The organism is Pseudomonas sp. W22_MBD1_FP4 (assembly GCF_052113765.1).
Classification (GTDB): domain Bacteria; phylum Pseudomonadota; class Gammaproteobacteria; order Pseudomonadales; family Pseudomonadaceae; genus Aquipseudomonas; species Aquipseudomonas sivasensis.
Genome location: NZ_JBGQOI010000002.1, coordinates 228,314 through 285,984 on the forward strand (window position 1 = coordinate 228,314; position 57,671 = coordinate 285,984).

Here is a 57,671-nt window from a genome sequence, read left to right on the forward strand (position 1 = left end):
GCAGCGCCAGCATGAACGTCGATGCGTTGGGCGTGCTGCGCGCCGGTAACGGCATGCCGATCATGGGCAACGGTGGCCCGATTGCCGTGCCGCCCCAGCAGAAGATCGAAGTTGGTTCCGACGGCACCATCAGCATCCGCGCCATGGGCGAAGGCCCGCGGGTGATGGCTGAAGTGGACCGGATCAAGCTGGTCCAGCCTGACCTGAAGAATATGAATAAAGGCCTCGATGGCACCATTCACACCAAAGATGGCCAGCCGGCCGTGGCCGATGCGAGTGTCAAGCTGACCTCGGGTTTCCTGCAGGCAAGCAACGTCAATGCCGTGGAAGAAATGACGGCAGTGCTGGCGCTTTCCAAGCAGTTCGAGCTGCACATCAAGATGATGAACAGCGCCAAAGAAGACGACCAGGCCATGACTCGCGTCATGCAGATGAGCTGATCAGCGCTCACTCACTAATTTGCTAAACGGCGCCAACAAACAGGCGCACGAAGGAGAACACCATGCTTCCGGCTCTATGGGTTGCCAAAACAGGTCTGTCCGCCCAGGACACCAACCTGACCACCATTTCCAACAACTTGGCCAACGTGTCGACCACGGGCTTCAAACGTGACCGCGCCGAGTTCCAGGACTTGCTCTATCAGATCAAGCGCCAGCCAGGCGCCCAGTCGACCCAGGACAGCGAATTGCCGTCGGGCCTGCAATTGGGTACCGGTGTGCAAATCGTCGGCACCCAGAAGAACTTCAACGCCGGTAACCTGCAGCAAACCGGCCAGCCGCTCGACATGGCTATCAACGGCAAGGGCTTCTTCCAGATCCTGCAACCGGATGGGACCACTTCGTACACCCGTGACGGCACGTTCCACCTGGACGCCAACGGCCAGATCGTGACGGCCAACGGTTTCGCCCTGGAGCCGGCCATCGTCGTGCCGAACAACGCCCAGACCTTCACCGTCGGCAACGACGGCACCGTGTCCATCACCGTGGCCGGTAACCCGGCATCGCAAGTGATCGGCAACCTGCAAACCGCCGACTTCATCAACCCGGCCGGCCTGCAGGCCATGGGTAACAACCTGTTCCTGGAAACCGCCTCCAGCGGCGCGCCGCAAATCGGCACCCCTGGCCTGAACGGTTTCGGCACCACGCTGCAAAGCACCCTGGAAACCTCCAACGTGAGCACCGTTGAAGAGATGGTCAACATGATCACCACTCAGCGCGCCTACGAGATGAACTCCAAGGTGATTTCCACCGCCGACCAGATGCTCTCGTTCGTAACGCAGAATCTGTAATCAAGTCTATGGGGCGCTCTTGAAGGCGCCTGCAACACCGTGAGGTATGGGTCATGAATCGCTATGTTTCCGTTTTGGCATTGAGTGGGATTGCCGTGCTCGCGGGCTGTGTCGCCCCGACGCCCAAACCCAATGACCCGTACTACGCGCCGGTGTTGCCGCGCACGCCGTTGCCGGCGGCGGCCAACAATGGCTCGATCTACCAGGCGGGTTTCGAACAGAACCTGTACAGCGACCGCAAGGCGTTCCGGGTCGGTGACATCATCACCATCACCCTGAACGAGCGGACCCAGGCCAGCAAGAACGCCAACTCGCAGATCGGTAAGACCAGCAAGGCCAGCATTGGCCTGTCCTCGCTGTTCGGCGGTGTGCCGAACACCAATAACCCATTGGGCAGCGGTGACCTGAGCCTCGATGCCGGCTACAGCGGCGACCGTGCTACCAACGGCAAGAGTGCGGCGGCGCAAGGCAACACACTGACCGGTTCGATCACCGTGACCGTGGCCGACGTGTTGCCCAACGGCATCATCGCTGTACGCGGTGAAAAGTGGATGACCCTCAATACCGGTGATGAACTGGTGCGCATCGCCGGCATGGTCCGTGCCGATGACATCGCCACCGACAACACCGTGCCGTCGACACGGATTGCCGATGCACGCATTACCTACTCGGGTACGGGTTCGTTTGCTGATGCGAGTCAGCCGGGTTGGTTCGACCGTTTCTTCCTTAGCCCGCTGTTCCCTTTCTAGGTGGCCACTTTGAAACTCAAACAGCTGATGGCTGCCGCACTCCTGCTTTCGTTAAGCGCTGTCGCCCAGGCCGAGCGCCTGAAAGACATTGCGAGCATCTCCGGCGTGCGTTCCAACCAGTTGATCGGTTACGGCCTGGTAGTGGGGCTCAACGGCACGGGTGACCAGACCACCCAGACTCCGTTCACTCTGCAGACCTTCAACAATATGCTCTCGCAGTTCGGCATCAAGGTGCCGGCGGGCTCGGGCAACGTGCAGCTCAAGAACGTCGCGGCCGTGTCTATCAGTGCCGACTTGCCGGCGTTCTCCAAGCCGGGTCAGGTGGTGGACATCACCGTGGCCTCCATCGGTAACTCGAAAAGCCTGCGCGGCGGCACGCTGCTGATGACGCCGCTTAAAGGTATCGACGGTAACGTCTATGCCATCGCCCAGGGCAACCTAGTGGTGGGCGGGTTTGACGCCGAAGGTCGTGACGGTTCGAAGATTACCGTCAACGTGCCATCGGCCGGTCGCATTCCTGGCGGTGCCACGGTGGAACGTACCGTGCCCAGTGGTTTCAACCAAGGCAACAGCCTGACCCTGAACCTCAACCGTTCCGACTTCACCACCGCCAAGCGCGTGGTCGACAAGATCAACGACATGCTCGGCCCTGGCGTGGCCCAGGCCATCGACGGCGGCTCGATCCGTGTAACTGCGCCGCTGGACCCAAGCCAGCGTGTGGATTACCTGTCGATCCTGGAAAACCTTGAAGTCGACCCAGGCCAGGCGGTGGCCAAAGTCATCATCAACTCGCGCACCGGCACCATCGTGATCGGCCAGAACGTCAAGGTGTCGCCGGCAGCGGTGACCCACGGCAGCCTGACCGTGACCATCACCGAAGACCCGATCGTCAGCCAGCCTGGGCCGTTGTCCAATGGCCAGACGGCAGTAGTGCCGCGCTCGCGGGTCAATGCTCAGCAGGAAGCCAAGCCGATGTTCAAGTTCGGCCCCGGCACCACGTTGGATGAGATTGTCCGCGCGGTGAACCAGGTGGGCGCTGCGCCAGGCGACTTGATGGCAATTCTTGAAGCCCTGAAACAGGCCGGCGCCTTGCAAGCCGACCTGATCGTAATCTGAGGCCGTGGCCATGGATATGCGCAAGAGCGGGATCAGCAGCACGGCGGACTCGGGGTCTTACTCCGACTTGAACCGGCTTAACCAGCTCAAGGTCGGCGACGACAAGAACAGCGAAGGCAATATGCGCAAGGTGGCGCAGGAGTTCGAGTCGCTGTTCTTGAGCGAGATGCTCAAGTCGATGCGCTCGGCCACCGAGGCCCTGGGCAAAGACAACCCGATGAACACGCCTGCGGCCAAGCAATATCAGGAGATGTACGACCAGCAACTGGCGGTGTCGTTGTCCCGTGAGGGCGGTGGTATCGGCCTCGCCGACGTGCTGATGCGCCAGATGCAGAAGAACAAACCGGTGGACGCCGCTGCGGCCACTTTGCAGGGCCCGGCAGCCGCTGAACCGGTTAAGAAAGTCGACGTGCCGACGGAAATTGCCGCCGGCACCCAGGCTCAGGGTCCGCTGGGTCGATCCAATGGCCAGCGTCCGTTGTGGGCCTACCGCGTGGCAGAGCCCCAGGCCGGTGCCGCTGCTGCCCATAGCAACGATATGGAGCTGATGAACCAGCGCCGGATCGCCTTGCCAAGCAAGCTGACCGATCGCCTGCTCGCCGGCATCGTTCCGAGCACCCAAGTGGCGACCGAAGCCAAGGCCGCGCCGCTGCGTAACAGTGCCTCCGATGACAACGTCGTCAACAGCACCGCTCGCAGTTTTGCGGTGCCCAGCGACCGTATGCAGATCTACAGCCGTGCCGTGGCCCAGCCGCCGCTGGCACCGGCGAAGAAGGCGTTCAGTTCGCAGGACGAATTTGTCGCGACCATGCTGCCGATGGCCAAGGCGGCTGCGGCGCGCATTGGTATCGATCCGAAGTACCTGGTGGCCCAGGCCGCCCTGGAAACCGGTTGGGGCAAATCGGTGATGCGCGCCGAAGATGGCAGCAGCAGTCACAACCTGTTCGGCATCAAGGCCGGCCAGAGTTGGCAGGGCGGTCAGGCGCGTGCGATCACCAGCGAGTTTCGCGATGGCGCGATGGTCAAGGAAACGGCGCAGTTCCGTTCCTACGACTCCTACCAGGACAGCTTCCACGACCTGGTGACATTGCTGCAAAGCAATGATCGCTATAAAGAAGTTGTGAAGTCGGCCGACAACCCGGAACAGTTTGTGCGCGAGTTGCAAAAAGCCGGTTACGCCACCGATCCGGCCTACGCCAGTAAGATTTCGCAGATCGCAAAAACGATGAACAGTTATCAGAATTACGCTGCCGCGGGCGCGACCACTCATTTATAAGGTCTGAACCATGAGTTTGCTCAATATCGGGATGTCGGGGCTTAACGCCGCTCAAGGATCGTTGTCGGTCTTGAGTAACAACATCGCCAACGCCAATACCGCGGGCTATTCGCGTCAGCAGACCACCCAGAGCGCGAACGCGTCGAATCAGTACGGCGGCGTGTTCATCGGCAGCGGCACCACCCTGGCCGACGTGCGCCGGGTCTACAACGAATACCTGGACACCGCTTACCAGAACAGCACCTCGCTCAACAGCGATGCCAAGGCTTACCTGGACCAGATCAGTGCGGTCGACAAGACCCTGTCAGACAAGACCACCGGCATGTCCGCCGTGCTCAGCTCGTTCTTCGCGGCGGTGCAGACCGCCTCGGCCAGTCCAAACGATGCTTCGGCCCGTCAGATCCTGCTTACGAACGCCCAGACCCTGACCAACCGGTTCAACACCATCTCCAGCCAGTTGAGCCAGCAGAAAGAGACCATCAACAGCCAGTTGACCTCGATGAGCGATCAGGTCAACCAACTGACGTCGTCGATTGCGTCCCTCAACAAGCAGATCGCCCAGGTACAGGGTTCGTCGAACACCTCCCCGGCCAACCTGCTGGACTCCCGTGCCGAGGCTGTGCGCTCGCTCAATGAGTTGATCGGCGTGACCGCCACGGAAAAGAACGGCGTGTTCAGCCTCAGCACCGGCAGTGGCCAGTCCCTGGTGCTGGGCGATCAGTCCAGCAGCATTTCCGCGGTGCCGAGCAAGAGCGACACCAGCCAGTACACGATTCAGCTCAATGCGCCGGGCGGTACCGCCCTGGACTTGGGCAACGTGATCAGTGGCGGCAGCATCGGTGGCCTGCTGCGTTATCGCAGCGATGCGCTGATGCCGGCAATCAATGACTTGGGGCGTATCGCGATTGTCACTGCCGATGCGCTCAACAGCCAGTTGGGCCAAGGCCTGGACCTCAATGGCGAGTTCGGTGCCTCGATGTTCACCGACATCAATAACGCAGCCTCCGTTGCCCTGCGCAGCCAGGCGGCCCAAGGCAACCTGGGCGACGGCGCCCTGGGCGTGACGATCAAAGACAGCAGCCAGTTGACCAACTTCGATTACAAGGTCAGCTTCAACGATGGGACCAACCTCAACAAGGTGACGGTCCTGCGATCCGACGGCAAGGCTATGGGCACTTATGACCTGAGTGCCACGCCGCCGCCGGTTATCGACGGTTTCACCCTGGCGGTCCAGAGCGGCGCAGTGCAGGCGGGTGACAGCTTCAAGGTCAGCCCGACCGCCAACGGCGCCAAGGAAATCGGCACCGTGCTCAGCGATCCGAGCAAGATTGCCTTTGCCGCGCCGTTGCAGGGCGAGGCGGGTAAAACCAACCAGGGCACAGGCACCTTTACGCCGCCAACCCTCACAGTGCCTCTGGATATCCAGGGTGGCGCCGACACCGCGCAATTGCGTACGGGCATTGAGCACTCGATGCCGGTGACGATGGTCTTTGGTAAGCCCGCGGCCGATGGCACTCAGGCTTACACCCTCAGCAACGCCCAGGGTGATCCGATCGGCTCCGGCACTATCATTCCAGGCCAGGCCAACAAGATCAGCATCAGCGTGCCGATGCGCGATGCCGGCGGTGTCTTGTTGTCGCCAGCCAAGAGCTTCAGCTTCGACACCACGGTGGGCGGTTCGCCAGCGAACGGCGACAGCACCTCCTTCTCGTTCAATGCCTCCGGCAAGTCCGACAACCGTAACGCCCAGGCTCTGCTCAACCTGCAGACCAAGTCAACCGTAGGCCTCGCGGCCGATGGCAGTGGCGGCACCAGCCTGGTGGGGGCCAACAGCAAGTTGGTCTCGACCGTCGGCGCCAAGGCCGCAGCGGCCACCACAGACACCACGGCGACCAACGCGCTGTTGACGGCCAACAAGAACGCACGCAACTCCGTATCCCAGGTCAACCTGGATGAAGAAGCGGGCGACATGATCAAGTTCCAGCAGTACTACACAGCGTCGTCGCAGATCATCAAGGCTGCGCAAGAAACCTTCAGCACGCTGATCAATAGTCTTTAAGGGAGTCTGGGACGATGCGCATTTCTACACAGCAGTATTTCGACACCAGTGCCAGCAAGTATCAGAACAATTATTCAGGTGTGGTGCAGGCCCAGCAGCAGGCCAGCTCCGGCGTGCGTGTGCAGACCGCCGCCGATGATCCGGTGGCTGCCCAGCGCTTGCTGATGCTGCAACAGCAGAAAGATATGCTGTCGCAGTACAGCGGCAATATCACCAGTATTCAGAACAAGCTGACTAACGAAGAAAGCATCCTGGATGCGATCAACACCACGATCCAGGCCGGCAGCCAACTGGCGCTGCGTGCCGGTGGCGTGACCAGTGATGCTGACCGCAAGTCCATTTCGGTTGAGGTGGGCGCACTTGAGGATCAACTGTTGGGCTTGCTCAACAGCAAGGACTCGGCCGGCAACTATCTGTTCTCAGGCTCAAAGACCGACACGCCGCCGTACTCGCGTAACAACGATGGTACTTACAGCTATCAGGGCGACGAGAACGAGCTGAGCCTGCAGGTATCCGAGACCCTGACGGTTCGCACCGGCGACACCGGCAAGACCATCCTGGAAGGGGCGGTCAATACCAGTCGCACCCAGTCCAATTACCTCGCGCCTGCCACTGCGCCGGTGGCGCCTGCGATTTCGCCGCCGCTGGTCGACGACCACAAGGTCGCCTTATCGAGCGGCCTTGTGACTTCGGGTTCCGACTACACCCGGCAGTTTGCCGACGGCCAGCCGTACAAACTGACGTTCACCAGTAGCACCCAGTACGTCATTACCGACAAAGACAACAACGACATTACTTCGCAGGTTGCCGGTAACGGGACGTTCGACTCCACCAAGGAAGGCAATGCCAGCGTCAACCTGCGTGGCGTCAAGTTCGATATCACGGTAGACCTGACCGACGTTGCTACCGGGCCTGATGCCGATGCGCTGGTCAAGGGGCGTGAGTTCAGCCTCAGCGCCAAGCCTGACGGGTTCAACATCGCCCGAACCGCGAGCAACACTTCCAGCGCGCAATTGACCAATGCCAGTGTCAGCAGTGCGGCCAACTATTCGAGCACGTTTCCTAACAGCGGCGTATTGATCAAGTTCGACGACACCGACCCGACGGCCTACAAGGTCTATGCGCAGCCGTATACCGCCGGCAGCAAACCGATCGTGGACAATGGCGTCATCACTCCCGGCACCGGCACCCCGCCGGGCCCGAGCACCATCACGGCGGCAGGCGTTACCTTCGAACTGAGCGGCACGCCGAACGTTGGCGACCAGTTTTCGGTGGGCAACACCACCCAGAAGACGCAGAACGCCCTCGATACGCTAGGTCAACTGCGCAAGGCTCTGGAACAACCGGCGGACGGCATTCCGGGCGCGCGGGTCAAGCTTCAGGACGCCCTCAACGCCGCCGTCAGTAACCTGACCAGCTCGGCCGACCAAGTGGACAATGTACGTGGCTCCATCGGTGCGCGTGAGAATGCGTTGACGGTGCAGGCCAGCGCAAACGCCAGCATCAGCTTGGCCAACACCACGACCATGAGTGCACTGGCCAACGTCGACATGGGTGAGGCGGCGATCAACCTGACGCTGCAGCAAACCATGCTCGAAGCCTCGCAGCTGGCGTTCGTGAAAGTCTCGCAGTTGAGCCTGTTCAACAAGATGTAAGTGGCGCCAAGTCAAGCGGCCCGCTCTGGAAACAGGGCGGGCCGTTGTCGTTTCTGGGGTTAAATTGTTGAAACGTTTTGCATAAAGCGCACAAAATTGAGTGACCTGTGAGTCATAAAGCGCATCTTCACTGTATCGTGTGAAAAGGATAAGTCGTCACAGGGTCCTTGCGGGGCGGCTTTCAGCGAGATTTTTATGGGGTTATCCCCTTTATTGTCAGCACTCCGGGCGCAGTCCTCGGGGTGTTCTCCAGCTATTTAGTATTGGGAAGCCACAATGATTGGCATAAAAAGCATCGCCAGTTACGTGCCGGCAGACGGGATCGATAACTACGCCCAGGGTGCCAAATTCGCCAAGGATGAAGAATTCATCATTGGCAAGATCGGTTCGGCGTTCCTGCCGCGCAAGGAAGCCGCGCAGGAAACCTCCGATCTGTGTGTTGAGGCGGTCAACGCTTTGTTTGCCAACAACCCGGATCTGAAGCGCGAATCGATTGATGCGCTGATCGTCGTCACCCAGAACGGTGATGAAGAGGGTTTGCCCCACACCGCCGCGATCGTCCAGGACAAACTGGGCCTGCCGACGCATGTGGCGGCCTTTGATATTTCCCTGGGCTGCTCCGGCTACGTCTACGGTATCTACGCGATGAAGGGCTTCATGGAAGCCACTGGCCTGAAAAACGGCCTGCTGATCACCGCCGACCCGTATTCGAAGATCGTCGACCCGGAAGACCGTAACACCACCATGCTGTTCGGCGACGCCGCTACCGCCACCTGGATGGGTGAAGACGCGCCGTGGTTGCTGGGCAAGTCCAAATTCGGCACCGACGGTTCCGGCGCACCGCACTTGAAGGTCAATGATGGCGTGTTCTTCATGAACGGCCGCCAGGTCTTCAACTTCGCCTTGCTCAAGGTGCCGGCGCATTTGCACGAGCTGCTCAACGAGTCGGACCTCAAGGCTGATGAGATCGACGCGTTCTGCATTCACCAGGGCAGTGCGGCCATCGTTGATGCCGTGGCGCGCCGTTTTGAAGATGCCCCGGTGGACAAGTTCATCAAGGACATGGTCGAGACCGGCAACACTGTGTCGTCGAGCATTCCACTGCTGCTGGAAAAGCACGTGATGGACGCCAAGTGGAAGCGCGTGGCAATCAGCGGTTTTGGTGTGGGTCTGTCGTGGGGTTCGGCGATTCTGTATCGCCCGTGACGCTTTAATAGGCTGCATAAAAAAACGCCGATGATCTAGAGATCATCGGCGTTTTTTATTTGGCGCCAGAAAAGCCAATGAATCCGGGGTTTTGAGCTGATGTAAGCCGTTGAATTGCAAAGGGTGGCACGGCGCCAGTAAAAAAAATCAAAAAAATCCTCAAGCAACTGCCTACCACGACGATAACTATTACGTAGGTTCTCAGGCCACACCCGGCGGTTGCCAGGGCCGGAAGCCGCAGTATCCATCCAACGAGGATTTCGTCATGGCTTTAACAGTAAACACCAACATTGCTTCGATCACTACTCAGGGCAACCTGAACAAAGCTGGCGGCGCCCTGGCCACTTCCATGCAGCGCCTGTCTTCCGGCCTGCGTATCAACAGCGCTAAAGACGACGCAGCTGGCCTGCAGATCGCTAACCGCCTGACCAGCCAAATCAACGGCCTGGGTCAAGCAGTAAAAAACGTGAACGACGGTATCTCCATCGCTCAGACCGCTGAAGGCGCGATGCAGGCTTCGACCGACATCCTGCAAAAAATGCGTACCCTGGCTCTGTCTTCCGCTACTGGCTCCCTCAGCGCTGACGACCGTAAGTCGAACAACGACGAATACCAGGCTCTGACTTCGGAACTGACTCGTATCTCCAACACCACCACCTTCGGTGGCCAGAAGTTGCTGGACGGTTCGTACGGTACCAAAGCTATCCAGGTTGGTGCCAACGCCAACGAAACCATCAACCTGAGCCTGGAAAACGTTTCGGCCCAGAACATTGGTTCGCAGCAGATCAAGTCGAGCGCAATCGCGCTGAACGCTACTGGCGTTGCGGCAACTACCCTGAACGTTACCGGTAACGGTCAGGTTGGCAAAGTTGATGTCAAACTCGGCGACTCGGCCAAGACCATCGCTGCTGGCCTGAACGGCGCTATCGGTGGCCTAAGCGCTACTGCCAGCACTGAAGTCAAGTTCTCGGTTGACACAGTCAAGACCAAGGGCATCGCTGCTGATCCAGCCGCTACTCCTCCAGTTGTTGGTGTTCCAGGTGTTCCTGCCAACTTCTCGCTGACCGTGGGCTCTTCCACAGTTAAGTTCGTAGGCGTGAGCGACACCGCAGGCCTGGCTGACCAACTGAAGTCCAACGCTGCCAAGCTGGGTATCAGTGTTAACTTCGACGAAGCCAAAGGTACCCTGGAAGTCAAATCCGACACCGGTGAAAACCTGTCTTTCGCGAGCGACACTGGCGGCGACGCAATCTCGGTAAACGTTAAAGACGGTAGCGGCAAGTACGCGATGAACGCTGGCGGCACTGCTGAAGCACCTACCGCGCTGTCTGCTACCGTAGGTACTGTGACCGTTGCTACTGGTCAGGTTTCGCTGGATTCGTCCAAAGGCTACGCCATTGCCGACGCAAGCGCGACTCCACTGTTCGGCAATGCTGACGTGTCCTCTCAGAAGACTACCGTTGCTCAGACCGACGTGACTGATGCCTACAACGCTCAGAACGCCCTGGCTGTAATTGACAAGGCCATCGGCACTATCGACAGCGTGCGTTCGGGCCTGGGTGCTACCCAGAACCGTCTGACTACCACTGCAGACAACCTGCAGAACATTCAGAAGAACTCCACCGCTGCACGTTCCACCGTTCAGGACGTCGACTTCGCTTCCGAAACCGCCGAACTGACCAAGCAACAAACCCTGCAATCGGCTTCCACCGCGATCCTGTCGCAGGCTAACCAGCTGCCATCCGCTGTACTGAAGCTGCTTCAGTAATCTCAGCGCTTGGTAACTAACGGAAGGGCGCGTCTACGTGCCCTTCCGTTTTTTCGGTTTAGAGGAGATTGGACATGGACATGAGTGTAAAGCTGAACCAGTCTTATCCGCCGGTTGCACCTCAAAGCGCACCTGCCAAGGTAGTGGCTGACAACAACGTTGTGAATGTCCAGGCAACGCCCGCGATTAGCCAAGAGCCCGCACGCGCCGACCTGGAAAAAGCAGTCACCGATATTCGCGATTTCGTTCAAGCTACCCAGCGTAGCCTCGATTTTTCCATTGATGATTCCACCCACCGTGTGGTGGTTAAGGTCATCAATACCGACAATGGTGAAGTGATTCGCCAGATTCCGTCGGAAACAGCATTGAAGCTGGCACAGAACCTCAGCAGCGCAAGCAACCTGTTGTTTGACGACAAGGCCTGAGCTGGCATGAAACTTGTTGCTGTCCGGTCTTGAGGCGTAATAAGTCAAGATAACGGCAGCCACCGAACAGGAGATAGATGATGGCGGGTTCAACGGTAAGTGGTATCGGTTCGAACATCGATACGCAAGCGATCGTGACATCCTTGGTTAACGCCGAAAAGGTGCCCAAGCAAACGCAGATCAATACCGCGTCTCAGAAGGCGACCACCACGCTGTCTTCGATCGGCAAGATTCAGGCGGCGCTGGATGCCTTTCGTGGTGCGCTGGACAATATGGCAACTAGTTCCAGCTTCACGGGGTTGACTGGTTCATCCTCGGATGAAAAAGTCGCCACCATGACTGCCAGCAATACTGCCTCCAACGGTAGTTTCCGCCTGATCGTCAATCAGTTGGCTCAAGCGTCCAAGTTGTCGAGCAAGAACTTTGCTGGCGGCACGTCGACGGTGGTGAATGCCACCGACAAACCAACCACCCTGACCATCTCGCAGTCGGGCAAAGCTTATGATGTCAACATTCCTGTCGGTGCAACCTTGCAGCAGGTGCGTGACTCGGTCAACACTCAATTCGGCACATCGGGATTGAGTGCGAACATCCAGACCGACTCCAATGGTTCGCGGCTGATTCTGACCTCGACGACCATGGGGACGGGGTCGGATCTGAAGCTTTCAGGTAATTCGGGCTTGGATGTCGGCGCTACAGTAGTTGATGAGCCCAAGGATGCGCTTTACAGCATCGATGGTGTTGCTTCTGTCTCCAAGACCAACAGCATCGAAGGCGCATTGAGCGGCGTGAATATCAAGCTGGTATCGGTGTCGGCGCTCAAGACGGCGGGTGACACAGCTAAGGATCCGGATAGAACCGCCACGCTGATTACTGTAAGTACCAACAACGCGGCACTCAAATCAGGGGTCAAGGGTTTTGTAGATACTTACAATGCGCTGATTACTGCGATGAACGCTGAAACCAAGGTCACCACTAACCTGGATGGTAGCACCACGGCGGCAACCCTCACCGGTGACTCCACCATGCGCTCGTTGCAGGCGGCAATCCGTAACGAGTTCAACCAGCTGTCGGGAACAGGCAAGTTCAAGTCCCTGGCTCAATTTGGTGTCACCACCAGTTCCAGCAACGGTTTGTTGGCCCTGGACGACAAAAAGTGGGACGCAGCGGTAAAAACCAACGCAGCCGATATCAACAGTATGTTCAGCGGCCCTGACGGCATGCTGGCGCGTATGAAAAGCGCCACGGATGATTACGCCAAGTCCACGACGGGCATCCTGGCGACACGCTCCACGTCTTTGTCCGACACACTCAAAGACCTGACCAAGCAGCAGTCGTCCCTGGACGAGCGCATGACCCTGCTCACCAGCAGCCTGTCGGCCAAATACAACGCCATGGACACCCTGGTCGCCCAATTGCGCCAGCAAAGCACCAGCGTCATGACCACGCTCAACGCCTTGAACAACGTCAAGACCAATAGTTGATGCCTGCGCATGAAAAAGGCCAGGCAATCTGCCTGGCCTTTTTTTATCGCGGGACAACTGGCCCTAAAGCTTTTTGCGAACCCGTCGACATATTGGTTACTAGAATCCTTTTCGCTGTCGCCCGTCACGAGGTAGAAACATGAATCCCATGAGAGCCCTTCGCCAATACCAGAAGGTCAATTCCCATGCTCAGATCTCCGAAGCCAGCCCTCATCGCCTGGTGCAGATGCTGATGGAAGGCGGGCTCGACCGCATGGCCCAGGCCAAGGGCGCGCTGGCGCGTGGCGACATCGCCCAGAAGGGGCTGATGCTCGGCAAGGCCATCGATATCGTGATCGGTCTGCGTGACGGCCTGAACGCTGAAAAGAGTGATAACCCGGCTTACGTTCAGCAGTTGGAAAGTCTGTATGCGTACATGACCAACCGTCTGATGGAAGCCAACCTGCATAACGACGCTGACATGATCGACGAAGTTGCTCGTTTGATGATTACCGTTAAAGAAGGCTGGGATGCGATTGGCGCGCCACAGGCTGCAGCAGAATAAGGCCTGGGTGCCTTGAGGAACACGTCATGAGCCAAGCACTGCAACGCATTGATGAAACCCGTGAGGCGCTGATGGGCGCGCTGGCAGACCGTAACTGGGACGCCATTGGCGAGCTGGATATGGGCTGTCGCGACGTGATCGAGCAGGTGCTCAGCGAAGCACCGGTGGATGAGGATGCGTTGCGTGAAAAGCTTGAGAGTCTGTTGGCGGTATACCAGCAATTGCTTGAGGTGACGACCGGCGAACGCCAGGCGATTTTCGAAGAGATGTCGCAGATCAACCAAGCGAAAAATGCGTCAAAGGTTTACCATCTGTTCGGCTGAACAGTCGAAGTTAATCCTACCGGCGCGTCATAAATTTGACCGTGCCAGCATTTTTGACTTAACTAGTGCTGTTTTCAGATTTCAGACGTCTATAAGGTAAGAAGTCTTACAGGCGCCTCGATTGCCCTCAATCTCGGGGCAGGAAGTTTTACTAGGGAAGTTGCTATTGCATGTGGCGTGAAACCAAAATTCTGCTAATCGATGACGATAGCGTCCGCCGCCGCGACTTGGCGGTGATTTTGAATTTTCTTGGCGAAGAAAATCTGCCCTGCGGTAGCCATGACTGGCAGCAGGCGGCCAGCTCATTGTCATCGAGCCGTGATGTCATTTGTGTGCTGATCGGGACAGTAAATGCTCCAGGCGCTGTTTTGGGCTTGTTAAAGACACTGTCTACGTGGGATGAGTTCCTTCCGGTCCTGCTGATTGGTGATATTTCTTCTGTCGAGCTGCCGGAAGACCAGCGCCGCCGCGTGCTTTCCAGCCTGGAAATGCCTCCCAGCTACAGCAAATTGCTTGATTCCCTGCACCGTGCCCAGGTCTATCGCGAGATGTACGACCAGGCCCGCGAGCGCGGTCGCCACCGCGAACCTAATCTATTCCGCAGCCTTGTCGGCACCAGCCGCGCCATCCAGCACGTGCGCCAGATGATGCAGCAAGTGGCCGATACCGACGCCAGCGTGCTGATCCTCGGCGAGTCGGGCACTGGCAAAGAAGTGGTCGCGCGTAACCTGCACTACCATTCCAAGCGCCGCGACGGGCCATTTGTGCCGGTCAACTGCGGGGCGATCCCTGCAGAGCTGCTCGAAAGCGAACTGTTCGGCCATGAGAAGGGCGCCTTTACCGGGGCGATCACCAGCCGTGCCGGGCGTTTCGAGCTGGCCAACGGCGGCACCCTGTTCCTTGACGAAATCGGCGACATGCCGTTGCCGATGCAGGTCAAGCTGTTGCGCGTATTGCAGGAGCGCACCTTCGAGCGCGTGGGCAGCAACAAGACCCAGAGCGTCGACGTACGCATCATCGCTGCTACCCACAAGAACCTCGAAAGCATGATCGAGGTGGGCAGCTTCCGTGAAGACTTGTACTACCGCCTAAACGTTTTCCCAATCGAGATGGCCCCGCTGCGTGAGCGCGTAGAAGACATCCCGCTGCTGATGAATGAACTGATCTCGCGCATGGAACACGAAAAGCGCGGCTCGATTCGCTTCAACTCCGCTGCGATCATGTCCCTGTGCCGCCATGGCTGGCCGGGCAACGTCCGTGAGCTGGCCAACCTGGTGGAGCGCATGGCGATCATGCACCCCTACGGTGTGATCGGCGTGGTCGAGCTGCCAAAGAAATTCCGCTACGTCGACGACGAAGACGAGCAGATGGTCGACAGCCTGCGCAGTGACATGGAAGAGCGGGTCGCCATCAACGGCCATACCCCGGACTTCGGTTCTACCGCCATGCTGCCGCCGGAAGGTCTCGACCTCAAAGACTACCTCGGCAACCTGGAGCAAGGCTTGATCCAACAGGCCCTGGACGACGCCAACGGCATTGTCGCCCGTGCCGCCGAGCGCCTGCGTATCCGTCGAACCACCCTGGTGGAGAAGATGCGCAAGTACGGTATGAGCCGCCGAGAAGGTGATGAACAGGCAGATGATTGACGCCTGTTTTTCAAGCCGCTGATTAATCAGCGGTTTTTTTTCGGCACAAGTATTGCTACAGCCCTCGCAACGTTCCGTTTAACTGACGGTCAGCCAAGCGAGAGAGCATGATGCCCCACGCCGCCCAACTATCTTCGGCCCCTGCCATCCAGGGACTGATTGCGCCTGTAGAACCGCAGACCCGCCAGGGTCTTGAACAAGCGTTCTCGCAGTTCAACCAGATGTCGAGCCAACTGACTGATTCCTACAGCCTGCTGGAGGCCCGGGTCTGCGAGCTGAAAGGCGAACTGGCGGTGGTTAGCGCCCAGCGCATGCAAGAGCTGGCCGAGAAAGAGCGCTTGGCCAACCGTCTGCAGAACCTGCTGTCGCTGCTGCCCGGTGGCGTTATCGTCATTGACGAAGAGGGCCGCGTGCGCGAAGCCAATCCGGCAGCCTGCGACATGCTCGGCCTGCCGCTGGAAGGCGAGCTGTGGCGCCACGTCATTACCCGGTGCTTTGCGCCGCGCGAGGATGATGGTCACGAAATCTCCCTTAAAGACGGGCGCCGCCTGTCCATCGCTACCCGTTCCCTGGACGCTGAGCCAGGGCAATTGGTGCTGCTCAACGACCTGACCGAAACCCGTCACCTGCAAGACCAATTGGCGCGCCACGAGCGTTTGTCCTCGTTGGGCCGAATGGTCGCTTCTTTGGCGCATCAAATCCGTACGCCGTTGTCGGCGGCCTTGATTTACGCCAGTCATTTGACTGATGAACAATTGCCCGCTGCCACGCAGCAGCGGTTTGCTGGCCGTCTCAAAGAGCGCCTGCACGAACTGGAGCATCAGGTACGCGACATGTTGGTATTTGCCCGCGGCGAATTGCCGCTGACCGACCGAGTGACGCCTGCCCAATTGATGCAGGCCCTGCAAGCGGCGGCGGCCATCCATATTCAAGACACTCAGGTGCGTTGGCAGTGCGACAGCCACCTTGGCGAGTTGCTGTGCAATCGCGACACCCTGGTGGGCGCGTTGCTCAACCTGATCGAAAACGCTATCCAGGCCAGCGGCCCGGGCGCACGGCTCAAGGTGCACCTGTACAACCGCGAGCAGACCCTGCGCCTGTGCATCAGCGACAGCGGTGCCGGCATTGATCCTGTGGTGCTTAAGCGCCTTGGCGAACCCTTTTTCACCACCAAGACCAATGGAACCGGCCTCGGCCTGACCGTGGTCAAGGCTGTGGCGCGTGCCCATCAGGGAGAATTGCAGCTGCATTCCCGGCTGGGGCGTGGCACTTGTGCATTGATGAGCTTGCCGCTGTTTTCATGCGCGGCAAGCGCGGAGTAAAAAGTAATGGCTATCAAGGTTCTGTTGGTGGAAGACGATCGCGCCCTGCGTGAAGCATTGGCGGACACGCTGCTGTTGGCGGGTCATGACTACCGGGCGGTCGGTTCTGCCGAGGACGCCTTGGACGCGGTGGAGCAGGAAACCTTCAGCCTGGTGGTCAGTGACGTGAACATGCCGGGCATGGACGGCCACCAGTTACTGGCCTTGCTGCGCGCGCGCCAACCGCAACTGCCGGTATTGCTGATGACCGCCCACGGTGCGGTGGAGCGTGCGGTGGACGCCATGCGCCAAGGAGCGGCGGATTACCTGGTCAAGCCGTTCGAACCCAAGGCGCTGATCGAACTGGTGGCGCGGCACGCCCTGGGCGTGATCCCTGCCAACGAAGGCGAAGGCCCGATTGCCTTCGAGCCGGCCAGTGCGCAATTGCTTGAGCTGGCGGCCCGGGTGGCGCGCAGTGATTCCACGGTGCTGATCTCCGGCGAGTCCGGTACCGGTAAAGAGGTGCTGGCGCGTTACATCCACCAGCAATCCACTCGCGCCAAACAACCGTTCATCGCCATCAATTGCGCGGCGATCCCCGACAACATGCTTGAAGCCACCTTGTTCGGTCATGAAAAAGGCTCGTTCACTGGCGCCATCGCGGCCCAGGCTGGCAAGTTCGAACAGGCCGATGGCGGCACCATTCTGCTGGATGAAATCTCGGAAATGCCTCTGGGCCTGCAAGCCAAGCTGCTGCGGGTGCTGCAAGAGCGCGAAGTGGAGCGCGTCGGTGCGCGTAAACCGATCCAGTTGGATATCCGTGTGGTCGCCACCACCAACCGCGACCTCGCTGGCGAAGTGGCGGCGGGGCGCTTCCGCGAAGACCTGTTCTACCGGCTATCAGTATTCCCCCTGGCCTGGCGCCCGCTGCGTGAGCGTCCGGCGGACATCATTCCGCTGGCCGAGCGCTTGCTGAACAACCACGTCAAAAAAATGAAGCACGCCCAGGCGCGGCTCTCGGCCGAGGCGCAAGCGTGTCTCATCAGCTATCCCTGGCCGGGCAACGTGCGCGAGTTGGATAACGCCATCCAGCGCGCGCTGATTCTGCAACAGGGTGGCTTGATCCAGCCCCAGGATTTCTGCCTGGCCATGGGCAGTGGTGCGGCCCCATTGCCTACCTTGGCGCCCACGCCGGTGGTTGCAGAGGCTGAGTCTGCCGGTGCCCTGGGTGACGACCTGCGTCGCCGCGAATTCCAGATGATCATCGACACCCTGCGCGCCGAGCGCGGCCGTCGCAAAGAGGCCGCCGAGCGTCTGGGCATCAGCCCGCGCACCCTGCGCTACAAGCTGGCGCAGATGCGCGACGCCGGGATGGACGTCGAGGCGTATCTGTTCGCCACATAACCGGTAACAACGGCGATAAGGTTTGTCGCCTTTTCTTACGAGTTGATACAGAGCTGGCACCCTTGTTGCTACCTCCCCTAGTAATCGCTGCGTAGTGTCAAAAATTTGCGGGTTGGAGAGAGAAGTTCATGAGCCAGGGTATTGAGTTCAATCGGTTGATGTTGGATATGCGCTCCATGCAAATGGATGCCATGGCTCAACCGAAATCCGTCGCGCCAGCGCCGGAATTGGGCCAAAGCAGCTTCGCCGACATGCTCGGCCAGGCCATCAACAAAGTCAGTGACACCCAGCAAGCTTCCAGCCAGTTGGCCACCGCGTTCGAGATCGGCAAAAGCGGCGTGGACCTCACCGATGTGATGGTCGCCTCGCAAAAGGCCAGCGTCTCCTTTCAGGCTCTGACCCAAGTGCGTAACAAGTTGGTTCAGGCCTATCAAGACATCATGCAGATGCCGGTTTAAGGGCGAGATTTAAGTCATGGCAGAAGCAGTCTCCGACAACGTACCCGCCAAGGCAGACGGCAAGCCGCCGCTGTTTGGCCTGTCGTTCCTGGAAAACCTCTCGGAAATGACCATGTTGCGTCAGGTGGGCCTGATGGTCGGCCTGGCTGCCAGCGTGGCGATTGGTTTCGCCGTGGTGTTGTGGTCGCAACAACCCGATTACCGTCCGCTTTACGGCAGCCTGGCGGGCATGGATTCCAAGCAGATCATGGAAACCCTCGCCGCCGCCGACATCGCCTACACCGTAGAGCCCAACTCCGGCGCGCTGCTGGTTAAGGCCGATGACGTGGCCCGTGCGCGCATGAAGCTTGCCGCTGCCGGCGTAACGCCGTCCGACAGCAATATCGGTTTTGAAATCCTCGACAAGGACCAGGGCCTCGGGACCAGCCAGTTCATGGAAGCCACGCGCTACCGTCGTGGCCTGGAAGGCGAGCTGGCCCGCACCATCTCCAGCTTGAACAACGTCAAGGGCGCCCGTGTGCACTTGGCCATTCCGAAAAGCTCGGTGTTTGTGCGCGACGAGCGCAAGCCAAGTGCCTCGGTACTGGTGGAACTGTTTTCCGGCCGTTCGCTGGAGCCTGGTCAGGTCCTGGCGATCATCAACCTGGTGGCCACCAGCGTTCCCGAACTGAGCAAGTCGCAAATCACCGTTGTCGACCAGAAGGGCAACCTGTTGTCCGACATGGCGGAAAACTCCGCGCTGACCCAGGCCGGCAAGCAATTCGACTACAGCCGCCGTATGGAAAGCATGCTCACCCAGCGTGTGCACAACATCCTGCAACCGGTGCTGGGCAACGACCGCTACAAGGCTGAGGTCTCCGCCGACGTGGACTTCAGTGCCGTCGAGTCGACCTCCGAGCAGTTCAACCCGGACCAGCCAGCGCTGCGCAGCGAACAGTCCACCAGCGAACAACGCACCGCCAGCAATGGTCCGCAAGGTGTGCCGGGTGCCCTGAGCAACCAGCCGCCAGCCCCGGCTTCGGCCCCGCAAACCACCGGTGGCGCTGCTGCCACCGCTGGCGCGATCCAGCCCGGCCAGCCATTGTTGGACGCCAACGGCCAGCAGATCATGGACCCGGCCACCGGCCAACCGATGCTCGCCCCGTACCCGGCGGACAAGCGTAACCAGTCCACCAAGAACTTCGAACTCGATCGCTCCATCAGCCACACCAAGCAGCAGCAGGGTCGCGTCAATCGCCTGTCGGTGTCGGTGGTGGTCGATGACCAGGTCAAGGTCAATGCGGCGGATGGCGCCGTTACCCGTGCGCCGTGGAGCGCCGACGAATTGGCGCGCTTCACTCGCCTCGTGCAGGACGCCGTCGGCTTTGACGCCAGTCGTGGTGACAGCGTCAGCGTGATCAACATGCCGTTCTCCGCCGAGCGCGGTGAAGTCATCGCCGAAGCGGCGTTCTACACCCAGCCGTGGTTCTGGGACATCGTCAAGCAAGTGCTGGGTGTGTTGTTCATCCTGGTATTGGTGTTCGGCGTGCTGCGCCCGGTGCTCAACAACATCACCGGCAACGGCAAGAACAAACAACTGGCGGCGTTTGGCGGCAGTGACGTCGAGTTGGGTGGCATGGGCGGCCTGGACGGCGAACTGGCCAACGACCGCGTCAGCCTCGGCGGCCCGCAAAGCATCCTGTTGCCAAGCCCGAGCGAAGGTTACGACGCTCAGTTGAACGCAATCAAAAGTCTGGTAGCAGAAGACCCGGGCCGTGTGGCCCAGGTCGTGAAAGAGTGGATTAACGCAGATGAGTGATCGAGCCGCTGTTGCCAAGCTCACCAAGGTCGACAAAGCCGCAGTCCTGCTGCTGTCGCTCGGTGAAACCGATGCCGCCCAAGTGCTGCGCCACATGGGGCCCAAAGAGGTCCAGCGTGTGGGCGTGGCCATGGCGCAGATGCGCAATGTGCACCGTGAGCAAGTCGAGCAGGTGATGAGCGAGTTCGTCGAGATCGTCGGCGACCAGACCAGCCTGGGCGTCGGCTCCGACAGCTACATCCGCAAGATGCTCACCTCGGCCCTGGGCGAAGACAAGGCCAACGGCCTGATCGACCGCATCCTGTTGGGCGGCAACACCAGCGGTCTGGACAGCCTCAAGTGGATGGAACCGCGCGCCGTCGCCGACGTGATCCGCTTTGAACACCCGCAGATCCAGGCCATCGTGGTGGCGTACCTCGACCCGGACCAGGCCGGTGAAGTGCTCGGCCATTTCGACCATAAAGTGCGCCTGGACATCATCCTGCGCGTCTCGTCGCTGAACACCGTGCAGCCGGCGGCCCTGAAAGAATTGAACACCATCCTGGAGAAGCAGTTCTCCGGCAACTCGAATGCCTCGCGGACCACCTTGGGTGGTATCAAGCGTGCGGCAGACATCATGAACTTCCTCGACAGTTCGGTCGAAGGCCAGTTGATGGACTCGATCCGCGAGATCGACGACACCCTGTCCGGCCAGATCGAAGACCTCATGTTCGTGTTCAACAACCTCTCCGATGTCGACGATCGTGGCATCCAGGCGTTGCTGCGCGAAGTGTCCTCCGACGTGCTGGTGCTTGCCCTCAAAGGCTCGGACGAAGGCGTCAAAGAGAAGATCTTCAAGAACATGTCCAAGCGTGCTTCCGAACTGTTGCGCGACGACCTGGAAGCCAAAGGCCCGGTGCGCGTCAGCGACGTGGAAACCGCGCAGAAAGAAATCCTCACCATTGCCCGCCGTATGGCCGAAGCCGGAGAAATCGTTCTCGGTGGGAAGGGCGGCGAAGAAATGATCTAAGGCGCCCCTGATGTCGAACAAAGATGAGGCGCCCAGCGATCTGATTCGCGCACGGGATGTCGGTGGGTTCGACATCTGGTCGTTGCCCAGCTTCGACCCGCATGTGCCCGAGCCTGAGCCGGAACCCGTTGAAGAAACGCCGGTGGAAATGGAAGAAGTGCCGCTGGAAGAAGTCCAGCCACTGACCCTGGAAGAGTTGGAAAGCATCCGCCAGGAGGCTTACAACGAAGGCTTCGCTGCGGGTGAAAAAGACGGTTTTCGCAGCACCACTCTCAAGGTGCGCCAAGAGGCCGAAGCGGCGCTGAGCGTCAAGCTGGCCAGCCTGGAACGCTTGATGGGGGTGTTGTTCGATCCTATCGCCGAGCAGGATGCGCAGATTGAAAAATCCATGGTCGGCCTGGTGGAGCATATTGCACGCCAGGTGATCCAGCGCGAACTGGTGCTCGACTCCAGCCATATCGAAAGCGTGATGCGCGAAGCACTCAAGCTGCTGCCCCTGGGTGTCGGCAATGTGCGGCTGTACATCAACCCGCAGGATTTCGAACAGGTCAAAGCCCTGCGCGAGCGCCATGAAGAAACCTGGCGCATCGTCGAAGACGCAGCGCTTCAGCCCGGTGGTTGCCGGGTCGAGACCGAACACAGCCGCATTGATGCGACGGTGGAAACCCGCATCAGCCAGATCATGGCCAAGCTGCTGGATCAAGTCCACGAGCAGGTGTTGAACCCTGCCGAACCTGACCTCAGCGTCGACCTGGACGCCGCCGATGCGCCTTGATCGCACCAGCTTCGTCAAGCGCCTGAGCGGCTACGTCGAGGCCACTGAATTGCCCGGCCAGCCGATCCTTGAAGGGCGTCTGTTGCGCATGGTCGGCCTGACCCTCGAAGCCGAGGGCCTGCGCGCCGCCATGGGCAGCCGCTGTATGGTGATCAACGACGACAGCTACCACCCGGTGCAGGTCGAAGCGGAAGTGATGGGCTTTTCCGGCAACAAGATCTTCCTGATGCCCGTCGGCAGCCTGGCGGGCATCGCCCCCGGCGCCCGCGTGGTACCGCTGGCCGATACCGGCCGCCTGCCCATGGGCATGAGCATGCTCGGCCGGGTGCTGGACGGCGCCGGTCGTGCGTTGGACGGTAAGGGCGGCATGAAAGCCGAAGACTGGGTGCCGATGGACGGCCCCACCATCAACCCGCTCAACCGCAACCCCATCAGCGTGCCGCTGGATGTGGGCATCCGCAGCATCAACGGTTTATTGACGGTCGGCCGCGGCCAGCGTCTGGGCCTGTTCGCCGGTACCGGTGTGGGTAAGTCGGTGTTGCTCGGCATGATGACGCGCTTTACCGAGGCCGACATCATCGTGGTGGGGCTGATCGGCGAGCGGGGCAGGGAAGTTAAGGAATTCATCGAGCACAGCCTCGGTGAAGAAGGCCTCAAGCGCTCCGTCGTCGTCGCCTCCCCAGCGGATGATGCGCCGTTGATGCGTTTGCGCGCGGCCATGTACTGCACGCGCATCGCCGAATATTTTCGCGACAAGGGCAAGAACGTCCTGTTGCTGATGGACTCGCTCACCCGTTTTGCCCAAGCCCAGCGGGAAATCGCCCTGGCCATCGGCGAACCCCCGGCGACCAAGGGCTACCCGCCGTCGGTGTTCGCCAAGTTGCCGAAACTGGTGGAGCGCGCCGGTAATGCCGAGGCCGGTGGCGGCTCGATCACTGCGTTCTATACGGTGTTGTCCGAAGGCGATGACCAGCAGGACCCTATCGCCGACTCGGCGCGGGGCGTGCTCGACGGCCACATTGTGCTGTCGCGCCGTTTGGCCGAAGAAGGGCACTACCCGGCTATCGATATCGAAGCGTCCATCAGCCGGGTCATGCCGGCGGTGGTCACGCCGGAGCATATGGTCCGCGCGCAACAGTTCAAGCAGTTGTGGTCGCGCTATCAACAGAGCCGCGACCTGATCAGCGTTGGCGCCTACGTGGCCGGTGGCGATCGCGACACCGACCTGGCGATCGCCCTGCAACCGCAGTTGGTGACTTACCTGCGCCAAGGCCTCAACGACAAGATCAGCATGGGTGAAAGCGAAGCGCATCTGCATTCCATCTTCGCCCCTGCGCCAGGCGGCTAAGCCATGGCCAACAGCCGCGCTGCGCGCCTGGCCCCCGTGGTGGACATGGCCGAAAAGGCCGAAAAAACCGCCGTACAGCGCCTGGGTTATTTCCAGGGCCAAGTGCGCTTGGCGGAAAGCAAGTTGGGTGACCTGGAACGCTTTCGCGGCGAGTACCAACAGCAATGGATCGAGCGCGGCACCAAGGGCGTTTCGGGTCAGTGGCTGATGGGCTACCAGGGCTTTCTCAACCAGTTGGAAACCGCCGTGGGCCAACAGCGCCAGAGCCTGGCCTGGCACCAGAACAATCTCGATAAGGCCCGCGAAAGTTGGCAAGAGGCGTTTGCCCGGGTCGAAGGTTTGCGCAAGCTGGTGCGGCGCTATATCGATGAAGCGCGGGCGCTGGAAGACAAGCGTGAGCAGAAGTTGCTCGATGAGCTATCACAACGTCTTCCCCGCCAATCACAATTCTGAATGTGCGAGGGGGCTTGCCCCCGATAGCGATAGATCGGTCACTGAATTTGTTGACTGACCCACGGCTATCGGGACCAGGCCCTCTTCCGCATTTGACCTGCGGTGTTGCCCGGATCTCATTCGCCTGCTACACCTTGTGTCTATGCCCATGACAAGGAAGCAGTCGCATGTCAATCGAGTCAGAAGTATCCCTGGACGGGAAGAAGTTGACGATCGCTATCAAGGGACGGTTTGATTTCGGCAGTCATCAGACGTTTCGTGACGCCTACGAGCGTTACTACAAAGTGCCTGAGCTGTATGTGGTCGATCTGAAAGAAACCACGTACATGGACAGCTCGGCCTTGGGCATGCTCCTGCTGTTGAGGGACCATGCTGGCGGCGAAGAGGCGCGGGTTGAGGTGGTCAACACCAACTCCGATGTGCGCAAGATCCTCGCCATCTCCAACTTCGACAAGCTGTTCGACATCAAGTGAGCGCCCAGGCCCCCGCGGTTGAGCCGCTGACGATCCTGATCGCCGATGATAACGCTGCCGATCTTCTGTTGCTGTCGACCATTGTGCGGCGCCAGGGGCATCAGGTGCTCACCGCTACCAACGGCGAGGAAGCCGTCGAAGTCTTCGCCCGCGAACGGCCGCAGCTGGTGCTGATGGATGCCTTGATGCCAGTGATGGATGGCTACGGCGCTGCGCGGTGGATCAAGCAACTGGCGGGGGAAGAATTGGTCCCCATCATTTTCCTCACCTCCCTGCGCGAAAGCGCTGCCCTGGCCGAGTGCCTGGATGCCGGCGGTGATGACTTCCTGCCCAAACCCTATAACCAACTGATCCTGGCGGCCAAGATCAACGCCATGGACCGCCTGCGCCGCCTGCAAGCCACGGTGTTGCAGCAACGCGACATGATTGCCAAGCACCACGACTACCTGCTGCATGAGCAGCGCGTGGCCAAGGCAGTGTTCGATAAGGTCGCCCACTCCGGCTGCATCAATGCCGCACCGAACATCCGCTACCTGCAATCGCCCTATGCACTGTTCAATGGCGACCTGCTGCTGGCGGCCTACACGCCGTCAGGCGACATGCACGTGCTGCTCGGCGATTTCACCGGCCATGGCTTGCCGGCGGCGGTGGGCGCTATGCCCCTGGCGGAAGTGTTCTACGGCATGACCGCCAAGGGCTATGGCCTGACGCAGATCCTTCGGGAGATGAATGCCAAGCTCAAGCGCATCCTGCCGGTAGACATGTTCTGCTGCGCCACCCTGTTGTGCCTGAGCACCGAGCGGCGCGTGGTGGAGGTGTGGAACGGGGGCATGCCCGACGGTTATGTGCATGACATCGCCAGTGGCAAGCGCACCCCGATGCAGTCGCGGCATTTGCCGTTGGGGGTGTTGTCGGCGCAAGCCTTTGATGACCGCACCGAAGTCTGGCCCATGGCGTTGGGCGACCGTGTGTTCCTGCTGTCCGACGGCGTGTTGGATACCGCAGATGCCAACGATCAACTGTTCGGCGCTGAGCGTTTGCAGCAGGTCTTTGCGGCCAATCGCGAGCCCAATCGTCTGTTTGAAGATATCGAACAGGCCCTGGCGGCGTTTCGCGGTGAAGCGCGTGACGACGTGAGCATGGTGGAAATCACCCTGCAGCACGGCCAATCCCTGCGCGCCACCGGGCCGTTGTATGCCGACAGCGGCCAATCCTGCCCGCTGGATTGGTCGGTGAGCTTCGAGTTTCGCGCCGAGACCCTCAAGCGCTACAACCCTTTGCCCTATCTGCTGCAACTGCTGCTTGAGATCCACGGCCTGCGCGAGCAGAGCGGGGCGCTCTACAGCGTGATGGCTGAGCTGTATTCCAACGCCCTGGAACATGGTGTGCTGGGGCTGGACTCGCGGCTCAAGCGCAATGCCCAGGGGTTTGCCGAATATTACCGCCAGCGCAATGACCGCCTGGCGAAGTTGAACAGCGGTTACGTGCGGGTGCATGTGCAGGTGGTGCCCACCCACATGGGCGGCAAAATGACGTTGCGCCTGGAAGACAGCGGGCCGGGTTTCGACGTGGAACAGATGCTGGCACGGCCGCTGGACGTCGATCGTCTGTCGGGTCGGGGCCTTAGCCTGGTGCGCCAGTTGAGCAGCGACGTACGCTGGTCTGACGGCGGGCGCAGTGTCTGCGTGGAGTTTTGCTGGGGGGCTCTGGCATAATCCGCCGATTCTTGATCAAGGAGCGAGCAAGTGGCAGAGATTCATATGGACCCGCAGGTGTTGTCGGGTTTGCAGGAGGTTATGGAGGGCGAGTATCCCAAGCTGCTTGATACCTTTCTTGATGACTCCCAGAAACGCATCGAGGCCCTGCACCAGGCGCGGGATGATGCCAAGGCGTTGGGACGGATTGCGCATAGTTTCAAGGGGAGCAGTGGGAACCTTGGGGCGCTGCGGTTGGCGCAGTTGTGTCAGTCGCTTGAGGCCAGGTCTTCTGAGCCGGCTTCGGACTTGGGGGAGTTGGTGGATCAGATTGATCGGGAGTTTGCGTTGGTGCGGCCGTTGTATGAGCACGAAAGGCAACGGTTTCAACTTTGATGGGTGACCTGTCCGTTACCGAATAACGGATAGGCCCACCCAAAAAACCGCAATCCAAGAAACCTGGCCCAACTCTTGCTCTACCTCCAGGTACTGCATCCCCGACCCCCATGCAGTGGAGACCTTTACCTATGCCAGTCGCCCCCAATTCGCTTCTTCAGGCTGCCCCCGCGGCCAAGCCTCAAGCGCCCGCTGCCAACCCCCAGGTAGCGGCTGCGGACCCACGGGACAAGGGCCCTGGCTTCGCTCAAGTGTTCGCCAGCCAAGGCTCGAAACCGTCGGTCAAAACCGACGACAACGCGGCTAAACCCACACGCGACAAGCCTGTCGACGCCAGCGCCAAGCCGGCTGCCGGTACCGACAAGCCTGCCGCCAGTACACCGGCGGTTGCCGATAGCGGCAAGACCTTGCCTGCCAAGCCGTCCAACGACAGCGCCAATAAGGATGACGACGCACCCGCCGATCCAGCACTCGCGCAGCAGCCCCCGACTGATCCCGTCGTCGACCCGGCCATGATTGCCGCTGTCACGCCTGTGGTCTTGCCGGTGGTCGTGCCGGTGGAAACCCCGGAACCCGCCGCTGCCGCCCAGGACGACAAGGCCCAGCCGTTGGTCGCTGCGCCCATCGTGGCGACCGAGGAGGTCAAGCCGGCCTTCGATCCTGAGGCCGATCCCCTGGATGCCATGCCGGCCGTGCGCCTGGCGATGGAGCAGGGCGGGCATGTGTCGGCCAGCAGTCAGGCGCCGGCCAAAACCGCACCGACGACTACCCAGGACCAGCCAACCGCCGCGCAGAACTTTGCCGCTGGCCTGGCCACAATGGTCGACCAGCAAGCCACCAAAGACAGCACTGACCAAGGCGGTGACAAGGCCTTCAGCGGCTTGATCGAAGACGGCCTCAAAGACCTTAAAAACGCCACCAGCGACACCCGTGTCGATGATTTCGCCAATCGTTTGGCGGCATTGACCCAGGCGGCCACGCCGAGAACGGCCAACGCTTTGCCGCCGGTGACGAATGCGCCACTGGCCATGCACCAGAGCGGTTGGACCGACGAGATCGTCAATCGGGTGATGTACCTGTCCAGCGCCAATCTCAAGTCGGCGGAGATCCAGTTGCAACCGGCTGAACTCGGTCGTCTGGATATCAAGGTCAACATGACCGCCGACCAGCAAGCCCAGGTCAACTTCATGAGCGCCCACCCGGTGGTGCGTGAAGCGCTGGAAAGCCAGTCGGGTCGCCTGCGGGAAATGTTTGCGCAACAGGGTATGGGGCAGGTGGACGTCAACGTGTCCGACCAATCCCGTGGCCAGGAGCAGCAACAGCAGCAGGCCCAGACCAGTGGCGTGAGTCGCAGCGGGCGAGGGGCTGACAGCGGCGACAGTGGCAACCACATTGATGTGGCTGAAGCCGTGGTGCCAGTGAGCTCTACAGTGATCGGCTCCAGCGCCGTGGATTACTACGCCTGACTTGAGCCGCGTACAGATCCAAATTGTGGGAGGGGGCTTGCCCCCGATGAGGGTGTATCAGTCAACCGATGTATGAACTGACACACCCTCATCGAGGCAAGCCCCCTCCCACATTTGTTTTGTGGTGTTCGTTCGTCTCTGCCTGCCAGACAACTCTGGCATAACACTTGCTCTTGCCTATCCGTAGATCTATGAATTCCCGAATAGTGACGGATTATTGGCATGGCGAAGAGCGACGACGCAGCAAAAGCACCCGCACCGGCAGGCAAAGGCAAGCTCAAGCTTATCCTGATGATAGTCGTGGGCCTGCTCCTGGCCATCGGGGCCTCGGTGGGCGGCACTTGGTACATCATGCATAGCAGTGCAAGCAAACCGGCACCTGCCGCCGAAACCGCCAGTAACGTCAAGCCACCGGCAATCTTCGAGCCGATGCTTCCGGCCTTTGTCGCCAACTTCAATCAGAACGGTCGTCAACGCTACCTGCAAGTGAGCATCACCTTGCTGGCACGGAATGCGGCGGACCTGGATGCCCTCAAAGTGCATATGCCGGTGATCCGCAACAACCTGGTGATGCTGTTCTCCGGGCAGAGCTTCGACACCTTGGCCACCCCGGTGGGCCAGGAAATGCTGCGCCAGAAGGTCACTGCCAGCGTGCAGGAAGTGGCCCAGAAGGAGCTCGGCAAAGTCGTGGTCGAGCAGGCGCTCTTCACTAACTTCGTATTGCAGTAGGATCACGACATGGCCGTGCAAGACCTGCTGTCCCAGGATGAAATCGACGCGCTGTTGCATGGCGTCGACGACGGTCTGGTACAGACCGAAATGGCTGCCGAGCCCGGCAGCGTCAAAAGTTATGACCTGACCAGCCAGGATCGCATCGTCCGTGGACGCATGCCGACGCTGGAGATGATCAACGAACGCTTCGCTCGCTACACCCGGATCAGTATGTTCAACATGCTGCGCCGCTCGGCGGACGTGGCGGTGGGCGGCGTGCAGGTGATGAAGTTCGGTGAGTACGTGCATTCGCTGTACGTTCCCACCAGCCTTAACCTCGTCAAGATCAAGCCGTTGCGCGGCACTGCGCTGTTCATCCTCGACGCCAAACTGGTGTTCAAGCTGGTGGACAACTTCTTCGGCGGTGACGGTCGTCATGCCAAGATCGAAGGCCGTGAATTCACCCCCACCGAATTGCGCGTCGTGCGCATGGTGCTGGAGCAGGCCTTCATCGATTTGAAAGAAGCCTGGCAGGCGATCATGGAAGTCAATTTCGAGTACATCAACTCGGAAGTGAACCCGGCCATGGCCAACATCGTCGGCCCGAGCGAAGCGATTGTGGTGTCCACTTTCCACATCGAACTCGATGGCGGCGGCGGCGACCTGCACGTGACCATGCCGTACTCGATGATCGAGCCGGTGCGCGAGATGCTTGATGCCGGTTTCCAGTCCGACCTGGACGACCAGGACGAGCGTTGGGTCAAGGCCTTGCGCGAAGACTTGCTGGACGTCGATGTGCCGCTGAGCGCCACCGTGGCACGTCGCCAATTGCGCCTGCGGGATATTTTGCACATGCAGCCGGGAGACATCATCCCGGTCGAATTGCCGGAAGAAATGATCATGCGCGCCAACGGCGTGCCGTCGTTCAAGGTCAAGCTGGGTTCCCATAAGGGCAACCTGGCGCTGCAAGTGGTTGAGCCGATCAACCGTCGCTGATGCATCCCCTATTTATGAATGTTTGCTCCGCCGAGGACATGTAATGGCTACCGAACACGAAAACACTTCCGCCGAAGACCAGGCTCTGGCTGACGAATGGGCTGCGGCCCTGGAAGAAACCGGCGATGTTGGCCAGGACGATATCGACGCCCTGCTGGCCGCCGATGCCGCCACTGCCCCCGCAGGTAACCGCCTGCAGATGGAAGAGTTTGGCAGCGTGCCGAAGAACAACGACCCGGTGACCCTCGATGGGCCGAACCTGGACGTGATCCTCGACATCCCGGTGTCGATTTCCATGGAAGTGGGCAGCACCGACATCAACATCCGCAACCTGCTGCAACTCAACCAGGGCTCGGTGATCGAGTTGGATCGCCTGGCGGGTGAGCCCTTGGACGTGTTGGTCAACGGCACCCTGATTGCCCACGGTGAAGTGGTGGTGGTCAACGAAAAGTTCGGCATCCGCCTGACGGACGTGATCAGCCCAAGCGAACGCATCAAGAAGTTGCGCTGATATGAAGCGGCTGATGGTGGGACTGTTGGTCGCGCTGCCATTGGGCGCTTGGGCCGCAGAGCCGGTGGCCCAGGCGGCCGCCGCGGCGGCGCCGGTCGGCAGCGGCCTCGGTGGCCAGTTGACCCAACTGGTGCTGGGGCTGTTGCTGGTGGTTGGCCTGATCTTCGTGTTGGCCTGGCTGTTGCGCCGCGTACAGCAGGTGGGTCCGGGTAACGCGCAGGTGATCGAGATGATCGGCTCCCGCGCCCTCGGCCCGCGTGATCGGCTGGTGCTGGTGCAAGTGGGTGAAGAGCAGATCCTGCTGGGCCTCACTCCTGGCCGCATCACCCCGTTGCATGTGCTCAAGACCCCGGTGAACGTGGATCAGTCCAAGCCCGCCACGCCCGAATTCGCTCAGCGCCTGATGGAACTGTTGGGCAAGGATCAGAAGGATAAGAAGTAATGCGCGTGTTATTGACGCTCATGCTGTGGCTGGCGGCGCCGTTGGCGTTTGCCGCCGACCCGTTGTCGATCCCGGCGATTACGCTGGGTACCAACGCGGCCGGGGCCCAGGAGTATTCGGTCAGCCTGCAGATCCTGCTGATCATGACCGCGCTGAGCTTTATCCCGGCGTTTGTGATGCTGATGACCAGCTTCACGCGGATCATCATCGTGTTCTCGATCCTGCGTCAGGCCCTGGGCCTGCAACAGACGCCGTCGAACCAGATCCTCACCGGCATGGCGTTGTTTCTGACCATGTTCATCATGGCGCCGGTGTTCGACAAGGTGAACCAGCAAGCCCTGCAGCCCTATCTGGCGGAAACCATCACCGCCCAGGTGGCGATTGACCGGGCACAGGTCCCTATCAAGGATTTCATGCTGTCGCAGACCCGCTCCAGTGACCTTGAGCTGTTCATGCGCCTGTCCAAGCGTACCGACATCGCGACCCCGGACCAGGCGCCGCTGACCATTCTCGTACCGGCCTTTGTGACTTCCGAGTTGAAGACCGCGTTCCAGATCGGCTTCATGATCTTTATCCCGTTCCTGATCATCGACCTGGTGGTGGCGAGCGTGCTGATGGCCATGGGTATGATGATGCTGTCACCACTGATCATCTCGTTGCCGTTCAAGATCATGCTGTTTGTGCTGGTAGACGGTTGGGCGCTGATTATCGGCACCCTGGCCGGCAGTTTCGGCGGGGTATAGCGCAATGACGCCAGAAGTAGCCGTCGACCTGTTCCGAGAAGCGCTGTGGCTGACCACCATGATGGTTGCCGTGCTGGTGGTGCCGAGCCTGTTGGTGGGCCTGCTGGTGGCGATGTTCCAGGCTGCCACCCAGATCAACGAACAGACCTTGAGCTTCCTGCCGCGCCTGCTGGTGATGCTGATCACCCTGATCGTCGCCGGCCCGTGGCTGGTGCAAACCTTTATGGAATACATCCTGCAGCTGTACGGCAGTATTCCTCAGTTGATCGGCTGATCGGGTGAATTCCCTGCTGGCATTGACCGACACCCAGATCAGCACGTGGGTGGCGTCGTTCATCCTGCCGTTGTTCCGCGTGACGGCCATGTTGATGGCCATGCCGGTGTTCGGCACGACCCTGGTGCCACGCCGGGTGCGCCTGTATTTGGCGGTGGCGATCACGGTGGTGCTGGTGCCGGGCTTGCCGCCCATGCCGTCGGTGAATGCCCTGGACCTGAGTGCCCTGATGCTGATCGCTGAACAAGTCCTGATCGGTGCCATGTTGGGGTTTTCCCTGCAACTGTTCTTCCAGGCGTTTGTGATCGCCGGGCAAATCATCTCGATCCAGATGGGCATGGGCTTCGCCTCCATGGTCGACCCCACTAACGGTGTGTCGGCCGCGGTGATCGGGCAATTCCTGACGATGCTGGTGACCTTGCTGTTCCTGGCGATGAACGGGCATCTGGTGGCGTTCGAGGTGCTGACCGAAAGCTTCACCACCTTGCCGGTGGGGTCGGGGTTGGTGGTCAATCACTTCTGGGAAACCGTCGGGCGCCTCGGTTGGGTGCTGGGGGCTTCGCTGTTGCTGGTGCTGCCGGCGATTACCGCATTGTTGGTGGTCAACATCGCGTTTGGCGTGATGACCCGTGCGGCACCGCAGTTGAACATCTTTTCGATTGGTTTCCCGTTGACCCTGGTGTTGGGTATGGGGATTTTCTGGATCGGCCTGGCCGACATTCTCAATCAGTATCAACCGCTGGCGACCGACGCCTTGCAGTTCTTACGTGATCTGGCACGGGCGCGCTGAGCCATGGCCGAGAGCGAGAGTGGTCAGGACAAAACAGAAGACCCCACGGAGAAACGTAAAAAGGACTCCAGGGAAAAGGGCGAGATTGCGCGCTCCAAAGAGCTCAATACCGTTGCGACCATGATGGCCGGTGCTGGCGCCTTGCTGATCTACGGCGGTGGTTTGGCGCTCGACTTGCTGGAGCTGATGAAGCACAACTTCACCTTGCCTCGTGAGGTGTTGCTTAACCCGGATGCGATGGGGCAATACCTGTTGCACTCGGGCAAGATCGCGATCCTGGCGGTGCAGCCCATCCTGATTACCTTGTTGCTGGCCGCGCTGATCGGTCCGGTAGCCCTCGGCGGCTGGCTGTTCGCCGCGAGCAGCATGGCGCCTAAGTTCAGCCGCATGAACCCCGGGGCCGGGCTCAAGCGCATGTTCTCCGCCAAGGCCCTGGTGGAGCTGCTCAAGGCCCTGGCCAAGTTCATCCTGATTCTGTTTGTGGCGCTGATGGTGTTGTCGTCAGACATCGACGACCTGCTGCGTATCGCCCACGAACCGTTGGAGTCGGCGATCATCCACAGCGTGCAGGTGGTCGGCTGGAGTGCGCTATGGATGGCCGCCGGGCTGATCATCATTGCGGCAGTGGATGCGCCGATCCAGCTGTGGGAAAGCCACAAGAAACTGCTGATGACCAAGCAGGAAGTGCGCGACGAACACAAGGATCAGGAAGGGCGGCCCGAGGTCAAGCAACGCATCCGCCAGCTGCAGCGGGAAATGTCCCAGCGCAAGATGATGGCGTCGGTGCCCGACGCCGACGTGGTCATCACCAACCCGACCCACTACGCCGTGGCCCTCAAGTACGACCCGGAGAAGGGCGGCGCACCGATGCTGCTGGCCAAGGGCAGCGACTTTACTGCGCTGAAAATCCGCGAAATCGCCGTGGCCCACGACATCCTGTTGCTCGAATCGCCGGAACTGGCGCGGTCGATCTTCTACTCCACCGATCTCGATCAGGAAATCCCCGCCGGGCTTTACCTGGCCGTGGCTCAGGTGTTGGCGTATGTCTATCAGATCCGCCAATACCGCGCGGGCAAGGGCAAGCGTCCGGACCCGCTCAAGGATCTGCCGATCCCGCCGGAATTGCGCCGCGATTCCTGATTATCAGCTGCCCCGAACTCTCCCTCCCGGCTCCATCCTTCCCCCTAGCACTCGTCGTTGTCGGTCGTCTACCTGTCAACTTTGACAGTAGCTGCCGTCCCTTTATCGCGGTTCCATAACACTGGGTTTTCCACGCACATTGCTGTGCGTGAGGCAGAGGGTGTTGCAATGGAAGTGGTTAAAGGGACGGTCGAGGAATACGACCGCAAAACAGGGGAGGGAGTGATTGCAATGGATGGCGGCGACGAACACGTGTTGGTGGATCTCACGAGTTCTGCAGGGATTTGGCTCAGAGAGGGCCTAAGGGTGCAATTTACGAGGATCCACCGCCCTGAGGGCGTATTCGCGTCCCATATCAAGATTATCCAGTGAGTCTCGTGTGGTGTGCTGAGCGAGGTCAGGAGAGCGGCAATGTCGACAGGTACTGTGAAGTGGTTTAACGGGGAAAAAGGCTATGGCTTTATCAGTCAGGATGGTGGGGGAGATCTCTTCGTCCACTATTCGGCGATCAAGGGCGAGGGCTATAAAACCCTTGAGGAGGGGCAGAAAGTGGAGTTCAAAGTAGAAACAGGTCAAAAGGGTGATCAGGCTACCGAAGTGCAAATCGTCAGTTGAATTGCCCGGCCTGATAGTGCTCCAGCGTGCTTGGGAGCAATCCGCGTTTTTTAAAGCAAAAGTTGGAAGGCTTCTTGCAATACCGCCTCCAGGACGCCTTCCGGCGTCAAAAGTTTGCTTCAAGGAAACGAGGAATACCGGTGGTGGATCGCTCTCAAATGCTCGGCACGGCCCGTACGACCCTGACTGACCTCTCGCGGGGCAATCTGGGTGTGCCGTTGTTGTTGCTGGTGATGCTGGCAATGATGATGTTGCCGATGCCGCCGTTCCTGCTGGACGTGTTCTTCACCTTCAACATTGCGTTGTCGGTCGTGGTCCTGTTGGTATGCGTTTACGCCCTGCGGCCGCTGGACTTTGCGGTATTCCCGACGATCCTGCTGGTGGCGACCCTGCTGCGGCTGGCGCTCAACGTGGCGTCCACCCGCGTCGTCATGCTCCACGGCCAGGACGGCCACGCGGCCGCCGGTAAGGTGATCCAGGCCTTCGGTGAGGTGGTGATCGGCGGTAACTACGTGGTCGGTATCGTGGTGTTCGCGATCCTGATGATCATTAACTTCGTGGTGGTCACCAAGGGCGCCGGGCGGATTTCCGAGGTGAGCGCGCGCTTTACCCTCGACGCCATGCCCGGCAAACAAATGGCCATCGACGCCGACCTCAACGCCGGTCTGATCGACCAGAATCAAGCCAAGACCCGCCGCCTGGAAGTGGCACAGGAAGCCGAGTTCTACGGCTCCATGGACGGTGCCAGCAAATTCGTGCGCGGTGACGCCATCGCTGGCCTGTTGATTCTGTTCATCAACCTGATCGGCGGCATGGCCGTCGGTATCTTTCAGCACGGCATGACCTTCGGCGATGCGGGCAAGGTGTACGCCTTGCTGACCATCGGTGACGGTTTAGTGGCGCAATTGCCATCACTGTTGTTATCTACAGCTGCAGCCATCATGGTGACCCGTGCGTCGGGCTCCGAAGACATGGGCAAGCAGATCAGCCGGCAGATGTTTGCATCGCCCAAGGCGTTGGCCGTGGCGGCGGGCATCATGGCGATCATGGGTATCGTCCCGGGCATGCCCCATGTGTCGTTCCTGAGCATGGCGGCCATGGCGGGCGGTGGTGCCTACCTGTTCTGGAAGAAGCAAAACGCGGTCAAGGTCCAAGCCCTGCAAGAAGTTGCGCGTCAACAAGAACTGCTGCCATCGCCAGCCCGCGCCCAGGAAACCAAGGAGTTGGGCTGGGACGACGTGACCCCCATCGACATGATCGGCCTGGAAGTCGGCTATCGCCTGATCCCGCTGGTGGACCGCAACCAAGGCGGCCAATTGCTCGCGCGGATCAAGGGCGTGCGTAAGAAACTCTCGCAGGATCTGGGCTTCCTGATGCCCACCGTGCACATCCGCGACAACCTCGACCTGGCTCCGAGCGCCTACCGCCTGACCCTGATGGGGGTGATCCTGGCCGAAGCCGAGATCTATCCGGATCGCGAGTTGGCGATCAACCCAGGCCAGGTGTTCGGCAGCCTCAACGGCATTACCGCCAAAGATCCGGCTTTCGGCCTGGAGGCGGTGTGGATCGAAATCAGCCAGCGCAGCCAGGCGCAGTCACTGGGCTATACCGTGGTGGACGCCAGCACGGTGGTCGCGACCCACCTCAACCAGATTCTGTACAAGCACTCCCACGAGCTCATCGGCCACGAAGAAGTCCAGCAATTGATGGGCTTACTGGGCAAAGCCTCGCCAAAACTGGCGGAAGAGCTGGTGCCCGGCGTGCTGTCGCTGTCGCAATTGCTCAAGGTGCTGCAAGCGCTGCTGGCCGAACAGGTACCGGTACGCGACATTCGCAGCATTGCCGAGGCCATCGCCAACAACGCCGCCAAGAGTCAAGATACCGCCGCGCTGGTGGCTGCGGTGCGTGTCGGATTGTCCCGTGCAATCGTGCAAAGCATTGTAGGGCTTGACTCTGAGCTGCCTGTGATCACCTTGGAACCAAGGTTGGAACAAATATTGCTCAATAGTATTCAGAAGGCAGGACAAGGCCAGGAAGAGGGCGTTCTGCTGGAGCCAAGCATGGCTGAAAAGCTGCAGCGTTCGTTGATCGACGCCGCACAGCGTCAGGAAATGCAGGGCCAACCGGTGATTCTGCTGGTGGCAGGTCCGGTCCGCGCGATGTTGTCGCGGTTTGGACGCTTGGCAGTACCGAATTTGCACGTTTTGGCTTATCAGGAAATTCCTGACAACAAGCAAGTGACTATCGTCGCGACAGTAGGGCCCAACGGCTGAGGGTAGTGGGTTATGCAAGTTAAGCGTTTTTTCGCCGCCGATATGCGTCAGGCCATGAAACTGGTCCGTGATGAGCTGGGCGCCGACGCCGCGATTATCGGTAACCGTCGTATTGCCGGCGGTGTCGAGCTGACGGCTGCCCTGGATTACACCCCCTCGGCGCTGGCGCCGCGTGTACCGAACATGGAGCTCGAAGACGAGCTGCGCAAGACCGCTTCGCGCATCGTCTCGGCCCAGGCTGAGCTGAGCATGCGTGGCGACAGCGATACCACCACCAATCGCCAGTTGTTCGCCGGGCTGCCGCTGACCGCTGCCGAACCACTGGTTGAGCCGACCTTCGTCGAGCCGCCGCGTCCTGCCGCGCCAGCCCCGGCCGCCGCAGTTGACCAGCGTGTGTTCGACTCGATGCGCTTTGAGCTCAACGGCCTGCGCGAACTGCTGGAAGTGCAGCTCGGCTCGCTGGCCTGGACGCAGCTGCAAGGCAGCAAACCGCAACAGGCCAACCTGTGGCGTCGCCTGCAACGCATTGGCTTGTCCGGCCCGTTGTCCCGCGACCTGCTGGCCCTGACCACCGAAATCGAAGAACCACGCCAGGCCTGGCGCATGTTGCTGGCCCACCTGGCGCGGATGATCGCTACCCCGGAAATCGAACCCCTGGAAGAGGGCGGTGTGATCGCCATGGTCGGCCCTGCCGGCATGGGCAAGACCACCACCCTCGCCAAGCTGGCAGCGCGTTATGTGCTCAAGTACGGCGCGAATAATATCGCGCTGGTGAGCATGGACAGCTACCGGATCGGCGCCCAGGAGCAGCTCAAGACGTTGGGCCGCATCCTCAATGTACCGGTGACCCACGTCGACCCGGGCCAGTCCCTGGCCAACGCCCTCGATCCGCTGCTGCGCAAGCGCGTGGTGCTGATCGACACCGCCGGCTTGCAAGCCAGCGACCCGGCGTTGCGCATGCAACTGGAAACCCTGGCCGGGCGTGGCATCAAGTCGAAAAATTACCTGGTGCTTGCAACCACCAGCCAAAAACAGGTTCTTACCGCTGCGTACCATAGCTACAAACGCTGTGGCCTGGCCGGTTGCATCCTCACGAAACTGGATGAAACCGCCAGCCTGGGTGAAGTGTTGAGCCTGGCTATCAGTCATGAATTACCGGTTGCCTACCTGACCGACGGGCCGCGGATCCCGGATGATCTTCATCTGCCGCGCCGTCATCAGTTGGTCAGCCGTGCCGTCAGCGTGCAAATGCAAGAAGAGCCTAGCGAGGAAGCGATGGCCGATATGTTCGCCGACCTCTACCACAACCCGGCAAAACGGGTCGGTTGAAGTCAGGATGAACACCGTGAAATGTACCTACATTGATGGTCTGCAAGCGATTCACGCGGCCAAGCCATGTAGCCTGCGTCTAAGCAAGACAAGGTAAAGAAATAAAATGGGCAGCATGCATCCCGTACAGGTGATCGCGGTGACCGGCGGCAAAGGTGGCGTCGGAAAGACTAACGTGTCAGTGAATTTGTCCCTGGCCCTGGCAGAGCTTGGCCGTCGCGTCATGCTGCTGGATGCTGACCTGGGGCTGGCGAACGTCGACGTTCTGCTGGGACTGACGCCCAAACACACCCTTGCCGATGTGATCGAGGGGCGCTGTGAGCTGCGCGACGTGCTGCTCCAGGGCCCTGGCGGGATCCGCATCGTGCCGGCTGCCTCCGGTACCCAGAGCATGGTGCACCTGAGCCCGGCGCAGCATGCCGGCCTGATCCAGGCATTCAGTGATATTGGCGACAACCTCGACGTGCTGGTGATCGACACCGCCGCCGGGATCGGCGAGTCCGTGGTCAGCTTCGTGCGCGCCGCGCAGGAAGTCCTGCTGGTGGTCTGCGATGAACCCACCTCGATCACCGACGCCTACGCCCTGATCAAACTGCTTAACCGTGACTACGGCATGAACCGCTTCCGCGTCCTGGCCAACATGGCCCAGAGTCCGCAGGAAGGGCGCAATCTGTTCGCCAAGTTGACCAAGGTCACGGATCGCTTCCTCGATGTCGCCTTACAATACGTCGGCGCAGTTCCCTACGACGAGTGCGTGCGCAAGGCTGTGCAAAAGCAGCGTGCAGTCTACGAAGCGTTCCCTCGTTCCAAATGCGCATTGGCGTTCAAGGCTATTGCCCAGAAGGTCGATACCTGGCCGTTGCCCGCCAACCCTCGTGGGCATCTGGAGTTTTTCGTCGAGCGATTGGTACATCAGACGAGCGCAGGACCGGTGCTATGACAGCGAATGGCTACAACGCCTACAAGAAATCTGCCCGTGACAGTCAGGGTGAGTTGATTGAGCGCTATGCGCCGCTGGTCAAGCGTATCGCCTATCACTTGCTGGCTCGCCTGCCCGCCAGCGTGCAGGTCGAGGACCTGATCCAGGCCGGCATGATCGGCTTGCTCGAAGTGTCGACCAAATACGATGCCAGCAAAGGCGCGAGTTTCGAGACGTATGCGGGTATCCGTATCCGTGGCGCGATGCTTGATGAGGTGCGTAAAGGTGATTGGGCGCCGCGTTCGGTGCACCGAAATACGCGCATGGTCAGCGACGCAATTCGTGCAATTGAAGCAAAAACCGGTCGCGACGCTAAAGATCATGAAGTTGCGGCCGAACTCCAATTGAGTCTCGACGATTATTACGGGATTTTGAACGATACCTTGGGCAGCCGCCTGTTCAGTTTCGACGACCTGTTGCAGGACGGCGAACACGAAGGGCTGCACGAGGACGGCGCGAGCGCGCATATGGAACCGTCACGCGACCTGGAAGATGAACGCTTCCAGGGTGCATTGGCGGACGCCATTGCCAACTTGCCCGAGCGCGAGCGGTTAGTGTTGGCGCTGTATTACGACGAAGAGCTGAACCTCAAGGAAATCGGTGAGGTCCTGGGGGTCAGCGAATCGCGTGTCAGCCAGTTGCACAGCCAATGCGCAGCCCGCTTGCGGGGGCGTTTGGGAGAGTGGCGAGCGCGCTGACAGGCAGTGTGGGGAGCATTGCAAAGCGATACCGCGAGGGTGATAGGCCTTCGTGGGTTCGATCCGTGGTGCCCCCGGCAGTCCTTTTTGTGTAATGCCTGTTGATTGAAATGGCGCGTCCAGGTGCTGGGCGCGTTTAAGACTGCTTGGAGGTCGAATTGGACAAGAACATGAAAATCCTCATCGTTGATGACTTCTCAACGATGCGGCGGATCATAAAAAACCTGTTGCGTGACCTTGGGTTCACAAACACGGTCGAGGCGGATGACGGCCTTACGGCGATTCCGATCCTCAACAGCGGGAGCATCGACTTTCTGGTAACAGACTGGAACATGCCGGGCATGACCGGTATCGACTTGTTGCGCCACGTGCGTGCCGACGAAAAACTGCGCAGCCTTCCCGTGTTGATGGTGACCGCCGAAGCCAAGCGTGAACAGATCATCGAAGCCGCCCAGGCCGGGGTCAACGGTTACGTAGTCAAGCCATTCACTGCACAGGCCTTGAAAGAGAAGATCGAAAAGATCTTTGAACGCATCCACGGCTAATGCCATCGCGGGGGAGCTATGGAGCATAAAGAAACGTCACAGGGAGACTTTGAGTCGACCCTGAAAAAGCATGCTCACCAGTTGGTCGACAGCCTTGAAAAAGGCCACTTCGGCGACGCGGTGCAGTTGATCCATGAGCTCAACCAGACCCGTGACCGCGGCCTGTACCAGGAAGTGGGCAAGCTCACACGCGAGCTGCACAGTGCGATCGTCAATTTTCAGATTGACCCGCACATGCCCCAGGCCGAAGAAATCTCGCAGATCACTGATGCCACCGAACGCCTGTCCTATGTGGTCAGGCTGACCGAAGCCGCGGCTAACCGCACCATGGACCTGGTGGAAAATGCCACGCCTCTGGTCAACGGCATGGCCAATGAAGCCCAGGCCCTCAGCGTTGACTGGGGCCGCTTCATGCGTCGCGAAGTCGGGGCTGAAGAGTTTCGTGAATTGGCCCGTCGGGTCGACGGTTTCCTGTCGCGCAGCGAACAGGAAAACCGCACGGTTTCCAGCAACCTCAATGACATTCTGCTGGCCCAGGATTACCAGGACCTCACCGGTCAGGTGATCAAACGTGTAACCCAGTTGGTTACCGAAGTGGAAAGCAATTTGCTCAAATTGGTGCTCATGGCTGGCCAGGTAGACCGTTTTGCCGGCATCGAACATGACCGCGAAGCGATCCTCTCTGAAAAAGATCCACAAAAACATCTCGCCAAGGGTGAAGGTCCGCAGATTCATGCCGATAAACGTGAAGACGTTGTGTCAGGTCAGGATGACGTAGATGACCTGTTATCCAGTTTAGGCTTCTAAGGAGCACCCACATGAGCTTCGGCGCCGATGAAGAGATCCTTCAGGATTTCCTTGTAGAGGCCGGCGAAATTTTAGAGCAACTGTCCGAACAACTGGTCGAGCTGGAAAGCCGACCGGATGATGCGAACCTGCTCAATGCAATTTTTCGCGGTTTTCATACTGTAAAAGGGGGCGCCGGCTTCCTCCAGCTCCATGAGCTGGTGGAGTGCTGCCACATCGCCGAGAACGTGTTCGACATCCTGCGCAAGGGTGAGCGTCACGTTGATTCGGAATTGATGGACGTGATTCTCGAAGCACTGGATGCGGTCAACGGCATGTTCAGCGAAGTTCGCGAACGTGCCCCGATCACGGCTGCCACCCCGGAACTGCTGGCCGCCCTGGCGCGCTATGCAGAGCCAGCCGACACCACGGCAGCGCCGGTGGTTGAGGCCGCGCCTGAGCCGGTGGCGGAGCCTGAAGCGGATGTGACGGACAATGAGTTCGAACAACTGCTCAATTCCCTCAGTGCCGTCAAGGCCGAAGCTGAAGCACCGGCCGCCGTTGCCCCGGCAGCGGCACCGACCAGTGAAGACATCACCGACGCCGAGTTCGAATCCCTGCTCGACCAGTTGCACGGCAAAGGCCAGTTCGCCGCCGATGCGGTGGCGCCTGTCGCGGCTGCCGAAGCGCCTGCGGCCCCGGCCAGCACCGACATCACCGATGACGAATTCGAAGCCTTGCTTGACCAGTTGCACGGCAAAGGCACGTTTGCGGTCGACGCCCTGCCGGAAGTGGCGGCAGCGCCTGCTGCTGCGGCGGCTGCCAGTGCCAAGCCTGCGGACGATGGGTTGATCTCTGATCACGAATTCGAAGCGCTGCTGGATGATTTGCACGGCAAGGGCAAGTTCAGCGAAGTCGCCCCAGCGGCTGCAGTCGCCACGGCAGCACCGGCTGCTGCTAAAGCGGCTGCGCCTGTGGCAGCGGCCAAGCCCGCAGCCCCGGCTCCAGCACCTGCGCGTGCGGCTGCGCCACCACCGGCGGAAAAACCCGCCAGTGAAGCCGAAACCACCGTGCGGGTTGATACCGCGCGTCTGGACGACATCATGAACATGGTCGGCGAGCTGGTACTGGTGCGTAACCGCCTGGTGCGCCTGGGCTTGAGCAGTGGCGATGAAGCCATGCAGAAGGCCGTATCGAACCTCGACGTGGTGACGGCTGACCTGCAAACCGCGGTGATGAAAACCCGGATGCAGCCGATCAAGAAAGTCTTCGGCCGCTTCCCGCGCCTGGTTCGTGACCTGGCGCGCCAGCTGAAGAAAGAGATCAACCTGGAACTGGTGGGTGAAGAAACCGACCTCGACAAAAACCTTGTCGAGGCCCTGGCCGACCCGCTGGTCCACTTGGTGCGCAACGCTGTCGATCACGGCGTCGAAACCCCTGAAGAACGCGAAGCCTCGGGCAAGTCCCGTGGCGGCAAGGTGATTCTGGCGGCGGAGCAAGAGGGCGACCACATCCTGCTGTCGATCACCGATGACGGCAAGGGCATGGACCCGGCGATCTTGCGCAATATCGCCGTCAAGCGTGGCGTGATGGACAAGGACGCCGCCGACCGCCTGACCGACACCGAGTGCTACAACCTGATCTTCGCCCCTGGCTTCTCGACCAAGACCGAGATTTCCGACGTGTCGGGCCGTGGCGTGGGCATGGACGTGGTGAAGACCAAGATCAGCCAGCTCAATGGCTCGATCAACATCTACTCGACCAAGGGCCAGGGCTCCAAGATCGTCATCAAGGTGCCGTTGACCTTGGCGATCATGCCGACCCTGATGGTGATGCTGGGCAACCAGGCGTTCGCCTTCCCGTTGGTCAACGTCAACGAGATCTTCCACCTCGACCTGTCGCGCACCAACGTGGTGGACGGTCAGGAAGTGGTGATCGTGCGTGATAAAGCGCTGCCGTTGTTCTACCTCAAGCGCTGGCTGGTTGCATCGGCTGCCCATGAGGAGCAGCGCGAAGGCCATGTGGTGATTCTCTCGGTGGGCACTCAGCGGATCGGCTTTGTCGTCGATCAACTGGTTGGCCAGGAAGAAGTGGTCATCAAGCCTTTGGGCAAAATGCTGCAGGGAACCCCGGGCATGTCGGGTGCGACCATTACCGGTGACGGTCGGATCGCGCTGATTCTCGATGTTCCGAGCATGCTCAAGCGTTACGCCGCACGGCGTATTTGATTCTGGCGGGGCAGGGCGGTAATGCCCGCCCCGCCTAACGGAGTGTTTATGGCAGTCAAGGTCCTGGTGGTGGACGATTCGGGTTTCTTCCGCCGCCGCGTCTCGGAAATTCTTTCCGCCGATCCAAGCATCCAGGTGGTCGGTACGGCCACCAACGGTAAAGAGGCGATTGATCAAGCCATTGCGCTAAAGCCGGACGTGATCACCATGGACTACGAGATGCCGATGATGGATGGCATCACGGCAGTTCGGCACATCATGCAACGCTGCCCGACCCCGGTATTGATGTTCTCCTCGCTGACCCATGAAGGTGCCCGAGTGACCCTCGATGCGCTGGATGCCGGTGCGGTGGACTTCCTGCCGAAGAATTTCGAAGACATCTCGCGCAACCCCGATAAGGTCAAGCAACTGCTGTGCGAGAAAGTCCACAGTATTTCCCGCAGTAACCGTCGCAGCCTGTTCAGCGCCCCAGCACCCGCCCCGGCGCCGGTAGCTGCGCCGTCTGCGCCCACCAGTTCCTCGTTCAGTCGCCCGGCGCCTGCCCCGGTTACCCGGCCTGCGCCGCCGCCGGTACGCACGTCGGCACCGGCTGCCGCGCATGCTCATTCGCCAGCGCCCAAGCGCAAGGCTTACAAGCTGGTTGCCATTGGGACTTCCACCGGTGGCCCGGTGGCCTTGCAGCGCGTATTGACCCAATTGCCGGCCAACTTCCCGGCGCCGATCGTGTTGATCCAGCACATGCCAGCGGCGTTCACCAAAGCGTTTGCCGAGCGTCTGGACAAGTTATGCCGCATCAGCGTCAAGGAAGCCGAGGATGGCGACATCCTGCGCCCTGGCCTGGCGCTGCTGGCCCCAGGCGGCAAGCAGATGATGGTCGATGGCCGTGGCGCGATCAAAATCCTTCCAGGTGACGAGCGCCTCAACTACAAGCCGTGCGTGGACATTACCTTCGGTTCGGCGGCCAAGTCCTACGGTGACAAAGTTCTGGCGGTGGTGCTCACCGGCATGGGCGCCGACGGTCGTGAAGGCGCGCGCCTGCTCAAGCAGGGCGGCAGTGCGATCTGGGCCCAGGACGAAGCCAGCTGCGTGATCTATGGCATGCCCATGGCCATCGTCAAGGCTGACCTGGCCGACGCCGTTTACAGCCTGGACGACATCGGCAAGCATCTGGTGGAGGCCTGCCTCTGATGGATGTATTGAGCCTGATCGGCATCATCATGGCGTTTGTCGCCATTATCGGCGGCAACTACCTCGAAGGCGGCCACCTCGGCGCCCTGGCCAACGGCCCGGCGGCGCTGATCGTGATTGGCGGCACTGTGGGCGCTGCGTTGTTGCAGTCACCGATGAGCTCGTTCAAGCGTGCGATGCAGATCGTGATCTGGATCATCTTCCCGCCACGTGTCGACTTGGCCGGTGGCATCGACCGGGTAGTCAACTGGAGCCTCACCGCACGCAAGGAAGGCCTGCTGGGCCTGGAAGGCGTGGCCGATGCCGAGCCCGACAGCTACTCGCGTAAAGGCCTGCAGTTGTTGGTCGACGGTGCCGAGCCGGAAGCGATCCGCAGCATCCTGGAAGTGGATTTCTACACCCAGGAAAGCCGCGACATCAACGCCGCCAAAGTCTTTGAAAGCATGGGCGGCTACGCGCCGACCATCGGCATCATCGGTGCAGTCATGGGCCTGATCCACGTGATGGGCAACCTGGCCGACCCTTCGCAATTGGGCAGCGGCATCGCCGTGGCGTTCGTCGCGACTATCTATGGTGTGGCCAGTGCCAACCTGGTGCTGTTGCCGGTAGCGAGCAAGCTCAAATCCATTGCCATGCGCCAGTCCCGTTACCGCGAGATGCTGCTCGAAGGCATTCTCTCGATTGCCGAGGGCGAGAACCCGCGCTCCATCGAATTGAAGCTTCAGGGCTTCATGGATTGATGGGGAGTAATGCCAATGAGCCGTCGCCGTCGCGAGCCTGAGGAACACGTCAACCACGAGCGGTGGCTGGTGTCCTATGCGGACTTCATCACCTTGCTGTTCGCATTTTTCGTGGTGATGTACTCCATCTCGTCGATCAACGAAGGCAAGTACAAAGTCATTTCCCAGGCGCTGATCGGCGTGTTCAACGACGCCGACCGTTCGCTCAAGCCGATCCCCATTGGCGAAGAGCGGCCCAAGAGCGTGACCCCGGCCAAGCCGCTGGTCAACGACAGCGACGAAACCGCTGCCGGCGTGGGCGGCACCAGCGATCCGCTGAAAAGCATCGCCGATGACATCAGTGCCGCGTTTGGCGACCTGATCAGCTCCAACCAGATGACCGTGCGCGGCAATGAGTTGTGGGTGGAGATCGAGCTCAATTCCAGCCTGCTGTTCGCCAGTGCCGATGCGTTGCCCAGCGACCAGGCGTTCACCATCATCGACAAGGTGGCGGCGATCCTCAAACCGTTTGAAAACCCGGTCCACGTCGAAGGTTTTACCGACAATGTGCCGATCAGCACCGCGCAGTACCCGACCAACTGGGAGCTGTCCTCGGCCCGTGCCGCCAGCATCGTGCGCATGCTCGCGATGCAGGGTGTGAATCCCGGGCGCCTGGCGTCGGTGGGGTATGGCGAGTTCCAGCCGGTGGCCAATAACGCCACCCTGGAAGGCCGCGCGCGCAACCGTCGGGTGGTGTTGGTCGTCTCACGCAACCTGGATGTGCGCCGTAGCCTGACCGGCACCGGCACCGCCAATGCAACACCGGATGCGGCCTTGAGGCGCGCTGGCACACAAACTGCACCGGCCCCTGCAAAGCCGCCGGTTCGGCAGAGTGCCGTCAATTCTCCGTCACCGGCTCAATAACCTATGCAATGTCTCGGTCGCGCACGTGCCCACCGGGAGGAACCATCCGAATGAGAGTCTGGGCAGTTGCCAATCAAAAAGGTGGAGTCGGCAAGACCACCACCTCCATCGCTTTAGCCGGCTTGCTGGCCGAGGCGGGCAAGCGTGTGGTCGTGGTCGACCTCGACCCCCACGGCTCGATGACCAGCTATTTCGGTTACGACCCGGACGCGCTGGAGCACAGCAACTATGACCTGTTCCTGCACAAGGGCAGCGTGCCGAGCGACTTGCCCGGCCAACTGCTGCTGCCGACCAGTAACGAGAGCATTTCCCTGCTGCCGTCCAGCACCGCGCTGGCCACCCTTGAGCGCCAGTCGCCGGGGCAGAGCGGCCTGGGCCTGGTGATCGCCAAGACCCTGGCGCAACTGTGGCAGGACTTCGATTACGCGATCATCGACAGCCCGCCGTTGCTCGGCGTGCTCATGGTCAATGCCTTGGCGGCCAGCCAGCAGTTGGTGATCCCGGTGCAGACCGAGCACCTGGCGGTCAAAGGCCTGGAACGCATGGTCAGCACCCTGGCGATGATCAACCGCTCGCGTAAACAGGCGCTGCCGTACAGCATCGTGCCGACCTTGTTCGATCGCCGTACCCAGGCGTCCCTGGGCACGTTGCGCGTATTGCGTGACGCGTATCCGCAGACCATCTGGAACGGCTACATCCCGGTGGACACGCGCCTGCGCGATGCCAGCCGCGCCGGGCTGACGCCTTCGCAGTTCGACGGTAAAAGCCGTGGTGTGTTGGCCTACCGCGCATTGCTCAAGCACCTGCTGTCCCAGCAGCTTGTTGCGCAGGTGGCGTGATGAATCGTCCTGTCGAACTTAAGACCCGGCCGCAACTGGCACTGGAATCCTACCTGGATGCCTTGTTGCAGGAAGCCACTGCAGAAGAATTGCCGGAACCGATCCTGGTGCTGGAGCCAGCGGTAGAAGAACCGTCGTCCAGTACCCTGGATGAGTTCCAGTTGGCCGTATTGGAAGAGCAGGCGCGTGATGCCTACGTCGCGCCGGTGATCGTGCCGGTCGCCGTCCCGGTGGTCATGCCCGTCGCGCCGGTGGTGGTCGAGCCCGTGGTGGAAGTGCACCTGCCACCGAATATTACGCCGCCGCCCGTGAGCGGCGATGGTCGTCCGGCCTGGGCGGCGGAGCCTTTCGAATGCCTGCTGTTCGACGTCGCCGGCTTGACCCTTGCGGTGCCGCTGGTGTGCCTGGGCTCGATCTACTCCCTGGCCGGCCAGGAACTGACGCCGCTGTTCGGGCAACCGGAGTGGTTCCTCGGAATCCTGCCGAGCCAGGCCGGTAATCTCAAGGTGCTGGACACCGCGCGCTGGGTGATGCCCGATCGCTACCGCGACGACTTCCGCCAAGGCCTGCAATACGTGATCTCGGTGCAGGGTTACGAGTGGGGGCTGGCGGTGCATCAAGTCAGCCGCTCGTTGCGCCTGGACCCTAACGAAATCAAATGGCGCAGCCACCGGGGCCAGCGGCCTTGGTTGGCGGGCACTGTAATCGAACACATGTGCGCGTTGCTCGACGTCGCCGAACTGGCCGAGTTGATCGCCAGCGGTGCCGTCAAGTCGATGCCCGTGAACATACGCAGTTGATTGAACAATAAGGGCCGCACGCGAGTGCGGTCGACGAAGCACACACGCCGTTCGTAACGGCATTTGAAGGGGTCATGGGTATGAATAAGTCAGCATCTGCACAAGGTTTGGATGATCCGATCCTGCAATGGGTTACCTTCAAACTGGACAACGAAACCTACGGCATTAACGTGATGCGCGTGCAGGAAGTGCTGCGCTACACCGAGATCGCCCCGGTTCCAGGTGCGCCGAGCTACGTGCTGGGCATCATCAACCTGCGCGGCAACGTGGTGACGGTGATCGACACCCGCCAGCGTTTTGGCCTGGATACCGTCGAAGTCAGCGACAACACCCGTATCGTCATCATCGAAGCCGACAAGCAAGTGGTCGGGATCATGGTCGACAGCGTGGCCGAAGTGGTTTACCTGCGCCAATCGGAAGTGGAAACCGCGCCGAACGTGGGTAACGAGGAATCAGCCAAGTTCATTCAGGGCGTTTGCAACAAGAACAACGAACTGCTGATTCTGGTTGAGCTGGACAAGATGATGAGCGAAGAAGAGTGGTCGGATCTGGAGAACATCTGATTGTTCCTTGAAGCAGCAGTGATTGTCCTGGCCCTGCTGTGGGCCGGGACGCTGGCGTTTATGCTGCGCTATGTGCGCCAGCAGCGAGAATTGGCCATGCAACAGGCCGAGCGCGATGCGCTGCGCGACCGGCGCATTCTGGAGTTGGTCAAGCGGGTTGATCACTTCCAGCAAAGTGCGGTGAGGGTCGGGGATGAGGTGCATGAACTGCGCGCCATCCTCGCGCCGTTGCCGGACAAGCTGGCGCAGATTGAGCAGCGCGACCCTGCGAGCCTGTCGTTTGCCCAGGCAGCGAAGCTGGTGGGCATGGGTGCGACGGTGGATGAACTGACCCAATCCTGCGGTTTGACTCAGGCTGAGGCGCAATTGATGAGCAAATTGCACAAAAACTGAGGATTAATTTTCACACCTGAAAAACCGCTATAACCCTTGAGTTAGAGCGTTGCAATGTGACAGTCATGGCGGTCTGCAGTGGCCGCTTTTGCGAATCAAGTCACAGTGCCATGTTTTGCTGGGGCACTTTTGTGTCGTTGTGGTGACAAAGCCTGCGCATGTAGGAAGTTTCACTCACAAGGATGCGAAATGTCTCTCGTCGCTGTATCTAGAACAAAACCATCAGTTTTGCTGCAGTCGTGCGTTTCCACCTGTACTGCAGTTGGTTTGCTAGCCAGCGCGGCTGCGTTTGCGGCCGAGCCGCAAGCGCCGGCCCAGCAATTGATCCAGCAGCAACAGCGCGAGCGTGCACAACGCGAGCAGCTGGAACCGTCGCCCGACGTTCGCCTGCAAGCGCCCCAAGACACCGAAGCCAGCCTGCGCCTGCCGCGTGATGAAACGCCGTGCTTCAAGATCGACCGCGTGGTGCTCAGTGGCGACCAGGCCGAGGATTTCCAGTGGGCCCTGCGTGCCGCCAACCCGTCCGATGATCCAGTGCAAGGGCGTTGTGTTGGCGCGCGCGGGATCAACCTGACCATGAAGCGCATCCAGAATGCGATCATCGCCAAAGGTTTTATTACCACCCGCGTGCTGGCCCAGGCCCAGGACTTGAATCAGGGCACCCTGTCCCTGGTGGTGGTGCCCGGCCGGATCAAACACATCCGTTTTGCCGCCGGCACCTCGGCCCGCGCCAACTATTGGAATGCGATGCCCGCGTCCGATGGCGATGTGCTGAACCTGCGCGACATCGAACAGGCGCTGGAAAACTTCAAGCGCGTGCCCACCGCCGAAGCCGACGTACAGATCACCCCCGCCGAAGGCGCCGATGCGCAGCCAGGTGAAAGCGATGTGGTGATCGCCTGGAAGCAGGCCGTGCCCGTGCGGGTCAGCCTGTCGGTGGACGACTCCGGCAGCAAGCAGACCGGCAAGTACCAGGGCAACGTCGCGCTGTCGCTGGATAACCTGGCGACCCTCAACGACCTGTTCTACATCAGCTTCAACCACGACCTCGGCGGCGGCGAAAGCGGCGACCGTGGGTCCAAGGGCCACACCATTCACTACTCGGTGCCCTACGACTATTGGCAGTTGAGCCTGACCTCCAGCGAATACGACTACCACCAGACGATCGCCGGGGTGAACCAGGCGTATTCCTACAGCGGCCGCAGCCGGACCAATGAGGTGCAGCTGTCGCGCGTGATCTATCGCGACGCGGTGCGCAAGACCACCGTGTCCCTCGGTGGCTGGAGCCGTACCTCCAGCAACTACATCGAAGACACCGAAATCGAATTTCAGCGCCGGCGCATGGCCGGTTGGCAGGCCGGGATCAATCACCGTGAATTCATCGGTGCGAACACCCTCGACCTTGGCGTCGGCTATCGCCGTGGCACCGGTGCGCGCGATGCCTTGCGCGCACCCGAGGAAGAAAACGGCGAAGGCACGTCGCGCTCGCAGATCATTACCGCCAACGCGCAATTGCAAGTGCCGTTCAGCGTCGGCCAGCAGAAGCTGCGTTACATCGGCGGCTGGCGCGGCCAATGGAATCGCACGCCGCTGATTCCCCAGGACCGCTTTTCAATCGGTGGGCGCTACACCGTGCGCGGCTTTGATGGCGAGCAGATTCTGTCGGCGGAACGCGGCTGGACCTTCAGCAACGACCTCGGCCTGAGCCTGGGCAACACCGGTCAGGAACTCTATCTGGGCGTGGATTACGGCCAGGTTGGCGGGCATTCCACCGAGTACTTGCTGGGTCGCCGGCTGGCCGGTGCGGTGGTAGGCCTGCGCGGCGGCTACAAGCAGTTTTCCTATGACATCTACACCGGCAAACCTCTGGAAAAACCCAAGGGTTTCCAGACTGCCGACGTGACCAGTGGCTTCAGCGCCAACTGGTCATTTTGAAGGAGGCCAGCATGTCGGATGACACCCTCGAAGTGCTCGCGCCCACGGGGCCCGACAGTCCCATCGACGAAGCCCAGGTGTTGGGTTCGGCGGTGTGGTTGTGGATGCACTCGGCGGCGCATCGCGATGCGCCATTGCACAGCCTGTCGACCCTGTTGCTGCCGGCGATCAAGCGCCGTCAGTTCATCCTGATCAGCGAAGCGGGGCGCCCGGTGTTTTTCCTGTCGTGGCTCAACCTCAGTGCCGAGGCCGAGGCGCGCTACCTGCGCGAACCAGCCGTCTGCCTGCCTGCCGCGGATTGGGACAGCGGCGACCGCCTGTGGATCAACGACTGGGTCGCGCCGTTCGGGCATACCCGACGAGTCAGCGGCCTGTTGCGACGGCGGCTGTGGCCCGGGCGGATCTTCCGTTCGCTGTACCACCGAGGCGATGAGCGCGGACTGCGCGTCATGAATTTCCAGGGTATCGCCGTCCTGGACCTGGAGGCGCAAGCCTGGTTTGCCACTCACCCGTTACCCAGCGACGCGCTCTGATCAGCCACCGCGCAAAGGACTTGCATGAATAAGCATCTGTATCGAATTGTTTTCAACCAGGCTCGCGGCCTGCTGATGGTGGTGGCCGAAAACGTCAAGAGCGCGTGCAAGGCTCCCGGCACGACCGGCGCCGTAGCGCGCCCGGGTACGGCGGTTGCCACGCTGACGCCGCTGCGGTTTGCGCTGATGCTGGGCATGGGCTGGGTCGCGCTGGCGGCGCCGGTACAAGCGCAGGTGGTGGTCGATGGCTCCGCACCGGCGGGCCAGCGCCCGACCATCGGCGCCGCCGGCAACGGCACCACGGTGGTGGACATCACCCGGCCAAGCGGTGCGGGCGTGTCGCGCAACACCTACACCCAGTTCGACGTGGACAAGCGCGGGGTGATCCTCAACAACGGCGTGACCAACAGCCAGACTCAACTGGGCGGGTGGATCGAAGGCAACCGCAACCTGGCCAACGGCAGCGCACGGGTGATTCTCAACGAGGTCAATTCGAGCAACCCTAGCCAGTTGCGCGGCTTTGTCGAAGTGGGGGGCTCCAAGGCGCAGGTGGTAATTGCCAACCCGTCGGGCATCACCTGTGAAGGCTGCGGGTTTATAAACGCCGACCGCGCGACCCTGACCACCGGGCGCGCGCAGTTCGAGAACGGCCTGATCAGCGGCTATGAAGTCTCGGGCGGCAAGATCAGCATCGGCGGCGAAGGCATGGACACCAGCCGCGCCGACTACACCGAAATCATCGCGCGCACCGTCGAGGTGAACGCGGGCATCTGGTCCAAAGACTTGACCATCAAGGCCGGCACCACCGGCGCGGCACCGACCGACACGCCAACCGTCGCCATCGACGTGGCGCAGTTGGGCGGCATGTACGCGGGCAAGATCACCTTGGTCGGCAATGGCGCAGGCGTGGGCGTGCGCAATGCCGGGCAGATCGGCTCCAGCGCCGGTGAAGTGGTGATCGGCACCGACGGCCGGATCGAAAACCACGGCCAGATCAGCAGCGCCACCGATTTGACCGCCCGCGCCGACAAGGGCATCGACAACGACGGCACGCTGTACGCCCAAGGCAACCTGGCCGTGCACACCGCTGGTGATATCGACAACCGTGGCATCGTGTCCGCCCAGGGCAATGCCGCGCTGACCGCCACCGGCGCCAATTCAGCGATTCGCAGCCACGCAGGTTCCGCATTGGCCGCGGGCGTGGACAGTACCGGCAAGCTCGGCAGCAGCGGTTCGCTGACGCTGACCTCGGCTGGCACCTTGACCGCCAAAGGCCAGAACCTCGCCGCGCAGACTCTCAAGGCCAGCGCCGCCCAGGTCGACCTGAGTGACAGCCAGACGTCCGCCCAGACCGTTGAGTTGACCAGCACCGCCGGCAATCTCGACTTGCGTCGCAGCCGCGTCACCGCCGGCCGCGCCCTCACGGCCGACGCTAACCAGAGCGTGCTCAGCGATGCTGCACAGGTAGGCGCGGCACAGATCAGCGTGACCGCGCTGGACCTGTCCAACGTCGGCGGCAAGTGGGTGCAGACCGGCAGCAACGGTATGCAGATGACCGTCGCGCGCAGCCTCGACAACAGTGGCGGTACGCTGTCCAGCGGTGGCGCCCTCGTCGTCAGCGCTGACACCCTGAACAACGCGGATGGCCTGGTGCAGTCGGGTGGCCTTGGCGACTTGTCCGTCACCGCGCGCCAGCACCTGAACAATCAGAAGGGCAAGCTGGTCACCGCCGCGCAATTGACCCTCGACGGCGGCACCCTGGACAACAGCAGCGGGCAGATCACCGCCGGCGGCGCGCTGGGGATCAAGGCCGCGCAGTTGAACAACGCCAATGGCACCGTCGCGGCCACGCAAACCTTGACGGTCAAGACCGACAGCCTGCAGAACCAGGGCGGCACCCTCGGTTCGGTGGCCGCCGACCTGATCCTCAACAGCGACACCAGCGTGCTCGACAACCGTGGCGGGCGTCTGGAGGCAGCCAAGGCGCTGACCCTCAATGCACTCGGCCTGAACAACCAAGGTGGGGTGATCACCGGCGCGCAACTGCTGCTCAATACCCAGGGCCAGCAACTCGACAACAGTGCAGGCACCGTTAACGCCAGCGACACGCTGAGCGTCGACAGCGGCGCGTTGATCAACGACGGCGGCATCATGCAGGCCAAGTCGGACCTGCGCGTGGATACCCACGGCCAACAGCTGAGCAACCGCAATTCCGGCAGCACCGGCGGCATCCTCGGCCAGCGCGACGTCACCGTGCGCGCCGGTCAAGTGTTCAACGACCAAGGCTTTATCGGCAGCGCGCGCACCCTGGACATCAACGCCCAGCAACTGAGCAACCAGGCGGGCTTGTTGCGCGCCGACGGGCATCTGTTGCTGACCGCCGCGAGCGTGGACAACAGCGCGACCCAGGGCGCGAACCAGGGCATCAAGGGCCAGAGCGTCGATCTCGACACCGATACGCTGACCAACCGCGCTGGCTCAATCGTGTCCGACACCACGCTGAACGTGAAGGGCAGCGGCAGCGTGGACAACGACGCGGGCATCCTCTCGGCGGGCAGCGTGCTGACCCTGGCCGATCGCAATCCGGCGCAGAAAAGCCTGGCCATCAACAACGGCGCGGGCACCCTGATTGGGGGCCAGTCCGTGTTGCTCGATAGTGCCAATTACAGCGGCGCCGGCAAGGTCCAAAGCCTCGGCGACCTGACCTTCCGGTTGACTCAAAACTTCATCAACAGCGGCCTGGTGCAGAGCAACGGCGACCTGTCGCTGCAGACTGGCGGCACGATGACCAACCAGGGGGCGGTGCAGTCCGGCGCGCTGGTGCGCGTGGATGCCGGCGCTATCGACAACGGTGCCAACGGCGTGATCAGTGGGCGGCGTGTGCAGGCCAACGCGGTCAACCAATTCGACAACCGTGGCGTGGTCGACGGCGAGACGACCCGCCTCAGTGCTGCGACCCTGAACAACCTCGGTACCGGGCGCCTCTACGGTGATCATTTGTCGATCACCGCCGGTACGCTCAACAACATCCTCGAAGGCGCAACGGCGGCGACCATCGCGGCACGCAACCGCCTGGATATCGGCGCTCAGGTCATCAACAACCGTGAGCACGGACTGATCTTCAGCGCCGGCGATACGGTGATCGGCGGCTTGCTTGACGCCAACGACCAGGCCAGCGGCCAGGCACAGGTGCTCAACAATGCGAGCGCCACCGTCGAAGCCCTGGGCCATCTGAGCGTCAACGCCAAGCAGATCAACAACACCAACGAACACTTCGCCACCGACCGCGTGCTGGTGTCCAACCAAGTGCTGCAGGAGTACCTGCTGTCGGGCTCGACCAACCGTTACACGCCGGACCAGATCTCGCTGTACAACGACGAGGTGCTGCACCTGGTCACGCCGGAAGGCTACGGCACGCGCTGGAACCGCTATGACTACACGCGCAGCGTCACCGAGACGCAAATTGTCAGCTCCGACCCTGCGCAGATGCTTGCCGGTGGCAACCTCACGTTGATCGCCGACCAGGTGCTCAACGACAAGAGCCGGATCATTGCCGGGCAGGCGCTCAACGGCAGCATCGGCCAAGTGATCAACACCGAAGTGACCGGCGAACGGGTCACGGCCGACAACGGCAGCGTGGCCAATTACTATCGCATCCAGCGCAAGGGCCGTGACCGCCAGGGCGTCGGCCTGACCGGTTATACGCCGGCGCCGCTGATCGAGCAGATCTCCCTTAAACCCACGGTGTACACCGAGTACGCGGCCATCAACGGCAGCGGCACCCAGGTTGGCGCGCTGGTTCTGGCCAACGTTACCGACAGCACTGCGGGTACCGGTGAGCTGGCGGGCGCTGGCCGCACCCACGCCGTGAGCCCGATCAGTGAAGTGAAGGCACTGACCCAACTGGACGCGGCAGGCGCGGTGGAGCAGATCCGCACGGGTGGTTTCAACCCCGACCTGCCCAACAGCAGCCTGTTCCAGACCAACCCGAACAGCACCGCCGGTTATCTGGTGGAGACCGACCCGCGCTTCGCTAACTACCGCAAGTGGTTGTCTTCGGACTACATGCTCGGGCGCCTGAACCTCGACCCGGCGGCCACGCAGCAGCGTCTCGGCGACGGCTTCTACGAACAGAAGCTGATCCGTGAGCAAATCGCGCAACTCACCGGCCGGCGCTTTCTCGACGGCTACGCCAGTGATGAGGAACAGTATCGCGGCATGATCGACAGCGCCGTGACCCTGGCGGATCAGTGGAAACTGATTCCTGGTGTCGCCCTGACCGCCGAACAAATGGCGCAGTTGACCAGCGACATCGTGTGGCTGGTGTCCAAGGACGTCACGCTGGCGAGCGGTGAAGTCCGTCAGGTGCTCGTGCCGCAAGTCTATGTGCGGGTTCGCGAAGGTGATCTGGATGGCTCCGGCGCACTGATGGCTGGGCGCACGTTGAACCTTGATGTGCGCGGTGATTTGGTGAACTCCGGCAGCCTGTCCGGGCGCGATGGCGTGAACATCAGCGTGCAGAACCTCGACAACCTCGGCGGCCGTATCCAGGGCAACGACGTGGCCCTGACCGCCAGCCAGGACATCAACAACATCGGCGGCCTGATTAGCGCCAACAGCCGTCTGGCCCTGAGCGCCGGCAACGACATCAATGTGCGCTCGGTCACCACCGACAGCGAGAGCGATCAGGGCACCCGCACCGGCTTGTCGCGGGTGGCGGGGTTGTACGTGTCGGCACCGGCGGCGAACCTGATTGCCACCGCCGGCAACGATATCAACCTGCAAGCCGCGCAAGTGAGCAACACCGGCGTCGGCGGCAAGACGTCGCTGGTGGCGGGCAACGACATCACCCTGACTACAGTGAAAGAGTCCTACACCCAGTCCAACCAGTGGGATGGCGACAACTGGCGCAAGGAAGCCGGACGCAATGAAGTCGGCAGTTCGGTGCAGGCCAACGGCGATGTTCGCGTGGGCGCCGGGCGTGACGTGCAGGTGCGCGGGGCGATGGTCAACAGCGACGCGGGGGCTGTTGCTGTGAGTGCGGTGCGCGACATCAATGTCGAGGCCGGCGAGCGCTTCAACAGCGCCGACGAAGCGCACAAGGTCAAGGGCAGCAACGGGATGTTTTCGAGCAAGACCACCACCACCCGCGACACGGTCAGCCAGACCACCGCACAGGCCTCGACCTTCAGTGGCGAGCAGGCGGTGATGCAGGCCGGCAACAACATCACGATTACGGGTAGCAACGTGGTTTCCACATCGGGCACGGTGCTGGCGGCGGGCAACGACATCAAGGTATTGGCAGCCACCGAGCAACTTGACGAAAAACACATGAAGGATGTGAAGACCAGCGGTATGTTCAGCGGGGGCGCCATTGCCGTCACCGTTGGTTCCAAGCAACAGACCAATAAAGACAGTAGTCAGCAGACTACGGCGGCCGCGAGTAACATTGGCGCAACCGACGGCAACGTGCTGATCAGCGCCGGCGGCGAATACCGTCAGGTGGGCAGCAATGTAAACGCGCCCAATGGCGATGTGTCGATCGACGCGTCCGAGGTCAATATCCTCGAAGCGCGCAACCTCAGTGCGCAGCAGCAGGAGCAGCGCTTCAAGCAGACCGGCGTGAGCCTGACCCTGACCAACCCGATCGTGAGTGCGGTACAGACCGGCCAGCGCATGAACAAAGCCGCTGAACGTACCGATGACAAACGTATGAAAACTTTGGCGGCGCTGAGTACTGTGTGGGCCGCCAGCGATGCGCACACTCAGGTCATGGCTGACCCGGCGGCGGCGGGCGGTATCAACTTGAGCATTGCCCTGGGCATGAACAAGAGCGAGAGCAAAAGCGAGCAGACCAGCAACACCGCAGCCGCTTCGACGGTCGCGGCGGGAGGGGATGTGACGATCGTGTCCTCGGGCGGCACGCGCAACAACAACCTGACCGTGCAGGGCAGTGAGATCACGGCGGGCAACAATGCGTTGTTGAAAGCTGACGGCAACATCCTGCTGGCGGGTGCGCAGAACACCATCGAGCAACACAGCACCAACAAAAGCGTCAACGGCAGCCTTGGCATCGGCATCTCGTTTGGTAGCGAGAAAAACGGTCTGAGCTTCAACGCGTCCGCCTCTCAGAGCCGTGGCAATGCCGATGGCAATGACTTGGTGTGGAGCAATACCCACGTGACTGCCGGCAAAGAGGTCAGTCTGATTTCCGGTAAGGACACCACCCTGCGTGGTGCGGTGGTGTCGGGTGAGACGGTCAAGGCCGATATCGGCGGCGACCTGAATGTCGAGAGCCTGCAGGACACCAGCACCTTCGCGTCCGAGCAGAAGAGCATGAGCGCCGGGATCAGCATCTGTATCCCGCCGGTCTGTGCCGGTGCGGCGACCGCTAGCTTCAGCTCCACCAACGCCAAGCAGAAGTCCAACTTTGCCAGCGTGATCGAACAATCGGGCATACGTGCCGGCGACGGTGGTTTCGACATCAACGTGCGCGGCAATACCGACCTCAAGGGTGGCGTGATCGCCAGTTCCGACAAGGCCATTGCCGACGGCAAAAACAGCCTGACCACCGGCACGCTGACGGTGTCCGACATCCACAAC

The 57,671-nt window shown here is 60.8% G+C and carries 52 protein-coding genes (2 of these 52 running past the window's edge); all 52 read left to right on the forward strand.

Features of this window, described 5'->3' with window-relative positions; all coding sequences use genetic code 11:
* Positions 1-440 carry the 3' portion of a flagellar basal body rod protein FlgF gene (locus ACEN2T_RS03880; protein ID WP_032887850.1) on the forward strand. The gene continues 301 nt to the left of window position 1, outside the view, so the window shows 440 of its 741 coding nt (coding positions 302-741); its start codon lies beyond the left edge, outside the window; its stop codon occupies positions 438-440.
* 62 nt (positions 441-502) lie between these two features.
* Positions 503-1,288, forward strand: a complete 786-nt coding sequence (gene flgG, locus ACEN2T_RS03885) for a flagellar basal-body rod protein FlgG (RefSeq protein WP_032887852.1) — start codon at positions 503-505, stop codon at positions 1,286-1,288.
* Between the two features lie 53 nt (positions 1,289-1,341).
* The gene (gene flgH, locus ACEN2T_RS03890; protein ID WP_032887854.1) at positions 1,342-2,037 is read left to right on the forward strand and encodes a flagellar basal body L-ring protein FlgH; all 696 of its coding nucleotides are present in this window, start codon (positions 1,342-1,344) and stop codon (positions 2,035-2,037) included.
* Positions 2,038-2,064: 27 nt separating this feature from the next.
* Positions 2,065-3,153 (forward strand): flagellar basal body P-ring protein FlgI, encoded by a 1,089-nt coding sequence (locus ACEN2T_RS03895; RefSeq protein ID WP_081797739.1) that lies wholly within the window; start codon positions 2,065-2,067, stop codon positions 3,151-3,153.
* Positions 3,154-3,163: 10 nt separating this feature from the next.
* Positions 3,164-4,429 (forward strand): flagellar assembly peptidoglycan hydrolase FlgJ, encoded by a 1,266-nt coding sequence (gene flgJ, locus ACEN2T_RS03900; RefSeq protein WP_032887857.1) that lies wholly within the window; start codon positions 3,164-3,166, stop codon positions 4,427-4,429.
* A gap of 10 nt (positions 4,430-4,439) precedes the next feature.
* Positions 4,440-6,488, forward strand: coding sequence for a flagellar hook-associated protein FlgK (gene flgK / locus ACEN2T_RS03905; RefSeq protein WP_099603014.1), 2,049 nt, complete (start codon positions 4,440-4,442; stop codon positions 6,486-6,488).
* Positions 6,489-6,502: 14 nt separating this feature from the next.
* Complete coding sequence (locus ACEN2T_RS03910) at positions 6,503-8,143, forward strand: flagellar hook-associated protein 3 (RefSeq protein WP_442116340.1); 1,641 nt, start codon at positions 6,503-6,505, stop codon at positions 8,141-8,143.
* A gap of 276 nt (positions 8,144-8,419) precedes the next feature.
* A complete protein-coding gene (locus tag ACEN2T_RS03915; RefSeq protein WP_442116341.1) occupies positions 8,420-9,349 on the forward strand; it encodes a ketoacyl-ACP synthase III in 930 nt (309 codons plus the stop codon).
* A gap of 265 nt (positions 9,350-9,614) precedes the next feature.
* Positions 9,615-11,117 (forward strand): flagellin N-terminal helical domain-containing protein, encoded by a 1,503-nt coding sequence (locus ACEN2T_RS03920; protein WP_442116342.1) that lies wholly within the window; start codon positions 9,615-9,617, stop codon positions 11,115-11,117.
* 74 nt (positions 11,118-11,191) lie between these two features.
* On the forward strand, positions 11,192-11,542 hold the full coding sequence (locus ACEN2T_RS03925; protein WP_122754432.1) for a flagellar protein FlaG: 351 nt from the start codon (positions 11,192-11,194) through the stop codon (positions 11,540-11,542).
* Positions 11,543-11,622: 80 nt separating this feature from the next.
* Positions 11,623-13,026 (forward strand): flagellar filament capping protein FliD, encoded by a 1,404-nt coding sequence (gene fliD / locus ACEN2T_RS03930; RefSeq protein WP_442116343.1) that lies wholly within the window; start codon positions 11,623-11,625, stop codon positions 13,024-13,026.
* A gap of 139 nt (positions 13,027-13,165) precedes the next feature.
* Positions 13,166-13,570 carry a flagellar export chaperone FliS gene (gene fliS / locus ACEN2T_RS03935; RefSeq protein ID WP_032887870.1) on the forward strand — a complete coding sequence of 135 codons (405 nt, stop codon included), beginning with the start codon at positions 13,166-13,168 and terminating at the stop codon, positions 13,568-13,570.
* Between the two features lie 26 nt (positions 13,571-13,596).
* A complete protein-coding gene (fliT, locus tag ACEN2T_RS03940; RefSeq protein ID WP_028617332.1) occupies positions 13,597-13,893 on the forward strand; it encodes a flagellar protein FliT in 297 nt (98 codons plus the stop codon).
* Between the two features lie 170 nt (positions 13,894-14,063).
* Positions 14,064-15,539: a sigma-54 dependent transcriptional regulator gene (locus tag ACEN2T_RS03945; RefSeq protein ID WP_032887872.1), complete on the forward strand. Its 1,476-nt coding sequence runs from the start codon at positions 14,064-14,066 to the stop codon at positions 15,537-15,539.
* A 110-nt stretch (positions 15,540-15,649) separates the two neighbouring features.
* Positions 15,650-16,861: a sensor histidine kinase gene (locus ACEN2T_RS03950; RefSeq protein WP_442116409.1), complete on the forward strand. Its 1,212-nt coding sequence runs from the start codon at positions 15,650-15,652 to the stop codon at positions 16,859-16,861.
* Positions 16,862-16,867: 6 nt separating this feature from the next.
* Complete coding sequence (locus ACEN2T_RS03955) at positions 16,868-18,244, forward strand: sigma-54-dependent transcriptional regulator (RefSeq protein WP_122754429.1); 1,377 nt, start codon at positions 16,868-16,870, stop codon at positions 18,242-18,244.
* 128 nt (positions 18,245-18,372) lie between these two features.
* Positions 18,373-18,702, forward strand: a complete 330-nt coding sequence (fliE, locus tag ACEN2T_RS03960) for a flagellar hook-basal body complex protein FliE (RefSeq protein WP_017134937.1) — start codon at positions 18,373-18,375, stop codon at positions 18,700-18,702.
* 16 nt (positions 18,703-18,718) lie between these two features.
* Entirely contained in the window at positions 18,719-20,500 is a 1,782-nt protein-coding gene (gene fliF, locus ACEN2T_RS03965) for a flagellar basal-body MS-ring/collar protein FliF (RefSeq protein ID WP_032887876.1), read from the forward strand.
* Positions 20,493-21,509: a flagellar motor switch protein FliG gene (fliG, locus tag ACEN2T_RS03970; protein WP_032887877.1), complete on the forward strand. Its 1,017-nt coding sequence runs from the start codon at positions 20,493-20,495 to the stop codon at positions 21,507-21,509. The genes fliF and fliG overlap by 8 nt, the downstream gene beginning before the upstream one ends.
* 10 nt (positions 21,510-21,519) lie before the next feature.
* Entirely contained in the window at positions 21,520-22,284 is a 765-nt protein-coding gene (gene fliH / locus ACEN2T_RS03975) for a flagellar assembly protein FliH (protein WP_032887879.1), read from the forward strand.
* The gene (fliI, locus tag ACEN2T_RS03980; RefSeq protein ID WP_032887880.1) at positions 22,274-23,632 is read left to right on the forward strand and encodes a flagellar protein export ATPase FliI; all 1,359 of its coding nucleotides are present in this window, start codon (positions 22,274-22,276) and stop codon (positions 23,630-23,632) included. Before fliH ends, fliI begins: the two co-directional genes overlap by 11 nt.
* Before the next feature lie 3 nt (positions 23,633-23,635).
* Complete coding sequence (gene fliJ / locus ACEN2T_RS03985; protein WP_442116344.1) at positions 23,636-24,085, forward strand: flagellar export protein FliJ; 450 nt, start codon at positions 23,636-23,638, stop codon at positions 24,083-24,085.
* Between the two features lie 167 nt (positions 24,086-24,252).
* On the forward strand, positions 24,253-24,558 hold the full coding sequence (locus ACEN2T_RS03990) for an STAS domain-containing protein (RefSeq protein ID WP_122764585.1): 306 nt from the start codon (positions 24,253-24,255) through the stop codon (positions 24,556-24,558).
* The gene (locus ACEN2T_RS03995; RefSeq protein WP_032887885.1) at positions 24,555-26,273 is read left to right on the forward strand and encodes an ATP-binding SpoIIE family protein phosphatase; all 1,719 of its coding nucleotides are present in this window, start codon (positions 24,555-24,557) and stop codon (positions 26,271-26,273) included. Before ACEN2T_RS03990 ends, ACEN2T_RS03995 begins: the two co-directional genes overlap by 4 nt.
* Positions 26,274-26,303: 30 nt before the next feature.
* Positions 26,304-26,648, forward strand: a complete 345-nt coding sequence (locus ACEN2T_RS04000; protein ID WP_032887887.1) for an Hpt domain-containing protein — start codon at positions 26,304-26,306, stop codon at positions 26,646-26,648.
* A gap of 131 nt (positions 26,649-26,779) precedes the next feature.
* Entirely contained in the window at positions 26,780-28,114 is a 1,335-nt protein-coding gene (locus tag ACEN2T_RS04005; RefSeq protein ID WP_442116345.1) for a flagellar hook-length control protein FliK, read from the forward strand.
* A 222-nt stretch (positions 28,115-28,336) separates the two neighbouring features.
* Positions 28,337-28,843, forward strand: a complete 507-nt coding sequence (gene fliL, locus ACEN2T_RS04010) for a flagellar basal body-associated protein FliL (protein ID WP_032887891.1) — start codon at positions 28,337-28,339, stop codon at positions 28,841-28,843.
* Between the two features lie 9 nt (positions 28,844-28,852).
* Positions 28,853-29,821 (forward strand): flagellar motor switch protein FliM, encoded by a 969-nt coding sequence (gene fliM, locus ACEN2T_RS04015; protein WP_010208755.1) that lies wholly within the window; start codon positions 28,853-28,855, stop codon positions 29,819-29,821.
* A gap of 43 nt (positions 29,822-29,864) precedes the next feature.
* Positions 29,865-30,332 (forward strand): flagellar motor switch protein FliN, encoded by a 468-nt coding sequence (gene fliN, locus ACEN2T_RS04020; RefSeq protein WP_032887893.1) that lies wholly within the window; start codon positions 29,865-29,867, stop codon positions 30,330-30,332.
* 1 nt (position 30,333) lies between these two features.
* Positions 30,334-30,774 carry a flagellar biosynthetic protein FliO gene (gene fliO, locus ACEN2T_RS04025; protein WP_032887895.1) on the forward strand — a complete coding sequence of 147 codons (441 nt, stop codon included), beginning with the start codon at positions 30,334-30,336 and terminating at the stop codon, positions 30,772-30,774.
* On the forward strand, positions 30,774-31,517 hold the full coding sequence (fliP, locus tag ACEN2T_RS04030; RefSeq protein WP_032887897.1) for a flagellar type III secretion system pore protein FliP: 744 nt from the start codon (positions 30,774-30,776) through the stop codon (positions 31,515-31,517). Before fliO ends, fliP begins: the two co-directional genes overlap by 1 nt.
* Positions 31,518-31,521: 4 nt before the next feature.
* Complete coding sequence (gene fliQ, locus ACEN2T_RS04035) at positions 31,522-31,791, forward strand: flagellar biosynthesis protein FliQ (RefSeq protein WP_003214552.1); 270 nt, start codon at positions 31,522-31,524, stop codon at positions 31,789-31,791.
* Positions 31,792-31,795: 4 nt separating this feature from the next.
* Positions 31,796-32,581, forward strand: a complete 786-nt coding sequence (gene fliR, locus ACEN2T_RS04040; RefSeq protein WP_032887898.1) for a flagellar biosynthetic protein FliR — start codon at positions 31,796-31,798, stop codon at positions 32,579-32,581.
* 3 nt (positions 32,582-32,584) lie between these two features.
* Positions 32,585-33,721, forward strand: a complete 1,137-nt coding sequence (gene flhB / locus ACEN2T_RS04045; RefSeq protein ID WP_095185434.1) for a flagellar biosynthesis protein FlhB — start codon at positions 32,585-32,587, stop codon at positions 33,719-33,721.
* A 411-nt stretch (positions 33,722-34,132) separates the two neighbouring features.
* Positions 34,133-34,336: a cold-shock protein gene (locus ACEN2T_RS04050; RefSeq protein ID WP_032887903.1), complete on the forward strand. Its 204-nt coding sequence runs from the start codon at positions 34,133-34,135 to the stop codon at positions 34,334-34,336.
* 158 nt (positions 34,337-34,494) lie between these two features.
* Complete coding sequence (gene flhA / locus ACEN2T_RS04055) at positions 34,495-36,609, forward strand: flagellar biosynthesis protein FlhA (RefSeq protein WP_185160066.1); 2,115 nt, start codon at positions 34,495-34,497, stop codon at positions 36,607-36,609.
* A 12-nt stretch (positions 36,610-36,621) separates the two neighbouring features.
* Entirely contained in the window at positions 36,622-37,938 is a 1,317-nt protein-coding gene (flhF, locus tag ACEN2T_RS04060; RefSeq protein ID WP_032887905.1) for a flagellar biosynthesis protein FlhF, read from the forward strand.
* A 106-nt stretch (positions 37,939-38,044) separates the two neighbouring features.
* On the forward strand, positions 38,045-38,878 hold the full coding sequence (gene fleN / locus ACEN2T_RS04065) for a flagellar synthesis regulator FleN (protein WP_003192912.1): 834 nt from the start codon (positions 38,045-38,047) through the stop codon (positions 38,876-38,878).
* The gene (gene fliA, locus ACEN2T_RS04070) at positions 38,875-39,615 is read left to right on the forward strand and encodes an RNA polymerase sigma factor FliA (RefSeq protein WP_015885174.1); all 741 of its coding nucleotides are present in this window, start codon (positions 38,875-38,877) and stop codon (positions 39,613-39,615) included. The genes fleN and fliA overlap by 4 nt, the downstream gene beginning before the upstream one ends.
* Positions 39,616-39,785: 170 nt before the next feature.
* A complete protein-coding gene (locus tag ACEN2T_RS04075) occupies positions 39,786-40,160 on the forward strand; it encodes a chemotaxis response regulator CheY (protein ID WP_160385018.1) in 375 nt (124 codons plus the stop codon).
* A gap of 18 nt (positions 40,161-40,178) precedes the next feature.
* Positions 40,179-40,967, forward strand: a complete 789-nt coding sequence (locus ACEN2T_RS04080; RefSeq protein WP_032887907.1) for a protein phosphatase CheZ — start codon at positions 40,179-40,181, stop codon at positions 40,965-40,967.
* Positions 40,968-40,978: 11 nt separating this feature from the next.
* The gene (locus ACEN2T_RS04085; protein ID WP_122756988.1) at positions 40,979-43,174 is read left to right on the forward strand and encodes a chemotaxis protein CheA; all 2,196 of its coding nucleotides are present in this window, start codon (positions 40,979-40,981) and stop codon (positions 43,172-43,174) included.
* A gap of 48 nt (positions 43,175-43,222) precedes the next feature.
* Positions 43,223-44,362 carry a protein-glutamate methylesterase/protein-glutamine glutaminase gene (locus ACEN2T_RS04090; protein WP_032887910.1) on the forward strand — a complete coding sequence of 380 codons (1,140 nt, stop codon included), beginning with the start codon at positions 43,223-43,225 and terminating at the stop codon, positions 44,360-44,362.
* Entirely contained in the window at positions 44,362-45,102 is a 741-nt protein-coding gene (locus ACEN2T_RS04095) for a flagellar motor protein (RefSeq protein WP_032887912.1), read from the forward strand. The genes ACEN2T_RS04090 and ACEN2T_RS04095 overlap by 1 nt, the downstream gene beginning before the upstream one ends.
* A gap of 15 nt (positions 45,103-45,117) precedes the next feature.
* Positions 45,118-46,005, forward strand: coding sequence for a flagellar motor protein MotD (gene motD / locus ACEN2T_RS04100; protein ID WP_032887913.1), 888 nt, complete (start codon positions 45,118-45,120; stop codon positions 46,003-46,005).
* 50 nt (positions 46,006-46,055) lie between these two features.
* Complete coding sequence (locus ACEN2T_RS04105) at positions 46,056-46,844, forward strand: ParA family protein (protein WP_032887915.1); 789 nt, start codon at positions 46,056-46,058, stop codon at positions 46,842-46,844.
* Positions 46,844-47,644: a CheW domain-containing protein gene (locus ACEN2T_RS04110; RefSeq protein ID WP_032887917.1), complete on the forward strand. Its 801-nt coding sequence runs from the start codon at positions 46,844-46,846 to the stop codon at positions 47,642-47,644. Before ACEN2T_RS04105 ends, ACEN2T_RS04110 begins: the two co-directional genes overlap by 1 nt.
* Before the next feature lie 80 nt (positions 47,645-47,724).
* A complete protein-coding gene (locus ACEN2T_RS04115) occupies positions 47,725-48,207 on the forward strand; it encodes a chemotaxis protein CheW (protein WP_032887919.1) in 483 nt (160 codons plus the stop codon).
* The gene (locus ACEN2T_RS04120) at positions 48,208-48,600 is read left to right on the forward strand and encodes a DUF2802 domain-containing protein (RefSeq protein WP_032887921.1); all 393 of its coding nucleotides are present in this window, start codon (positions 48,208-48,210) and stop codon (positions 48,598-48,600) included. It begins immediately after the preceding gene.
* 267 nt (positions 48,601-48,867) lie between these two features.
* Positions 48,868-50,535: a ShlB/FhaC/HecB family hemolysin secretion/activation protein gene (locus ACEN2T_RS04125; RefSeq protein WP_032887923.1), complete on the forward strand. Its 1,668-nt coding sequence runs from the start codon at positions 48,868-48,870 to the stop codon at positions 50,533-50,535.
* Between the two features lie 11 nt (positions 50,536-50,546).
* The gene (locus ACEN2T_RS04130) at positions 50,547-51,068 is read left to right on the forward strand and encodes a toxin-activating lysine-acyltransferase (protein WP_032887925.1); all 522 of its coding nucleotides are present in this window, start codon (positions 50,547-50,549) and stop codon (positions 51,066-51,068) included.
* A gap of 24 nt (positions 51,069-51,092) precedes the next feature.
* A protein-coding gene (locus ACEN2T_RS04135) for a hemagglutinin repeat-containing protein (protein ID WP_442116346.1) crosses the window boundary here: on the forward strand, positions 51,093-57,671 show its 5' portion. The gene runs 1,173 nt beyond the window's last position; the window shows 6,579 of its 7,752 coding nt (coding positions 1-6,579); the start codon lies at positions 51,093-51,095; its stop codon lies beyond the right edge, outside the window.

Coding starts and splice junctions, on each gene's coding strand:
- fliQ (WP_003214552.1), top strand. CDS start 31,522: ATGACGCCAGAAGTAGCCGTCGACCTGTTCCGAGAAGCGCTGTGGCTG.
- ACEN2T_RS03895 (WP_081797739.1), top strand. CDS start 2,065: ATGGCTGCCGCACTCCTGCTTTCGTTAAGCGCTGTCGCCCAGGCCGAG.
- flhA (WP_185160066.1), top strand. CDS start 34,495: ATGCTCGGCACGGCCCGTACGACCCTGACTGACCTCTCGCGGGGCAAT.
- fliH (WP_032887879.1), top strand. CDS start 21,520: ATGTCGAACAAAGATGAGGCGCCCAGCGATCTGATTCGCGCACGGGAT.
- fliF (WP_032887876.1), top strand. CDS start 18,719: ATGGCAGAAGCAGTCTCCGACAACGTACCCGCCAAGGCAGACGGCAAG.
- ACEN2T_RS04105 (WP_032887915.1), top strand. CDS start 46,056: ATGAGAGTCTGGGCAGTTGCCAATCAAAAAGGTGGAGTCGGCAAGACC.
- ACEN2T_RS04005 (WP_442116345.1), top strand. CDS start 26,780: ATGCCAGTCGCCCCCAATTCGCTTCTTCAGGCTGCCCCCGCGGCCAAG.
- ACEN2T_RS04110 (WP_032887917.1), top strand. CDS start 46,844: ATGAATCGTCCTGTCGAACTTAAGACCCGGCCGCAACTGGCACTGGAA.
- fliT (WP_028617332.1), top strand. CDS start 13,597: ATGAGCCAAGCACTGCAACGCATTGATGAAACCCGTGAGGCGCTGATG.
- ACEN2T_RS03920 (WP_442116342.1), top strand. CDS start 9,615: ATGGCTTTAACAGTAAACACCAACATTGCTTCGATCACTACTCAGGGC.
- ACEN2T_RS04090 (WP_032887910.1), top strand. CDS start 43,223: ATGGCAGTCAAGGTCCTGGTGGTGGACGATTCGGGTTTCTTCCGCCGC.
- flgG (WP_032887852.1), top strand. CDS start 503: ATGCTTCCGGCTCTATGGGTTGCCAAAACAGGTCTGTCCGCCCAGGAC.
- ACEN2T_RS03950 (WP_442116409.1), top strand. CDS start 15,650: ATGCCCCACGCCGCCCAACTATCTTCGGCCCCTGCCATCCAGGGACTG.
- fliA (WP_015885174.1), top strand. CDS start 38,875: ATGACAGCGAATGGCTACAACGCCTACAAGAAATCTGCCCGTGACAGT.
- flhF (WP_032887905.1), top strand. CDS start 36,622: ATGCAAGTTAAGCGTTTTTTCGCCGCCGATATGCGTCAGGCCATGAAA.
- ACEN2T_RS03925 (WP_122754432.1), top strand. CDS start 11,192: ATGGACATGAGTGTAAAGCTGAACCAGTCTTATCCGCCGGTTGCACCT.
- fliO (WP_032887895.1), top strand. CDS start 30,334: ATGAAGCGGCTGATGGTGGGACTGTTGGTCGCGCTGCCATTGGGCGCT.
- fliJ (WP_442116344.1), top strand. CDS start 23,636: ATGGCCAACAGCCGCGCTGCGCGCCTGGCCCCCGTGGTGGACATGGCC.
- fliI (WP_032887880.1), top strand. CDS start 22,274: ATGCGCCTTGATCGCACCAGCTTCGTCAAGCGCCTGAGCGGCTACGTC.
- fliP (WP_032887897.1), top strand. CDS start 30,774: ATGCGCGTGTTATTGACGCTCATGCTGTGGCTGGCGGCGCCGTTGGCG.
- fleN (WP_003192912.1), top strand. CDS start 38,045: ATGGGCAGCATGCATCCCGTACAGGTGATCGCGGTGACCGGCGGCAAA.
- ACEN2T_RS03990 (WP_122764585.1), top strand. CDS start 24,253: ATGTCAATCGAGTCAGAAGTATCCCTGGACGGGAAGAAGTTGACGATC.
- ACEN2T_RS04095 (WP_032887912.1), top strand. CDS start 44,362: ATGGATGTATTGAGCCTGATCGGCATCATCATGGCGTTTGTCGCCATT.
- flgH (WP_032887854.1), top strand. CDS start 1,342: ATGAATCGCTATGTTTCCGTTTTGGCATTGAGTGGGATTGCCGTGCTC.
- flhB (WP_095185434.1), top strand. CDS start 32,585: ATGGCCGAGAGCGAGAGTGGTCAGGACAAAACAGAAGACCCCACGGAG.
- fliE (WP_017134937.1), top strand. CDS start 18,373: ATGAGCCAGGGTATTGAGTTCAATCGGTTGATGTTGGATATGCGCTCC.
- ACEN2T_RS04080 (WP_032887907.1), top strand. CDS start 40,179: ATGGAGCATAAAGAAACGTCACAGGGAGACTTTGAGTCGACCCTGAAA.
- fliS (WP_032887870.1), top strand. CDS start 13,166: ATGAATCCCATGAGAGCCCTTCGCCAATACCAGAAGGTCAATTCCCAT.
- ACEN2T_RS04130 (WP_032887925.1), top strand. CDS start 50,547: ATGTCGGATGACACCCTCGAAGTGCTCGCGCCCACGGGGCCCGACAGT.
- flgK (WP_099603014.1), top strand. CDS start 4,440: ATGAGTTTGCTCAATATCGGGATGTCGGGGCTTAACGCCGCTCAAGGA.
- ACEN2T_RS03945 (WP_032887872.1), top strand. CDS start 14,064: ATGTGGCGTGAAACCAAAATTCTGCTAATCGATGACGATAGCGTCCGC.
- motD (WP_032887913.1), top strand. CDS start 45,118: ATGAGCCGTCGCCGTCGCGAGCCTGAGGAACACGTCAACCACGAGCGG.
- ACEN2T_RS04050 (WP_032887903.1), top strand. CDS start 34,133: ATGTCGACAGGTACTGTGAAGTGGTTTAACGGGGAAAAAGGCTATGGC.
- ACEN2T_RS03910 (WP_442116340.1), top strand. CDS start 6,503: ATGCGCATTTCTACACAGCAGTATTTCGACACCAGTGCCAGCAAGTAT.
- ACEN2T_RS04075 (WP_160385018.1), top strand. CDS start 39,786: ATGAAAATCCTCATCGTTGATGACTTCTCAACGATGCGGCGGATCATA.
- fliG (WP_032887877.1), top strand. CDS start 20,493: ATGAGTGATCGAGCCGCTGTTGCCAAGCTCACCAAGGTCGACAAAGCC.
- fliN (WP_032887893.1), top strand. CDS start 29,865: ATGGCTACCGAACACGAAAACACTTCCGCCGAAGACCAGGCTCTGGCT.
- ACEN2T_RS03955 (WP_122754429.1), top strand. CDS start 16,868: ATGGCTATCAAGGTTCTGTTGGTGGAAGACGATCGCGCCCTGCGTGAA.
- ACEN2T_RS03915 (WP_442116341.1), top strand. CDS start 8,420: ATGATTGGCATAAAAAGCATCGCCAGTTACGTGCCGGCAGACGGGATC.
- fliL (WP_032887891.1), top strand. CDS start 28,337: ATGGCGAAGAGCGACGACGCAGCAAAAGCACCCGCACCGGCAGGCAAA.
- flgJ (WP_032887857.1), top strand. CDS start 3,164: ATGGATATGCGCAAGAGCGGGATCAGCAGCACGGCGGACTCGGGGTCT.
- ACEN2T_RS04085 (WP_122756988.1), top strand. CDS start 40,979: ATGAGCTTCGGCGCCGATGAAGAGATCCTTCAGGATTTCCTTGTAGAG.
- fliD (WP_442116343.1), top strand. CDS start 11,623: ATGGCGGGTTCAACGGTAAGTGGTATCGGTTCGAACATCGATACGCAA.
- ACEN2T_RS04115 (WP_032887919.1), top strand. CDS start 47,725: ATGAATAAGTCAGCATCTGCACAAGGTTTGGATGATCCGATCCTGCAA.
- fliM (WP_010208755.1), top strand. CDS start 28,853: ATGGCCGTGCAAGACCTGCTGTCCCAGGATGAAATCGACGCGCTGTTG.